Annotated in this window: 43 protein-coding genes and 1 tRNA gene (2 of these 44 only partly in view); 24 read left to right on the top strand and 20 right to left on the bottom strand. The window is 69.4% G+C overall.

The window, feature by feature from the left end; translation table 11 throughout:
• The 3 genes from FFS23_RS04040 to aguB form a co-directional block, all read left to right on the top strand.
• Positions 1 to 934, top strand: the 3' portion of a protein-coding gene (locus tag FFS23_RS04040) for a M28 family metallopeptidase (protein ID WP_038663794.1). The gene continues 707 nt to the left of window position 1, outside the view; only the last 934 of its 1,641 coding nucleotides appear in the window; its start codon lies off the left edge, out of view; its stop codon occupies positions 932 to 934.
• Positions 931 to 1,905: an agmatine deiminase family protein gene (locus tag FFS23_RS04035; protein WP_137897547.1), complete on the top strand. Its 975-nt coding sequence runs from the start codon at positions 931 to 933 to the stop codon at positions 1,903 to 1,905. The genes FFS23_RS04040 and FFS23_RS04035 overlap by 4 nt, the downstream gene beginning before the upstream one ends.
• Positions 1,906 to 2,122: 217 nt before the next feature.
• Positions 2,123 to 2,983, top strand: a complete 861-nt coding sequence (aguB, locus tag FFS23_RS04030) for an N-carbamoylputrescine amidase (protein WP_137897546.1) — start codon at positions 2,123 to 2,125, stop codon at positions 2,981 to 2,983.
• Here aguB and FFS23_RS04025 read toward each other — a convergent pair.
• Entirely contained in the window at positions 2,971 to 3,669 is a 699-nt protein-coding gene (locus tag FFS23_RS04025) for a uracil-DNA glycosylase (protein WP_052075663.1), read from the bottom strand. The two genes, aguB and FFS23_RS04025, sit on opposite strands and share 13 nt — an antisense overlap.
• A 22-nt stretch (positions 3,670 to 3,691) precedes the next feature.
• Between FFS23_RS04025 and folK the strand changes: the two genes are divergently transcribed.
• Both folK and FFS23_RS04015 read left to right on the top strand, forming a co-directional pair.
• On the top strand, positions 3,692 to 4,168 hold the full coding sequence (folK, locus tag FFS23_RS04020) for a 2-amino-4-hydroxy-6-hydroxymethyldihydropteridine diphosphokinase (protein ID WP_137897545.1): 477 nt from the start codon (positions 3,692 to 3,694) through the stop codon (positions 4,166 to 4,168).
• A gap of 20 nt (positions 4,169 to 4,188) precedes the next feature.
• Positions 4,189 to 4,264 (top strand) — tRNA-Lys (locus FFS23_RS04015).
• Positions 4,265 to 4,290: 26 nt separating this feature from the next.
• On the opposite strand, the gene FFS23_RS04010 is transcribed toward FFS23_RS04015, so the two are convergent.
• The 6 genes from FFS23_RS04010 to FFS23_RS03985 all read right to left on the bottom strand — a co-directional run bounded on the left by FFS23_RS04010 (position 4,291) and on the right by FFS23_RS03985 (position 10,543).
• On the bottom strand, positions 4,291 to 4,659 hold the full coding sequence (locus FFS23_RS04010) for a VanZ family protein (RefSeq protein ID WP_137897544.1): 369 nt from the start codon (positions 4,657 to 4,659) through the stop codon (positions 4,291 to 4,293).
• A 52-nt stretch (positions 4,660 to 4,711) separates the two neighbouring features.
• Positions 4,712 to 5,665 carry an alpha/beta hydrolase gene (locus FFS23_RS04005; protein WP_137897543.1) on the bottom strand — a complete coding sequence of 318 codons (954 nt, stop codon included), beginning with the start codon at positions 5,663 to 5,665 and terminating at the stop codon, positions 4,712 to 4,714.
• 34 nt (positions 5,666 to 5,699) lie between these two features.
• The gene (locus tag FFS23_RS04000) at positions 5,700 to 6,590 is read right to left on the bottom strand and encodes an alpha/beta hydrolase (protein ID WP_137897562.1); all 891 of its coding nucleotides are present in this window, start codon (positions 6,588 to 6,590) and stop codon (positions 5,700 to 5,702) included.
• A 97-nt stretch (positions 6,591 to 6,687) separates the two neighbouring features.
• Positions 6,688 to 7,998 (bottom strand): xylose isomerase, encoded by a 1,311-nt coding sequence (gene xylA / locus FFS23_RS03995; RefSeq protein WP_137897561.1) that lies wholly within the window; start codon positions 7,996 to 7,998, stop codon positions 6,688 to 6,690.
• A complete protein-coding gene (xylB, locus tag FFS23_RS03990) occupies positions 7,995 to 9,437 on the bottom strand; it encodes a xylulokinase (RefSeq protein ID WP_137897542.1) in 1,443 nt (480 codons plus the stop codon). The genes xylA and xylB overlap by 4 nt, the downstream gene beginning before the upstream one ends.
• An 8-nt stretch (positions 9,438 to 9,445) precedes the next feature.
• Positions 9,446 to 10,543 carry a glycoside hydrolase family 43 protein gene (locus FFS23_RS03985; RefSeq protein WP_137897541.1) on the bottom strand — a complete coding sequence of 366 codons (1,098 nt, stop codon included), beginning with the start codon at positions 10,541 to 10,543 and terminating at the stop codon, positions 9,446 to 9,448.
• 269 nt (positions 10,544 to 10,812) lie between these two features.
• Between FFS23_RS03985 and FFS23_RS03980 the strand changes: the two genes are divergently transcribed.
• Both FFS23_RS03980 and FFS23_RS03975 read left to right on the top strand, forming a co-directional pair.
• A complete protein-coding gene (locus tag FFS23_RS03980; protein ID WP_502702113.1) occupies positions 10,813 to 12,630 on the top strand; it encodes an IlvD/Edd family dehydratase in 1,818 nt (605 codons plus the stop codon).
• A gap of 42 nt (positions 12,631 to 12,672) precedes the next feature.
• Complete coding sequence (locus FFS23_RS03975; protein ID WP_137897539.1) at positions 12,673 to 14,097, top strand: sugar porter family MFS transporter; 1,425 nt, start codon at positions 12,673 to 12,675, stop codon at positions 14,095 to 14,097.
• A gap of 64 nt (positions 14,098 to 14,161) precedes the next feature.
• Here FFS23_RS03975 and FFS23_RS03970 read toward each other — a convergent pair whose 3' ends face one another.
• Positions 14,162 to 15,811 carry a glycoside hydrolase family 43 protein gene (locus tag FFS23_RS03970; protein WP_137897538.1) on the bottom strand — a complete coding sequence of 550 codons (1,650 nt, stop codon included), beginning with the start codon at positions 15,809 to 15,811 and terminating at the stop codon, positions 14,162 to 14,164.
• Positions 15,812 to 16,067: 256 nt separating this feature from the next.
• On the opposite strand from FFS23_RS03970, the gene FFS23_RS03965 reads away from it, so the two are divergent.
• From FFS23_RS03965 to FFS23_RS03940, 6 genes are read left to right on the top strand one after another with little or no spacing between them, the layout of a single operon-like run.
• A complete protein-coding gene (locus FFS23_RS03965; RefSeq protein ID WP_137897537.1) occupies positions 16,068 to 16,766 on the top strand; it encodes an acetylxylan esterase in 699 nt (232 codons plus the stop codon).
• A gap of 14 nt (positions 16,767 to 16,780) precedes the next feature.
• On the top strand, positions 16,781 to 18,226 hold the full coding sequence (locus FFS23_RS03960; protein WP_137897536.1) for a family 43 glycosylhydrolase: 1,446 nt from the start codon (positions 16,781 to 16,783) through the stop codon (positions 18,224 to 18,226).
• Between the two features lie 38 nt (positions 18,227 to 18,264).
• Entirely contained in the window at positions 18,265 to 19,848 is a 1,584-nt protein-coding gene (locus tag FFS23_RS03955) for an alpha-N-arabinofuranosidase (RefSeq protein WP_137897535.1), read from the top strand.
• 4 nt (positions 19,849 to 19,852) lie between these two features.
• Positions 19,853 to 21,508, top strand: a complete 1,656-nt coding sequence (locus FFS23_RS03950; RefSeq protein WP_249340509.1) for a GH39 family glycosyl hydrolase — start codon at positions 19,853 to 19,855, stop codon at positions 21,506 to 21,508.
• A 29-nt stretch (positions 21,509 to 21,537) separates the two neighbouring features.
• Positions 21,538 to 22,599 carry an alpha/beta hydrolase gene (locus FFS23_RS03945; RefSeq protein ID WP_212742904.1) on the top strand — a complete coding sequence of 354 codons (1,062 nt, stop codon included), beginning with the start codon at positions 21,538 to 21,540 and terminating at the stop codon, positions 22,597 to 22,599.
• Complete coding sequence (locus FFS23_RS03940; protein WP_137897533.1) at positions 22,596 to 24,161, top strand: glycoside hydrolase family 43 protein; 1,566 nt, start codon at positions 22,596 to 22,598, stop codon at positions 24,159 to 24,161. The genes FFS23_RS03945 and FFS23_RS03940 overlap by 4 nt, the downstream gene beginning before the upstream one ends.
• 297 nt (positions 24,162 to 24,458) lie before the next feature.
• On the opposite strand, the gene FFS23_RS03935 is transcribed toward FFS23_RS03940, so the two are convergent.
• The 6 genes from FFS23_RS03935 to FFS23_RS03910 form a co-directional block, all read right to left on the bottom strand.
• Positions 24,459 to 25,226, bottom strand: coding sequence for a FadR/GntR family transcriptional regulator (locus FFS23_RS03935; protein ID WP_137897532.1), 768 nt, complete (start codon positions 25,224 to 25,226; stop codon positions 24,459 to 24,461).
• 81 nt (positions 25,227 to 25,307) lie between these two features.
• Positions 25,308 to 27,200, bottom strand: a complete 1,893-nt coding sequence (locus FFS23_RS03930; protein ID WP_137897531.1) for an NPCBM/NEW2 domain-containing protein — start codon at positions 27,198 to 27,200, stop codon at positions 25,308 to 25,310.
• Entirely contained in the window at positions 27,197 to 29,863 is a 2,667-nt protein-coding gene (locus FFS23_RS03925) for a glycoside hydrolase family 3 C-terminal domain-containing protein (protein WP_137897530.1), read from the bottom strand. The genes FFS23_RS03930 and FFS23_RS03925 overlap by 4 nt, the downstream gene beginning before the upstream one ends.
• Before the next feature lie 31 nt (positions 29,864 to 29,894).
• The gene (locus FFS23_RS03920; protein WP_137897529.1) at positions 29,895 to 31,838 is read right to left on the bottom strand and encodes a sialate O-acetylesterase; all 1,944 of its coding nucleotides are present in this window, start codon (positions 31,836 to 31,838) and stop codon (positions 29,895 to 29,897) included.
• A gap of 17 nt (positions 31,839 to 31,855) precedes the next feature.
• Positions 31,856 to 33,397, bottom strand: a complete 1,542-nt coding sequence (locus FFS23_RS03915; RefSeq protein WP_137897528.1) for a tryptophan halogenase family protein — start codon at positions 33,395 to 33,397, stop codon at positions 31,856 to 31,858.
• Between the two features lie 64 nt (positions 33,398 to 33,461).
• Positions 33,462 to 36,494: a TonB-dependent receptor gene (locus FFS23_RS03910; protein WP_137897559.1), complete on the bottom strand. Its 3,033-nt coding sequence runs from the start codon at positions 36,492 to 36,494 to the stop codon at positions 33,462 to 33,464.
• Positions 36,495 to 36,741: 247 nt separating this feature from the next.
• Here FFS23_RS03910 and FFS23_RS03905 point away from each other — a divergent pair, with 247 nt between their 5' ends.
• Together FFS23_RS03905 and FFS23_RS03900 are read left to right on the top strand one after the other, a co-directional pair.
• Positions 36,742 to 37,428, top strand: a complete 687-nt coding sequence (locus FFS23_RS03905; RefSeq protein WP_137897527.1) for a SapC family protein — start codon at positions 36,742 to 36,744, stop codon at positions 37,426 to 37,428.
• A complete protein-coding gene (locus FFS23_RS03900) occupies positions 37,425 to 38,420 on the top strand; it encodes a cupin-like domain-containing protein (RefSeq protein ID WP_249340508.1) in 996 nt (331 codons plus the stop codon). Before FFS23_RS03905 ends, FFS23_RS03900 begins: the two co-directional genes overlap by 4 nt.
• A 9-nt stretch (positions 38,421 to 38,429) precedes the next feature.
• On the opposite strand, the gene FFS23_RS03895 is transcribed toward FFS23_RS03900, so the two are convergent.
• A complete protein-coding gene (locus FFS23_RS03895) occupies positions 38,430 to 41,123 on the bottom strand; it encodes a DUF5695 domain-containing protein (protein WP_137897526.1) in 2,694 nt (897 codons plus the stop codon).
• A gap of 148 nt (positions 41,124 to 41,271) precedes the next feature.
• Between FFS23_RS03895 and FFS23_RS03890 the strand changes: the two genes are divergently transcribed.
• Genes FFS23_RS03890 through FFS23_RS03880 form a run of 3 tightly spaced genes read left to right on the top strand, consistent with a single transcriptional unit; the run spans position 41,272 to position 46,399 of the window.
• Positions 41,272 to 43,629 carry a glycoside hydrolase family 127 protein gene (locus FFS23_RS03890; RefSeq protein WP_137897525.1) on the top strand — a complete coding sequence of 786 codons (2,358 nt, stop codon included), beginning with the start codon at positions 41,272 to 41,274 and terminating at the stop codon, positions 43,627 to 43,629.
• Positions 43,626 to 44,651, top strand: coding sequence for an Ldh family oxidoreductase (locus FFS23_RS03885; protein WP_137897524.1), 1,026 nt, complete (start codon positions 43,626 to 43,628; stop codon positions 44,649 to 44,651). The genes FFS23_RS03890 and FFS23_RS03885 overlap by 4 nt, the downstream gene beginning before the upstream one ends.
• On the top strand, positions 44,648 to 46,399 hold the full coding sequence (locus FFS23_RS03880; RefSeq protein WP_137897523.1) for a DUF885 domain-containing protein: 1,752 nt from the start codon (positions 44,648 to 44,650) through the stop codon (positions 46,397 to 46,399). The genes FFS23_RS03885 and FFS23_RS03880 overlap by 4 nt, the downstream gene beginning before the upstream one ends.
• A gap of 176 nt (positions 46,400 to 46,575) precedes the next feature.
• On the opposite strand, the gene FFS23_RS03875 is transcribed toward FFS23_RS03880, so the two are convergent.
• Both FFS23_RS03875 and FFS23_RS03870 read right to left on the bottom strand, forming a co-directional pair.
• Positions 46,576 to 47,772 (bottom strand): M24 family metallopeptidase, encoded by a 1,197-nt coding sequence (locus tag FFS23_RS03875; protein ID WP_137897522.1) that lies wholly within the window; start codon positions 47,770 to 47,772, stop codon positions 46,576 to 46,578.
• The gene (locus FFS23_RS03870) at positions 47,769 to 49,004 is read right to left on the bottom strand and encodes an NAD(P)/FAD-dependent oxidoreductase (RefSeq protein ID WP_349303946.1); all 1,236 of its coding nucleotides are present in this window, start codon (positions 49,002 to 49,004) and stop codon (positions 47,769 to 47,771) included. The genes FFS23_RS03875 and FFS23_RS03870 overlap by 4 nt, the downstream gene beginning before the upstream one ends.
• A 67-nt stretch (positions 49,005 to 49,071) precedes the next feature.
• On the opposite strand from FFS23_RS03870, the gene FFS23_RS03865 reads away from it, so the two are divergent.
• Genes FFS23_RS03865 through FFS23_RS03845 form a run of 5 tightly spaced genes read left to right on the top strand, consistent with a single transcriptional unit; the run spans position 49,072 to position 53,798 of the window.
• Positions 49,072 to 49,971, top strand: coding sequence for a dihydrodipicolinate synthase family protein (locus tag FFS23_RS03865; RefSeq protein WP_137897521.1), 900 nt, complete (start codon positions 49,072 to 49,074; stop codon positions 49,969 to 49,971).
• Positions 49,972 to 49,982: 11 nt separating this feature from the next.
• Positions 49,983 to 50,981, top strand: a complete 999-nt coding sequence (locus FFS23_RS03860; protein WP_137897520.1) for a 4-hydroxyproline epimerase — start codon at positions 49,983 to 49,985, stop codon at positions 50,979 to 50,981.
• Between the two features lie 25 nt (positions 50,982 to 51,006).
• The gene (locus FFS23_RS03855; RefSeq protein WP_038667308.1) at positions 51,007 to 51,654 is read left to right on the top strand and encodes a GntR family transcriptional regulator; all 648 of its coding nucleotides are present in this window, start codon (positions 51,007 to 51,009) and stop codon (positions 51,652 to 51,654) included.
• Positions 51,655 to 51,685: 31 nt separating this feature from the next.
• Complete coding sequence (locus FFS23_RS03850) at positions 51,686 to 53,089, top strand: amino acid permease (protein ID WP_137897519.1); 1,404 nt, start codon at positions 51,686 to 51,688, stop codon at positions 53,087 to 53,089.
• Positions 53,090 to 53,126: 37 nt separating this feature from the next.
• Positions 53,127 to 53,798: a phosphatase PAP2 family protein gene (locus FFS23_RS03845; RefSeq protein ID WP_137897518.1), complete on the top strand. Its 672-nt coding sequence runs from the start codon at positions 53,127 to 53,129 to the stop codon at positions 53,796 to 53,798.
• Between the two features lie 387 nt (positions 53,799 to 54,185).
• On the opposite strand, the gene galE is transcribed toward FFS23_RS03845, so the two are convergent.
• Positions 54,186 to 55,184 carry a UDP-glucose 4-epimerase GalE gene (galE, locus tag FFS23_RS03840; RefSeq protein ID WP_137897517.1) on the bottom strand — a complete coding sequence of 333 codons (999 nt, stop codon included), beginning with the start codon at positions 55,182 to 55,184 and terminating at the stop codon, positions 54,186 to 54,188.
• 63 nt (positions 55,185 to 55,247) lie between these two features.
• Between galE and msrA the strand changes: the two genes are divergently transcribed.
• Positions 55,248 to 55,787, top strand: a complete 540-nt coding sequence (msrA, locus tag FFS23_RS03835) for a peptide-methionine (S)-S-oxide reductase MsrA (protein WP_137897516.1) — start codon at positions 55,248 to 55,250, stop codon at positions 55,785 to 55,787.
• 137 nt (positions 55,788 to 55,924) lie between these two features.
• On the opposite strand, the gene FFS23_RS03830 is transcribed toward msrA, so the two are convergent.
• Both FFS23_RS03830 and flhA read right to left on the bottom strand, forming a co-directional pair.
• Positions 55,925 to 56,704: a sigma-70 family RNA polymerase sigma factor gene (locus FFS23_RS03830; protein WP_137897515.1), complete on the bottom strand. Its 780-nt coding sequence runs from the start codon at positions 56,702 to 56,704 to the stop codon at positions 55,925 to 55,927.
• On the bottom strand, positions 56,701 to 57,671 hold the final stretch of the coding sequence (gene flhA, locus FFS23_RS03825; protein WP_137897514.1) for a flagellar biosynthesis protein FlhA. 1,102 nt of this gene lie beyond the right edge of the window; 971 of the gene's 2,073 nt are visible here — the last part of the coding sequence; the start codon falls outside the window, past its right edge; the stop codon is at positions 56,701 to 56,703. The genes FFS23_RS03830 and flhA overlap by 4 nt, the downstream gene beginning before the upstream one ends.

The following is a 57,671-nucleotide window of genomic DNA, read 5'->3' as shown; positions in this document are numbered from 1 at the left end:
CGCGCACGGCTGGATGCAGCTCGACAAGGCGCGTGCGCTGTTCGCCAGCGCCGGCAAGGACTTCGATAGCCTCGCCGCCGCCGCGAAGGTCAAGGGCTTCAAGCCGGTGCCGCTCGGGCTGAAGGCGTCGGTGCGCTTCGACAACCAGATCAAGAAGCAGATCTCGCACAATGTCGTCGGCATCCTGCCCGGCCGCGAGGCACCGGACGAATATGTCCTGCTGTCGGCGCATTGGGATCATCTCGGCCGCTGCACCCCGGTCAACGGCGACGACATCTGCAACGGTGCGGTCGACAATGCCGACGGCACCGCGGCGCTGGTCGCGCTCGCCGAGGCCAATGCCAAGGCCGGGCCGGCGCGCCGCTCGATGGTGTTCGTCGCGCTGACCGCCGAGGAATCGGGGCTGCTCGGCTCGGCTTATTATGGCGAGAACCCGGTCTATCCGCTCGCCAAGACGGTCGGCGGCGCCAATATGGACGCGCTCGCCATGTACGGCCCCGCGAAGGACGTGATCGTGATCGGGCCGGGCAAGTCGCAGCTCGACGGCTATCTCACCGCCGCGCTCAAGCGGCAGGGCCGCACCGCGACGCCCGAGCCGACGCCGGAGAAGGGCTTCTATTATCGCTCCGACCATTTCAGCCTCGCCAAGCACGGCGTGCCGATGGTCTATTTCGAGACCGGCCAGAATCTGGTGAAGGGCGGGCTCGCCGCGGGTCAGGCGGCGGCAAAGGACTATGAAGAGAATCGCTATCACGCGCCCTCCGACGAATATGATCCCAATTGGGATTGGAGCGGCGTGCAGCAGGACGTCGGCCTCTATTATATGATCGCGCGCGATCTCGCCGACGGTCGCGACTGGCCCAATTGGACGCCGGGCGACGAATTCCGTGCGATCCGCGACAAGAGCCGTGCCAGCCTGGGAGCCGCGAAGTGACCGTCGTTCCGCCGCCCGCCGAATGGGCACCGCATGACGCCGTATGGATCGGCTTTCCGAGCCATCCCGAATTGTGGGAGGAGGATCTCGATCCGGCCCGCGCCGAAGTCGCCGCCTTCGCCCGTGCGGTGCATGCCGAGGGGCGCGGCGAGACGGTGATCCTCGTCGCCGCCGATGCCGAGGCGGGCGCGGCGGCACGGACGATGGCGCCGTTCGCCGAGGTGGTGGTCGAGCCGTTCGGCGACATTTGGCTGCGCGATACCGGCCCGATCCTGCTCGGTAATGGCGAGGCCTGCGACTTCGGGTTCAACGGCTGGGGCGGCAAATACGATCTGCCCGGCGACGATACGATCGGCCTGCGCCTCGCCAAGCAGCGCGGTCGCCGCGTCGGTTACTGTAATTGGGTGCTCGAGGGCGGCGCGATCGACGGCGACGGCACCGGCGTCGTCGTGACGACCGAGCAATGTCTGCTCAACCCCAACCGCAACCCGACGCTCGACAAGGCGCAGATCGAGGCGCGGCTGCGCGACGACCTCGGGCTGACCAAGGTGGTGTGGCTGGGCGACGGGCTGCTCAACGACCATACCGACGGCCATGTCGACAATCTCGCGCGCTTCGTCGGCGAGGGCAAGCTGGCGCTGCCGGAAGCGGCGGAGAACGACCCCAATTGGCAGGTCTACCAGCATGCGTTGCGCGACGCGCGCGCGGCGGGGCTGGAGGTGGTGACGATCCCGTCGCCGGGCCGCGTGCTGCGCGACGAGGAGGTCGTGCCGGCGAGCTATATGAACTTCTATATCGGCAATGCCGCGGTGGTCGTGCCGCTGTACGGTGCGGAGAACGATGCCGCCGCGGTGCGTGCGGTGCAGGCGCTGTTCCCGGATCGCGAGGCGGTGGGTCTGCGCGCCGACCATATCCTGACCGGCGGCGGCAGCTTCCATTGCATCAGCCAGCAGATCCCGGCGGGGGCGTGATCGCGAATCGGGGTGGGTGACCTTCGATCCACCCACTCCGTCACCCCGGACTTGTTCCGGGGTCTACCCAGCGGCGGGGGGCACGGTCCGAGGCTCCAGCCGCATGCATGCGGACGGGTGGACCCCGGACCAAGTCCGGGGTGACGGGTGGAGGGGGTGAGCACCCGCGCCACACGCAAGGGGTGACGACTCACCTCCCGCCCCTTATGTGGCGCGCATGACCCAGATCACCGTCGCCGCGCTGCAGCTCGCCTTCTCCGACGATATCGATGCGAACATCGCCAACGTCTCGCGCCTCGTGCGCGAGGCGGCGGGGCAGGGCGCGCAGGTGATCCTGCCGCCCGAATTGTTCGAGGGCGAATATTTCTGCCGCGTCGAGGACGAAGGGCTGTTCGCCAATGCCGCGCCGGTGCGCGAGCACAAGGCGGTGCTGGCGATGCAGGCGCTCGCCGAGGCGCTCAAGGTGACGATCCCGACCAGCTTCTTCGAGGCGGACGGGCCGCATTATTACAACAGCCTCGCGATGATCGGCCCCGACGGCGAGGTGCAGGGCGTCTATCGCAAGAGCCACATCCCCGACGGCCCCGGCTACGAGGAGAAATTCTACTTCCGCCCCGGCAATACCGGATTCAAGGTCTGGCCGGCGCCGCCGACCGCACCGGGCTGGACGCTCGGCGTCGGCGTGTGCTGGGACCAATGGTATCCCGAGACCGCGCGCGCGCTGATGCTGATGGGCGCGCAGGTGCTGTTCTACCCGACCGCGATCGGCAGCGAGCCGCATGACACCAGCCTCGACACCGCACGGCTGTGGCGGCGCGCGATGGTCGGCCATGCCGTGTCCAACGTCGTGCCGGTCATCGCCGCCAACCGGATCGGCACGGAGCACGGCCAGCATTTCTACGGCACCAGCTTCATCGTCGACGAGCGCGGCGACATCCTCGCCGAACTGGGTCGCGACGAGGAAGGCGTGATCGTCGCGACGCTCGACCTCGAACGGGTCAAGCGCCACCGCGCCGCCTTCGGCTTCTTCCGCGATCGCCGGCCCGAATTGTACGGGCGGCTCGTTCAGGACGTCTGACGGAGCGCCACGGCGCGGGCGAACACCGATTCGAACATCGCTTCGTCGATCCGGCCGGTGTTCTGGTTGTAGCGCGACGGGTGATAGCTATCGAGCAGGATGCGACCGTCCGGCATGCGATGCTCGGCGCCGTGCGCGAAATTGGCCTTGGGCAGGCGTCCGCCCATCACCTTGACCGCCGACTGGTGCGCGATCTGGCCGAGCGCGACGACGATGCGTACGTTGGGCAGCGCCGCGATCTCGCCGTCGAGGAACGGGCGGCAGGTGCGGATCTCCTCCGGCGTCGGCTTGTTGGCGGGCGGCAGGCATTTGACCGCATTGACGACGATCGCCCCGGTCAACGCCAGATCGTCGGTGACGCGATTGGCGAAAGTGCCGGTGGCGAGGCCGAGCTTGCCGAGCGTCGCGAACAGCAAGGCGCCCGAATGGTCGCCGGTGAACGCCCGTCCGGTGCGGTTGGCGCCGTGCAACCCCGGCGCGAGGCCGACGATCGCCAGCCATGCCTCGGGGTCGCCGAAGGCGGGGACGGGGGCATTCCACCAGGTGGGGTTGTCCAGCCGCAGCGCTTCCCGCGCGGCGACGAGGCGCGGGCAGCGCGGGCAGTCGTGCGGCGGCTCGACCGCGGCGAGCGGATCGGGGACGGGCAGGTCGGTGGCGATGTCGGGCGCGAGCGTATCGAAGGTCATCGCTTTCGCCTAAAGCCCCGGGATGGCGACGGCAATCTATGCGATCGGGATCGGATCGAACCGGCGCGGGCGACACGGCGGCCCCGCCGACGAGGTGCGCGCGGCGATCGCGGCGATCGGCGGGCTGGTCGCGGCGTCGCCGGTGATCGGCTCGGCACCGCTCGGGCCGTCGATCCGCCGCTTCGCCAATGCCGCGATCCTGATCGCCAGCGACGAGACCCCGCCGGTGCTGCTCGCGCGGCTCAAGGGGATCGAGGCGGCGTTCGGGCGGCGGCGCGGGCGGCGCTGGGGGGCGCGGGTGATCGACCTCGATATCCTGCTCTGGTCGGGCGGCAGCTGGCGCGATCCGCGGCTGACCGTGCCGCATGCGGCGCTATCCGCGCGCGGCTTCGTGCTGGGGCCGCTCGCGCGGATCGCGCCGGGCTGGCGCGTGCCGCCGCAGGCGCGAAGTGTTCGACAATTGGCACATGCAGTTGACCGACCGCGTCCCCGCCCCTAGGTGCCCCGGATCGATGGCGGGGGTCCGTAGCTCAGTCGGTAGAGCAAGCGACTTTTAATCGAGAGGTCCCGGGTTCGAGCCCCGGCGGACCCACCATCGATAGTGCCGGCGGCGGCGTCCGCTCACAGCCGGCGCGGGCGGCCGGTTCGCGCGGCGGCCACCACCAGGACGACGCCGAGGATGATCGCGGTGTCGGCGACCCAGTCCATGATGTCGCAGTCGCGGTGCAGCGCCGGGATCGACTGGACCAGCTCGATCATCGCGCCGAGAAAGCTCAGCCGTTCGGCGATGCGGAACAGCGGCGCGTGCGGCCAGGCGGCGCAGGCGAGCACGGTGAGCGCGCCGAACGCGGCCATGTGCTGCCATTTGTCCATGACCTCGACGGTGATCGGCGGGCGCGGCGACAGCGCCATGACCAAGGCGAAGAGGAGAGCAGCCCAGAACAGCAAGCATGCGATCGGCGCGACGCGCGCCTGCGAGAAACCAACCATGATGCGCGCCCTACGTCCGCCGGCGGCGCGCGTCCACCGGCGGGCGGGCGGATCAGCCGCGACGCTTCAGCAGGCCATGCATGTCGAGCCAGCGGGTGAATTCCTCGAACCAGCCGGTGCTGGTCGTCGGTTTCGGGTACATGCCGAAACCATGGCCGCCCTGTTCGAACAGGTGGAATTCGACCGGGCGCTTGGCGGTGCGCCAGCTGTCGATCAGGCCGAAGCCGTTATTGGCGAAGAACGGATCGTCGGCGGCGAGCGCGACGAACATCGGCGGGGCGTCGGCGGGCACGGTGACCGCCGTCAGCGGGCCATAGATGTTGCCGATGAAGGCAGGCCTGGCATCGCCGCCGGTCAGCGTCGTCGCCATCGTCAGCATCGCGCCGGCGGAGAAGCCGATCATGCCGATCCGGTCAGCATCGACGTGCCATTCGGCGGCGCGCTTGCGGACCAGTGCGAAGGCAGCGCGGGCGTCGGCGATCTGCGGGGCGAGGCCGGCCGCCATAGCGTCCGCGCGCGGACGCGGCGGGCGGGCGCCGGGCGCGAAGATCTCGGCCATCGACCGTTCGAAGCCGGGCATGTCGGCGGGCGTCGGGTTGAGCCGGTATTTGAGCACGAAGGCGGCGACGCCCTTGGCGGCGAGCGCGCGGGCGACGTCCCAGCCCTCATTCTCCATCGACAGCGTGCGGAAGCCGCCGCCCGGCGCGACGATGACCGCCGCACCGGTCGCCCTGGCGGGATCGGGCAGGAAGGGGGTCAGCGTCGCGACGGTGACGTTGCGGGTGAAGACACTGCCATATTGGCTGTGCCAGGCCTCCGGTGCGGTCGCGCCGGGCAGCTTGCCGGTATCGAGCGTGATCGCGCCCGGCTGTGCCGGGGTGGGGATCGGCACCATCTTGTCGCTCTGCGCCTGAACGGGTGCGGCCAGCGTGGCGGCGGCGAGGATGCCGGCTCCGATCGGCCGCAGCAGATGGGCGATCGCGGCGGCGTGGATACGGTGTCTCATGTTCGCTCTCCCTGATGATCGGTGTCGCTATGGGTCATTTGCCGCCGGCGCGCGGCCGGGTTGACAGCCAGCCGCTGTCCGCCAGCCAGTCGTCGAGCCGGTCGGGCCAGTGCAGGATCGAGATCCGGTTCGATTCGTCGAGGTTGAAGGCGTGATCGCTGTCGGCGTACATATGCAGTTCCGCCGACACGCCCGCCTTGCGCAATTGCTCGTAGAGCGCGACCGAGGGCGGCGCGCAGCAGGCGTCGCGGCTGCCCGCGACGATGAAGGCGGGCGGCGCGCCGGCGATCGCCTTGGCGGGGATGCCGCGCGGGCCGGGGAAGACGAGCACCTGGAAATCGGGACGCGCGGGCAGGCGGTCGATCGCATCCACCGCGGGGCGGCCGGCGGGTTCGGGATTGTCGGCGATCTGCGAGACCAGTTCGCCACCGGCGGAAAAGCCCATCGCGCCGACGCGGGCGGGGTCGATGCCGTAATCGGCGGCATGCGCGCGCACCCAGCGCATCGCGCGGCGCGCATCGTCGGCGGCGTCGCCCTCGACCGAATATTTCGAGCCGGGCTCGTTCGCGAGCCGGTATTTGAGGACGAAGGCGGTGATGCCCATGCGGTTGAGCGCGGTGGCGACCTTGGTGCCCTCGTTGGTCCAGACGAGCAATTTGTGACCGCCGCCGGGCATGATGACGATCGCGGCGCCGTTGCGGTGCGCGGGATCGGCCGGGAAGGCGATCAGCGAGGGATCGTGGATGTTGCGCACCCAATAGTCGCGGGCGACCTCGGCCTCCTGCCGGCGCGCGCGCGATCCGGGGGCGCCGTCGGGCCACAGCTTGATCGCGGTGTAACTGGGCGGTTGTTGCGGGGCCGGATCCTGTGCGGGCAACGGTGCCGCCGCCAGCAGGACCGCCAAGGCAAAGGCTCGGCGCATCATCACTCTCCCAATGTGTCCGGTCGCCGTGTTCGACGTTCCGGGGTCCCGGCCGGGCCGGGGAGGCGTCCGGCCCCGTGCGGGGCCGGACACGCGCGGCTTAGAGGAAACGGTTGATGAGATTCTCGAGCCGCTCCTGGCCGCCCGAGCGCGGCTGCGGATCGAGGTTCTGCGCGATCGCGAGATCGGCGATGCCGGCGAGGTCGAGGTCGGCGATCTTGCCGCCGAACTCGCCCGTCCAGCCCGCGTAACGCTCGGTCTTGGCGGCGTCGAGACGACCGTCCTCGATCAGCGCGGCGGCGTTGAGCAGGCCCTTGGCGACGACGTCGATGCCGCCGACATGGCCGTGGAACAGGTCGATCGCGTCGATCGACTGGCGGCGCACCTTGGCGTCGAAGTTGAAGCCGCCGGTGGTGAAGCCGCCTGCGCGCAGGATCTCGACCATCGCCAGCGTCAGTTCCTCGACCGAATTGGGGAATTGGTCGGTGTCCCAGCCGTTCTGCGGATCGCCGCGGTTGGCGTCGATCGAGCCGAAGATGCCGAGCGCGCCGGCGGTGGCGATCTCATGCTCGAAGGTGTGGCCCGACAGCGTGGCGTGGTTCGCCTCGATGTTGACGCGCACTTCGTTCTCGAGGCCGTAGCGCTTGAGGAAGCCGTACACCGTCGCGGTGTCGAAGTCATACTGGTGCTTGGTCGGCTCGTGCGGCTTCGGTTCGATCAGGATCGTGCCGGTGAAGCCGATCTTGTGCTTGTGCTCGACGACGAGGCTGAGGAAGCGGCCGAAATTGTCCAGCTCGCGCTTCATGTCGGTGTTGAGCAGCGTCTCATAGCCCTCGCGACCGCCCCAGAGGACGTAGTTCTGGCCGCCGAGGCGATGCGTCGCCTCGAGCGCGTCGCGGACCTGCATCGCACCGAAGGCATAGACCTCGGGATCGGGGTTGGTCGCGCCGCCGGCGGCGAAGCGCGGGTGGCTGAACAGATTGGCGGTGCCCCACAGCAGCTTGCGGCCCGACGAAGCCTGCAACTTCTCGAGGTGGTCGACGGCTTCCGCGAAATAGCGGCGATGCTCGGTGACGTTGGCGGCATCAGCCATCACGTCGACGTCGTGGAAGCAGTAGAAGGGAACGTCGAGCTTCTGGAAGAAGTCGAACGCGACCTCACGCTTCTCGGCCGCGGCGGCGCTGTCGTTGGCGCCACGGTGCCACGGGCGGTTGAAGGTGCCGCCGCCGAACACGTCGGAGCCGGGCCAGCAGAAGGTGTGCCAGAAGCAGGCAGCGAAGCGCAGATGCTCTTCCATCGTCTTGCCGAGCACGACGCGGTTCTTGTCGTAGAACCGGTAGGCGAGTTCGTTCTCGCTATCCGGTCCTTCGTAGCGGATCTGCGGGATGTCGGCGAAAAAGTCAGCCATCAGAGGGTCCTTATGCGGGGATAGGCATCGCGGAAGGCGGCGCCCTTGGGAGCGAGGCGCTCGACGAGCGCCGGATCGGGGGTGATCACATGGGACACGGGGGGTGCCTGGCAGACGTCGGCGGGGCTGCCGCCGTCGACCGCGAGCTGGGCGAGGCGCGCGGCGCCGAGCGCCGGGCCGACCTCGCCGCCTTGCAGGTAGACGAGCTCGACGTCCATCGTCGCGGCGAGCGTTTCGCCCCAATAGCGCGAGCGCGCGCCGCCGCCGATTACCGACAGGCGCTCGATCGTCGTGCCGGCGTCGCGCAGCACGCGGATGCCGTCGGCGAGCGCGAAGCCGACGCCCTCCAGCACCGCCTGCGCCAACCGGTCGGGACCGGTGTCGTTGTCGAGCCGGAGGAAGGCGCCGCGGACCTGCGCGTCATTATGGGGGGTGCGTTCGCCGGAGAGATAGGGGAGGAACAGCTCCGGCCCGGCACCCGGTCCGGCGCGCTCGGCGCGCGCGAACAGGTCCGCGGCGCCCGCCGCGCCGGTGATCCTGGCGACCCAGTCGATGCACGAGGCGGCGGACAGGTGAACCGCCATCTGGTGCCACATATCGGGCAGGCAGTGGCAGAAGGCATGGACCGCACCCGCGACATTGGGGCGGAAGCGGTCGGTGGCGACGAAGATCACGCCCGAGGTGCCGAGCGACAGCAACGCATCGCCGTCGCGCACCGCGCCGACGCCCGCCGCACCGGCGGCATTGTCGCCGCCGCCGCCGGCGACCGGCACGCTGCCCATGCCCCACAGTTCGGCAACGTCGGGACGCAGGCGGCCCGCGACGGCGCTGCCCTCGACCAGCGCGGGCATCTGCGCTTCGGTGATGCCGGTGGCGGCGAGCAACGTGTCGCTCCAGCGCCGGCCGGCGACGTCGAGCCACAACGTTCCCGCCGAGTCGGACATATCGGAGAGCTTCTCGCCGGTCATCTGCAGCCGGACATAGTCCTTGGGCAGCAGCACGGTGGCGATCTGCGCGAACACCTCCGGCTCGTGATGGCGGACCCATTGCAGCTTGGGCGCGGTGAAGCCCGGCATCGCCAGATTGCCGGCGATGTCGTGAAATTCGGGCACCGCCGCTTCCAGCTCGACGCATTCGGCGTGCGAGCGGCCGTCGTTCCACAGGATCGCCGGGCGCAGCGGCCGGTCGTCGGTGCCGAGCAGCGTCGCGCCGTGCATCTGACCGGCGAGGCCGATGCCGCGCACCGCACGGCGCACCTCGGGATCGATCGCCTGCACCGCCGCGGTCGTCGCCTGCCACCAGGCTTCGGGGTCCTGTTCCGACCAGAGCGGCTGCGGCCGCTGCACGGTCAGCGCGGCGGTGCCCTGTCCGACGACGCTGCCGTGGGTGTCGAGAACGACCGCCTTGACCCCGGATGTGCCGATATCGATGCCGAGAAACATGCCGCCGCTCAGTTCTTGAAGGGGTCGAGCTGCACGATCGTGCCGTCCGGATTGAAGGTCAGTTCGGCGACCTTGGCCGAGCGCAGGTAGTTCTTATTCGACAATTGCGTGTCGTGATAGAACAGCCACCACTTGCCCTTGAACTCGACGATCGAGTGATGCGATGTCCAGCCCTGCACCGGCGACAGGATATGGCCGGTATAGCGGAACGGGCCGTAGGGCGTGGTGCCGACCGCATAATTGAGGAAATGGGTGTCGCCGGTCGAATAGGTGAAATAATATTTGCCGCCGCGCTTGAACACCCACGACGCCTCGAAGAAGCGGCGGTCATGGTCGCCGCCGAGCACCGGCTTGCCGGCCTCGTCGGTAATGACGACATCGCGCGGCGGCTCGGCGAACTGCTTCATGTCGGCCGACAGGCGCGCCATCTTGGGCGACAAAGCGGGCTTGTCGTCCTGCTTCATGTCGGTGTCGCCGGCGTTCGGATCGAAACGGCCGGTGGTCCACCGCTGAAGCTGGCCGCCCCAGATGCCGCCGAAATACATGTAGCTCTGGCCGTCGGTGTCGGTGAACACCGCGGGATCGATCGAGAAGCTGCCCTTGATCGGCGCGGCCTCGGCCTTGAACGGGCCGGTCGGCGACTTCGACGTGGCGACGCCGATGCGGAACACGCCCTGTTTGTCGCGCGCGGGCATGTAGAGATAATAGGTGCCGTTCTTATAGGCGGCGTCGGGCGCCCAGGTCTGCTTGGAGGCCCAGGGGATATCCTTCACGTCGATCGCCACCGGATGCACCGTCACCGGGCCACCGATGCGATCCATGCTGAGCACGCGATAGTCGTGCATCGCATATTGCGTGCCGAGATCGTCGTCGGGGATGCCGGCGTCGACGTCGTGGCTCGGGTAGACGTAAAGCTTGCCGTTGAAGACGTGCGCCGAAGGGTCGGCGAAATAGAGGTTCTTGACGAGCGGCTGGCTGAGATAGCGCTTGCCCTCGGGGCTGCGCGGCTCGGCGGCGGGCGCGGGCTTGGCGACCTGCGCGAGCGCGAGCGTGGCGGTGGCGCCGAGCGTGGCGGCGGTCAGGCAGAGGGCGAGACGAAGCCTCATGGCCGATGATCCTTCCTAGTGACGGCCTTCTGACGAGGCCTGGAGCGATGCCGCGAATGCGGGATAGCGCTACCATATGAGGCCGTTCGCGAATTCGCAAGCCGTTCCGCCGCGGTCGAGCCCGGTTGTAGGTTCGGATTTCGCACGGCGAGCGGATCGGGATCGTGCCGATTCGGGATCGATGGCGGGGTCGGTCTCGCCCGCGCGCCCGATCCGTCCGTTTGAAGCCTTGACGTGCCGCCTTGGCCTGATAGCGATACCAACAAGGTATGAGCCGGGTCCGGCATCGTCCAAGTGGAGAGTCCAGCGTGTCACGCCAACCGGTTCGTCCCTTCCGTTCGCGCGACTGGTTCGCCGACCCGGCCCGTGCCGACATGACTGCGCTCTATCTCGAACGCTTCATGAATTACGGCCTGACCCCGGCGGAGCTGCGCTCGGGGCGGCCGATCATCGGCATCGCGCAGACCGGCAGCGACCTGTCCCCGTGCAACCGCATCCATCTCGATCTGGCGCGCCGGGTGCGCGACGGCATCCGCGACGCAGGGGGCATCCCGCTCGAATTCCCGGTCCATCCGATCTTCGAGAATTGCCGCCGGCCGACCGCGGCGCTCGACCGCAATCTCGCCTATCTCGGGCTGGTCGAGACGCTGTACGGCTATCCGATCGACGCGGTGGTGCTGACCACCGGCTGCGACAAGACGACGCCGTCGGGGATCATGGCCGCCGCCACCGTCGACATTCCGGCGATCGTGCTGTCGGGCGGGCCGATGCTCGACGGCTGGCACGAGGGCGAGCTGGTCGGATCGGGCACCGTCATCTGGCGCTCGAGGCGCAAGCTGGCCGCGGGCGAGATCGACGAGGAGGAATTCCTCCAGCGCGCCACCGACAGCGCGCCCTCGGCGGGCCATTGCAACACGATGGGCACCGCCTCGACGATGAACGCGGTGGCCGAGGCGCTCGGCCTGTCGCTGCCCGGCTGCGCGGCGATCCCCGCGCCCTATCGCGAGCGCGGCCAGTTCGCCTATGAGACCGGCCGCCGCATCGTCGACATGGCCTATGAGGACCTGCGTCCGTCGCGCATCCTGACCCGCGAGAGCTTCCTCAACGCCGTGCGCGTCGTCACCGCGATCGGCGGCTCATCGAACGCGCAGCCGCATATCCAGGCGATGGCGGCGCATGCCGGCATCGAGGTGCGGCCGAGCGACTGGATGGACTATGGCTATGATCTGCCGCTGCTGGTCGACGTGCAGCCCGCCGGGCGTTTCCTCGGCGAGCGCTTCCATCGGGCCGGCGGCGTGCCGGCGGTGATGAACGAGCTGCTCGGCGCCGGCAAGCTGGACGGCGACTGCCTGACCGTCACCGGGCGCAGCATCGCGGAGAATCTCGCCGGCCGCGGCGCCACCGATCGCGAGGTCATCCGCCCGTTCGACCAGCCGCTGAAGAAGCAGGCCGGGTTCCTCGTCCTCACCGGCAATCTGTTCGATTTCGCGATCATGAAGACGAGCGTGATCTCGCCGGCGTTCCGCGAGCGCTACCTCAACGTACCGGGCCGCGAGAACGTGTTCGAGGCGCGTGCGGTGGTGTTCGAGGGATCGGACGATTACCACCATCGCATCAACGATCCCGCGCTGGGCATCGACGAGGGCTCGATGCTGGTGATCCGCGGCGCCGGCCCGATCGGCTGGCCGGGATCGGCGGAGGTGGTCAACATGCAGCCGCCCGATCATTTGATCCAGCGCGGCATCCTGACGCTGCCGACGCTGGGCGACGGCCGCCAGTCGGGCACGTCGGACAGCCCGTCGATCCTCAACGCCAGCCCGGAAAGCGCGGTTGGCGGCGGCCTGTCGTGGTTGCAGACCGGCGACGTGATCCGCATCGATCTGGCCGCGGGTCGCTGCGACGCACTGGTCGAGGAGGCCGAGATCACGCGCCGGCGCGGCGGCACGCCGCCGCCCATTGCCGAGAGCCACACGCCGTGGGAAGAGCTGTACCGGGAAAAGACCGGCCAGCTCGGCGAAGGCGGCGTCCTCGACTTCGCGTTGAAATATCGGGGTATCGCTGCACGTACGCCGCGGCATAACCACTAGGCACAACCCATTTCGCCGGCGGTGACCGGCACAGGAGAGACGATGACGGACAGCGTAAGGGGGGCAGGGGGGACTGCCACGAACCACGGCTTCATCGCCGCGATCGTCGCGGTGGCGACGATCGGTGGCTTTATGTTCGGCTATGATTCGGGCGTGATCAACGGCACCCAGAAGGGGCTGGAGGCGGCGTTCGCGCTCGGCCGGCTCGGCATCGGCGTCAACGTCGGCGCGATCCTGGTTGGTTCGGCGATCGGTGCGTTCGGCGCCGGCCGGATGGCCGATGCGATCGGCCGCCGCAACGTCATGATGCTCGCGGCATTGTTGTTCCTGGTCAGCGCCCTGCTCGCCGGCGCGGCGAGCGGCTCCGAAGTCTTCATCTTCGCGCGCATCATCGGCGGCCTCGGCGTCGGTGCGGCGAGCGTCATCTCGCCGGTCTATATCTCCGAAGTCACCCCCGCCTCGATCCGCGGCCGGCTGACCAGCGTGCAGCAGGTGATGATCATCACCGGCCTGACCGGCGCGTTCGTCGCCAATTTCGTGCTCGCCCGCTATGCCGGCGGCTCGACCGCGCCGTTCTGGCTCGGCTATCCCGCCTGGCGCTGGATGTTCTGGCTGCAGGCGATCCCCGCCGCCATCTATCTCGTCGCGCTGTTCGTCATTCCGGAAAGCCCGCGCTTCCTGATGGCCAAGGGCCGCGAAGACGACGCGCACAAGGTGCTCGTCCGCCTGTTCGGCGTGGCCGAAGCCGACCGCAAGGTCGTCGAGATCCGCAACTCGCTCGCCGCCGACCATCACAAGCCCAAATTGTCCGACCTGCGCGACAAGACCACCGGCAAGATCCGCCCGATCCTGTGGGCGGGTATCGGCCTCGCCATCTTCCAGCAGCTCGTCGGCATCAACGTCGTCTTCTATTACGGTGCGGTGCTGTGGGAAGCGGTCGGCTTCACCGAGGACAATGCGCTGCAGATCAACATCCTGTCGGGCGTGCTGTCGATCGCGGCGTGCCTGTTCACGATCGCGACCGTCGACAGGATCGGCCGCAAGCCGCTGCTGCTCGTCGGTTCGGCCGGCATGGCGGTGACGCTGGCGGTGGTCGCCTGGGCCTTCTCGACCGCGGTCACCGACGCAGCGGGCGCCGTCTCGCTGCCGGGGCATAACGGCATGATCGCGCTGATCGCCGCCAACCTCTACGTCATCTTCTTCAACGCGAGCTGGGGTCCGGTGATGTGGGTGATGCTCGGCGAGATGTTCCCGAACCAGATCCGCGGCTCGGGCCTCGCGGTGTCGGGCTTCGCGCAGTGGATCGCCAATGCGGCGATCTCGGTGAGCTTCCCGGCGCTGGCGGTGTCGCCCGGCCTGGCGGTGACCTATTTCGGCTACGCCTTCTTCGCCGCGGCGTCGTTCTTCTTCGTGCGCAAGATGGTCAACGAGACCGCGGGCCGCGAGCTGGAGGACATGGCGGGCTGATCCGCCGGACCATCCTATCGGTCACGACGAAGGGGCGGTCCTGCGGGACCGCCCCTTTTTCATGTCAGCGCCGCCAGGCGTAGGGACCGACGATCGTGCCGACGAAGCCGCCCGCCGCCTCGGTGCTGAGGAAGCGTGCGTCGACGTCGGCGGCGAGCGTGCGGCGGGCGGCGCCGGCCTGATAGTCGAACGCCATCGTGCCGCCCTTGGCGCGAATGGTGAGCGTCACCGGACCGGTCGTGGCGAGCGGCGCCGACGCGACCAGCCGTTCGGTGCCCTTGTCGGTGGTGTAGAGCGCGACCATCGGCTTGCCGGCGAGGCGGGTGATGCCGAAGAACAGGAAGTTCTTGTCGCTCTGCATCGCGGCGAGGCCGGCGCGCTCGCCATCGCTGTCGGGGGTGAAGCGCACCGTCGTGCTCATCGTCGCGACGTGATGCTGCTGGCGCCGCGCGACGAAGGCGGGAACGCCGTTCAGGTCGCCCATCGGCGCGCCGCGTTCGAGCACGAGTTCGTGGCGGTCGATCCGGTAGACAGGCTGTTTGGGGGTGCGCACGCCGATCCACTGCATCGCCAGTTTCGGTCCGGCGAACGTGTCGGTGTAGGCGAAGTCGCCGCTGGTCGGCAGCGCCGGCGGGCGTTGCTGCGGCAGCCTGGGTGCGGGCGCGGTGAAGGGGATCGCCTTGCCGTGTGGCAGGATCATCGGCCAGCCTTGCGCCCAGGTCACCGGCAGCAGGAACGTCTCGCGGCCGATGTTGTAGTAATTGCCGGCATAGGGGCGGACGGCAAGGAAGGTCGCCCACCAGTCGCCGTTCTGCGTCTGCACCAGTTCGGCATGGCCCGCCGAGGTAATCGGGTTGGAGCGGGCGGGATCGAGATCGCGCTGGGTCAGGATCGGATTGCCGGCGAACGGCACGTACGGCCCGCGCAAGTCGCGCGAGCGGAAGACGACCTGCGAATGGTTGACGCTGGTGCCGCCCTCGGCGGCGGTGAGATAATAATAGCCGTCCTTCCGGAGGATATGCGGCCCCTCGATCCAGACCGGCTTTTTGGTGATGTCGACGCCGCCGTTGACCAATTGCGTGCTCTCGCCGACCATCTTGCCGGCGCGCCAGTCATATTCCTGCATCCAGATGGCGCGATGGCCTTCGTAGCGCGGCGGTTCGGCGGGGGCGCGGTTGTTGACGATATAGGCGCGGTCGCCTTCCCAATAGATCGACGGATCGATCCCCTCGAACGGCAGCCAGATCGGGTCGGACCACGGCCCCGCCGGGTTCCTGGCGGTGATGACGAAATTGCCTCTGCACGACACGCAGGTGTTGACGATGTAGAAGGTGCCGGCGTGAAAGGAGATATCCGGCGCGAATACCGCTTCCGAGGTGCGGCGGCCGGTGAAGTCGAGCTGGCCGGGGCGGTCGATCGCATTGCCGATCTGCGTCCAGTGGACGAGGTCCTTCGAGTGGAAGACCGGCAGGCCGGGGAAATGCGCGAAGGACGAATTGACCAGATAATAATCGTCGCCGACCCGCGTCACCGATGGGTCGGGGTAATAGCCAGACAGGATCGGGTTGCGATACGCGCCCGGCGCGGGGGTGGCCTTCTCCTCCGACTGCCCCTGATAGGCGAAGCGGCTGAAGCGCGGGGCCTCGCTCGCCATCGCCGCCGAACCGCCGGCCAAGGCCAGCGCCAGGATCATGGCACGTCCCACCATCCTCATCTCTCCCATATCGGCCACCGCTCGATGCGACGGCTCTTGGCGCAACTATAGCGCTACCACGTCGACGTGCCAGCCAGAGCGATGAAATCGGCGGAACATTACTCCGATAAATCCACCCGGCGCCGATAGACAAGGTAGCGTTACCAGTTTACCCTCCGGAACAGCGCAAAGAGGAGATGCGGCGCGATCCCGACGGCAGGCCGACGCGGATCGCAGACCGACTCCCGTGGCGCGAGGGAGAGCGATGATGACCGGGATGCGGATACGACATCTGGCGCTTGGCGCGACGCTGCTGGCGACGCTTGCCGGCGCGACGCCGGGCATGGCGGGTCAACAGGCAACCCCCGCCACCGGCATCGCGCCCTATTTCCAGCCCGCCGGCACCGCGCCGAGCACGCCCGACGCCGACGGCTTCCTGCGCCGCTGGCTGCTGCTCGAACCGATCGTCAAGCCGAACCGCACCAATACGGTGTTCACCGCAAGTTATGTGCGCGAGGCGCTGGGGACCAGCTATTTTCCCGGCCAGTTCACCGCGACGCCGCGCGACGGCCAGATCGTCAAGGCCGCCGAGCCGCTGCGCTGGCATGCGCTCGACTCCAACAGTTTCGACATCAAGCTGTTCAATCTGGCGCAGGGGCTCGGCAAGCCGACCTATGGCGTGATCTTCCAGGCCTATACCGTGATCGATGTGCCGCGCGAGATGCGCGACGTGCGGATGGCGGTCGGCTCCAATGCGGCGTCGATCTGGTGGCTCAACGGCAAGGAGGCGGTCGGGCTGTTCAACGATCGCCGCATGGTGATGGACGACGTGCTGTCGGACCGGCTGACGCTGCGCAAGGGCCGCAACGTCATCCGCGGCGCGGTGATCAACGGTCCCGGCCTCAGCGATTTCTGCGTCCGCTTCCTCGATGCGGAGGGCAAGCCGATCACCGCTTTGTCCACCGTGCTGCGCTGATCCGGGAGACCGCCATGATCCGCCCTATCCTCGCCGCGCTCGGCCTCTCGCTCGGCCTTGCCGCCGCCCCCGCCGCTGCGCAACTGCAGGGCGAGCCGTTCATCCACGACCCCTCCACGGTCACCTTCTCCGACGGACGCTGGTATACGTTCGGTACGCGGCAGGGCGGGCTCGTCTCCGACGACGGCTGGACGTGGCGCAGCGGCCCGGTGCGGCCCGGCGGCGGCGTCGCGCCCGACGTCATCAAGATCGGCGAGCGTTACTACATGGCCTATGCGGTCGGCGGCGGCGGCATGTCCGGCGGCCATGCCAGTCAGGTCAAGATCATGTGGACGCTGTCGCTCGACCCCAAGTCGCCGCGCTTCGGCTATCACGACGTCGGCGTCGTCGCGTCGAGCGACGGGGTGGAGACGGCCGATGCGATCGATCCCGCCTTCCTGCTCGCCGACGGGCGGCTGTGGCTGACCTACGGCACCTATTTCGGGCCGATCCGCATCGTCGAACTCGATCCCAAGACCGGACTGCGCGTCGCCGGCAACCAGCCGGTCGATGTCGCGATCGACATGGAAGCGACCGCGATGATGTATCGCGACGGCTGGTATTATCTGCTCGGCACGCACGGCACCTGCTGCGACGGGCCGAATTCCACCTATCACATCCGCGTTGGCCGGGCGCGCAGCCCGCTGGGGCCGTATCTCGACCATATGGGCACGCCGCTGCTCAAGGGCGGCGGCAAGCTGGTAGTGAGTGCGCGGGGCCGCGACATCGGCCCCGGTCACTTCGGGCTGATCGAGCTGCCCGGCGGCGTTGAGAAATTCTCGATGCATTACGAGGCGGACATGGACCGCAGCGGGCGCAGCGTGCTGGGCATCGCGCCGCTGCTGTGGCGCGACGGCTGGCCGGTGGCGGGCGAGAACGTCGCGCCGGGCACCTATGAGATCGTGTCCGAGCGCAGCGGTTATGCGCTGGGACTGGCGACCGACTTCGTCCGCATCCCGTTCGACGCGCGCGCGAGTTTCAGGGCCAAGCCGGACGATCCCGTCGCACCGCTGCCCGACCAGACGCTGGCGCAGGATGGCCCGGGCTGGCCGCAGGGCCGGGTGCGCGTCGACCTCGCCGATTACATGGTGCGGCCGCACCAATTGTGGACGATCGCGCCGGTGGCGGGCGCCGGCGGGTCGTTCGGCGCGCCATATTACAAATTGACCATCGCCGGGACGACCCGTGCGCTGGCGGCGACCGCGGCGGGCGAGGTGGAGGCGGTGCCCGCCTTCACCGGTGCGGCCGAGCAATTGTGGCGCGTCGATCAGCTCACCGACGGCACCTATCGCATCATGCCCAAGGCGGTGCCGGGCGGCCGTACCGGGCTGGCGCTGGTCGCCATCGGTGCGAGCACGCCGACGCTCGCCGCCTTCGATCTGGCCAGCCCGGCGGGGCGCTGGACGTTCCGCACGCCCTGACTCCCGCCGCCGCTGCCGCCATTACGAGAGGAAGACCGATGATCCCGTTCCGACCCCGCGCCGCCCGCGCGCTGTTGCCGCTGCTGCTCGCCGGCCTTGCCCTGCCGGCGACAGCGCCGGCGCAGGAGCGTGAAACCGAGGCTGTACAAGCGACGCTGCGCGCCGACACGCCGGGGCCGCAGGTGCATCGCGACGTCTTCGGCCAGTTCGCCGAGCATCTCGGCCACGGCATCTATGGCGGGATCTGGGTCGGCCCCAAATCGCGCATCCCCAATGACGCCGGCTATCGCCGCGACGTGCTCGCCGCGCTCAAGGCGATCAACGTGCCGATGGTGCGCTGGCCGGGCGGGTGCTTCGCCGACGAATATCATTGGCGCGACGGCATCGGCCCGGCGAAGGACCGGCCGGGTAAGGTCAACACCAACTGGGGCGGGGTGAACGAGGACAACAGTTTCGGCACGCACGAATATTTCGGGCTGATGGAGCGGCTGGGCGCGAACACCTATGTCGGCGCGAACCTCGGCAGCGCGCCGCCCGCCGAAACCGCGCAATGGGTGGAATATATGACCGCGGCGAAGGGCAGCAGCATCCTCGCCAAGGAGCGCGCCAAGAACGGCCATGCCGAGCCGTGGAAGGTGAACTATCTCGGCATCGGCAACGAACTGTGGGGCTGCGGCGGCAATATGCGTCCCGAGTACGCCGCCGACGAGACCAATCGCTACGCGCAATTCGCCAAGTCGGCGAACGGCCCGATGCTCAAGATCGCCAGCGGCCCGAGCGATTCGAACTACGAATGGACCGAGGCGATGATGCGCATCGCCGGCAAGAATATCGACGGGCTGGCGCTGCATTATTACACGCGGCCGCGCGACAAGGACTGGAAGGACAAGGGGCCGGCGATCGGCTTTTCCGAGCATGAATGGGCGACGACGATGCAGCATACGCTGCAGATGGAAGAGTTCCTGACCAAGCACGCTGCGATCATGGACAAATACGACCCCGCCAAGCGCGTGATGCTGGCGGTGGACGAATGGGGCACCTGGTACGATCCGACGCCGGGCAGCAATCCCGGCTTCCTCGAACAGCAGAATTCGATCCGCGACGCCGTCGTCGCCGGGCTCAACCTCAACATCTTCGTCGCGCATGCCGACCGGGTGCGGATGGCGGCGATCGCGCAGATGGTGAACGTGTTGCAGGCGATGCTGCTCACCGACGGGCCGCGGATGGTGAAGACGCCGACCTATTGGGTGTTCGACCTGTACAAGCCGTGGCAGGGGGCGACGGCGCTGCCGATTACGCTGACCTCGCCCTGGTATCACAAGGACGAGGTGGCGGTGCCCGCGGTCAATGCCTCGGCGGTGCGCGACGCCGCGGGGCAGGTGCACGTCGCGCTGGTCAATCTCGACCCGAACCGCGCGCTGCCGGTGTCGGTCGCGCTGACCGGGGTGCAGGCGGGGCAGGCGAGCGGCCGGATCGTCACCGGCGCGGCGATGGATACGCACAACAGCTTCGATGCGCCCGATACGGTGACGCCGCAGCCGTTCACCTCGGCGCAGGTCGCGGGCGGTACGTTGACGCTGACACTGCCGGCCAAGTCCGTCGTCGTGCTCGACCTGCGCTGAGCCGGTGCGCGGCGGTCCCTCCTCCTGGTGCCGGTCGGCGGCTGCGGCAGCGGTGCTCGCGCTGCTGACCGCGGCAGCGCCGTCGCCGCGTGCGGTGCACGTCAGCGTCGATGCGGCGCGCGTCACCGCGCCGCTGCCGCCGATCTGGCGGTTCTTCGGCGCCGACGAGCCCAATTATGCGACGACGGCGGAGGGCAGGCGGCTGCTCGTCGAGCTCGGGCGGCTGCGGCCGAGCGAGATCTATTTCCGCGCGCACAACCTGCTGACCAGCGGCGACGGCACCGCCGACTTCAAATGGGGCAGCACCAACGTCTATACCGAGCGCGACGGCCAGCCGGTGTACGACTGGCGGATCGTCGACGGCATCATCGACAGCTATCGCGCCGCCGGCATCCATCCCTATCTCGAGATCGGCTTCATGCCCGAGGCGCTGAGCGCCGCCCCGCCGGGCACGCCCTATCGCCTGCCCTGGGCGCCCGGTGTCGATGCCAAGGGCACCGCCGGCTGGACCTATCCGCCGCGCGACGAGAAGCGCTGGGCCGACCTCGTCTATCGATGGACGCTCCACAATGTCGCGCGCTACGGTCGCGCCGAGGTGGAGCGCTGGTATTTCCAGACGTGGAACGAGCCCAATCTGAGCTTCTACTGGAGCGCCAGTCCGGAAGCCTTCTACCGGCTGCACGACGTCACCGTCGATGCGATCCGTCGCGCGCTGCCGACCGCGCGGGTCGGCGGTCCCGATCTCGCCGGTGCGGGCGGCACCTTCATGCAGGGCTTCCTGCGCCACGTCACCACCGGCACCAACCATGCGACGGGCGGAACGGGTACGCCGACCGACTTCCTGTCCTTCCACGCCAAGGGCCAGCCGGCGGTAGTCGACGGCCATGTCCGCATGGGGATCGCCAACCAGTTGCGCACCGCCGACGAGGCGTTCGCCGCCTTCGCCGCGGTGCCGCAGCTCGCCGGCAAGCCGGTGGTGATCGGCGAGAACGATCCGGAGGGCTGCGCCGCCTGTCCGGGGCCGGCCAACGCGTATCGCAACGGCCCGCTCTACGCGAGCTACACCGCGGCGAGCTACGCGCGGCTGTGGGAACTGGCGCAGCGGCGCGGCACGCGGCTGGAGGGCGCGCTCGCCTGGTCCTATACGTTCGTCGGCCAGCCGTGGTTCGCCGGCTATCGCCAGCTCGCCACCAACGGCGTCGATCTCGCGGTGCTCAACGTCTTCCGGCTGTTCGCGAAACTGGGGACGGAGCGGATCGCGGCGCAGAGCGACGGGCAGGTGCCGCTCGCCACGATGCTGCGCGACGGGGTGCGCGGCGCGCCGGATGTCGGCGTGCTCGCGACGCGGACCGCGCCGGGGCGCGTCGCGCTGCTGCTGTGGCATTATCACGACGACGACGTGGCCGGCCCCGACGCCCGCGTGACGCTCGACGTGGCGCATGTCGCGCCGGCGGCGGCGGGGCGGATGTGGCGCGTCGATGCGCAGCACGCCAACGCGTTCGGCGCATGGCAGGCGATGGGTTCGCCGGCGCGACCGACGCCCGCGCAGGTCGCGACGCTGAAGCGCGCCGCGCGACTGACGCCGGAAGCGCTGCGCCTGACCGGCGGCCGGCTGACGCTGACCGTGCCGCGGCAGGGCGTGGTGCTCGTCGAACTATGATCTTCGTTTTCAGCAGAGGATTGACCGCGATGACTTCCTTCCGTGTCGGCGCGCTTGCCATCGCACTGGCGCTCAGCGTCGGCGGCGCATCGGCGCAGGTGACGACGCCCGCGCCCGCGCCGGTGGCGGGCGCCAAGCCGGTTACGATCGAGCGGATCACCGTCCATGCCCCGAGCATCGAGGGCAATCTGGAAGGCGAAAGCCCCGATCGCGCGGTGCTGGTCGTATTGCCGCCGAGTTATCGCAGCAGCCCGACGCGGCGCTATCCGGTGGTCTATGCCCTCCACGGCTATTCGATCGGTGCCGAACAATGGATCGGCGAGATCCACGTGCCGCAGACGGTGGAGGGCGCCTTCGCCAAGGGCACGCGCGAAATGATCGTCGTGCTGCCCGACAGCAAGACGGTGCACAACGGCTCCTTCTATTCGAGCTCGGTGACGGTCGGCGATTTCGAGACGTTCATCGCGAGGGACCTCGTTGCCTATGTAGATGGCCACTATCGCACGATCGCCGACCGGCGCAGCCGCGGGCTCGCGGGCCACTCGATGGGCGGCTACGGCACCGCGCGGATCGGGATGAAACATCCCGAGACGTTCGGCGCGCTGTACATGATGAGCCCGTGCTGCCTGTCGACCCGCGCGCTCGGCACGCCCGATGCCGCCAACGAGGCGGCGTTGCGTAGCCTGCGCTCCCCCGCCGACAGCGCCAAATTGTCCTGGGGCCTGCGCGCGCAGCTCGCCACCGCGGCGGCCTGGTCGCCCAATCCCAAGGCGCCGCCGCTGTTCCTCGACCTGCCGATCAAGGACGGCGTGCCGCAGTCCGACGTGCTGGCGCGCTGGTCGGCGAATGCGCCGCTCGCGATGCTCGACCAATATGCCGGCAATCTCCGGCGCTATGCGGCGATCGGCATCGACGTCGGTGACCGCGACGGGCTGAAGGACGACGCCGCGAAGCTTCATACCGGGCTCGACCGCTATGGCATCGCCAACAGCTTCGAAATCTATCCGGGCGACCATACCAGCGGCGTCGCCGGCCGGGTGCAGGACAGGATGCTCCCCTTCTTCTCGCGCGCTCTGGTGTTCGGCCGATGAGGCGCGGCTGGGGATTCGCGGCGGCGGCGCTGCTGGCCACGACCGCGTCGGCGCAGGTATGGCGGTCGGATCAAGGAGACGGCACGTTCCGTAACCCCGTGCTCTACGCCGATTATCCCGATCCCGACGTCATCCGCGTCGGCCGCGATTATTATATGGCGAGCACCACCTTCGCCAACGTGCCCGGGATCACGATCCTGCACAGCCGCGATCTGATCAACTGGACGATCGTCTCGCATCTCGTCGACCGGCTGGAGGGGTTGCCGCAATACGACCTCGAGGGCGGCAACGCCTATCGCAAGGGGCTGTACGCCTCCAGCCTGCGCTATCACGCCGGCACCTATTATCTCGCCAACACGCCGGTCGGGCAGAAGACGCGCATCTGGTACGCGAAGGACGTGCGCGGGCCATGGCGCTATCACGAGCTGGAGCGCGAGGCGTTCGATCCCGGCCTGTTCATCGAGCCGGACGGCCGCGCCTATCTCGCCACCGCGAGCACCGCCGACGGCACGATCACGCTGCTGACGCTGGATGCGCAGCTCGCCCATGTCACCGACGCCAGGCGCATCCATTACATCAAGGGCGCGGAAGGATCGAAGATCATCCGCCGCGGCGATTATTATTATCTGTTCAACGCGCTGCCGCCACGGCTGGCGCTGAGCGTGTCGCGATCGCGCAGCCTGTTCGGGCCATGGGAGACGCGCGACCAGATCGACGACAAGAGCGGCGGCCATCAGGGCGCGCTGGTCGACCTGCCCGATGGCCGCTGGTTTGGTTTCGTGATGGAAGACAGCGGTGCGATCGGGCGGATGACCAATATGAGCCCGGTGTTCTGGCAGAACGACTGGCCGGTCTGGGGCACGCCCGCCGCACCCGGCCGCGTGCCGCGCCGCGCCGCCAAGCCGATCCCCGGCGCGCGCTTTGCCGAGCCGGCGACCTCCGACGATTTCGCCGCCGCGCGGCTCGGGCTGCAATGGCAGTGGAACCACAATCCCGATCCCGCGCGCTGGTCGCTGACGCAGCGGCCGGGCTGGCTGCGGCTGCGCCCGACGGTGGCGACGCGCTTCTGGTCGGCGCGCAACACGCTGACCCAGAAGGGGCAGGGACCGGCGAGCCGCGGCGAGGTGAAGCTCGACATCGGTCATCTGGCGCCCGGCGACCGCTGCGGTTTCGGCACGCTCGGTCAGTATAGCGCCAATATGACTGTGACCCGCGGGGTGGACGGCACGGCGGCGGTCACGGCGGAGGTGACGGAGGACAAGGTGGGTGGCGCGATCACCACGACGCTGGCGACGGCGCCGCTGCCGCGCGGCGATGCGCTGTGGCTGCGCACCGACATGGACTTCACCACCGACCGCAGCCGGTTCGCCTATAGTCTCGACGGGCGGCGCTGGACGCCGCTCGGCGGTGACGCGCCGCTCGCCTTCGCGTGGCGTACGGGGACCTTCCAGGGCGAGCAGTTCGCGCTGTTCTGCTATGCCGACAAAGCGAGCGCGGGGTGGATCGACGTCGATCGCTTCACGCTGTCGCCGCTGGCGCCGGCGGGGACGGTGCGGCCGTAACGCTCGTGCCTCAAGCGTGGAGGAGATCCCGATCGCGTGCCCTGACCCTGTCGAGGGGCAGGTGAGTCTCACGGTGCTTCGACAGGCTCAGCACCAACGGATTTGGGTATACGTTGGGGGCCGTTGCGCTCACGGGAGCGCTAGAGCGACCAGCACCTACAACTGGCCAACAACGAAGGCGATTCCCCCCTACCGTTCGCCCTGAGCCTGTCGAAGGGCAGGTGGGTCTTACGGTGCTTCGACAGGCTCGGCACCGACGGGGTGGATAGACCGGCGTATCAGGCGCGTGAGGCGCGTTCAGACCGGCGTTTCGGCGGGCATCGCGCTGCGCGTGTCGCTCAGTGCGAGGTCGACGAGCACTTGCATCGCGGCGGTGGCGGCGGCGGCGTCGCGCGCGGCGATCGCGTCGTAGACGCGGGCGTGGTCGGGGATCGGATCGCGCGGCAATGCGCGGGTGCGCTGCTTGAACTGCGTCGTCCAGGCGACCGCGGCGCCGATCGACGCGCCGAGCACGACCATCGCATCGTTGCCCGTCGCGTGCAGCAGCGCGTCGTGGAAATCGCGGTCGGCGGCGCGGCCCTCCGCGGTGGCGAGCGTGTGGCGGCGCATGCCCTTCAGCGCCTCGCCCATCCGCGTCAGATCGGCACGGGTGCGGCGCTCGGCGGCGAGTGCGGCGGCGGCGGGCTCGATCACCAGCCGCAGCTCGAACAGGCTGCGGATCAGCCGCGGGTCGGGCTCGCCGGCGAAGGCCCAGGCGAGCACGTCGGGGTCGAGCAGGTTCCAGCGTTCGCGCGGCAGCACGTGCGTACCGGTTTTCGGCCGGCTCTCGACCAGTCCCTTGGCGGCGAGCACCTGCACCGCCTCGCGATAGGCGCCGCGCGAGACGTCGAGCGCCTCGGCGGCGGCGACCTCGCCGGTCAGCACGTCGCCGGGGCGATATTCGCCCGACAGGATGGCGATGCCGAGCTTGTTGGCGACCGCGCCGCGCAGTCGTCGCCCCGGCTTGCGGGTGCTCGATGCCGGGGCCGGCAAGGCGGTGATGCTGCTGTCGTCGTTGGTCGCCACTGTTCAGACAAGGCCCGGATCAAAGGGATAAGTCAATAAGCGACCATGGTCGTGGGCGGCCGGGGTCGGGGGCGGCCCACATCACCGGGTCAATGCAGCATCGCCCCAGGCCGCCGGCTGCACCCGTCCGTCGCCGGCCCGCGCGACGAGCTCGACGATCGCGACGCCGCCGACGTTCGCCTGCAACGGCGCCGGCGGCGTGCCGAACGCCATCGGCGGCGACTTGGCGAGCAGCCGGCCATCCCCCCACACTTCGAAGGTGATCGTGCCGGCCTGACGCTCGCCGGAATCGTTGACGCCGACCTGCGCGGCGAAGCGCTTGAACCCCTGGTTGCGCACTTCGAGGCGGGAATTGCCGAGCACGCCGATGCCGGTGTCGAAGTCCTTGCCGGCGACGCGCATCAGCTTGCCATATGGCGCGCGATCGGCCTCGGCGCCGCCCCAGCCGCCATATTGCGGGTGATCGCCCGGGCCGCGCGTGCCGGTCCACGGCGTGATCGAATGGTGGATGGTGGGATCGGGCTGCGGCGTCACCACGCCGTCGGCGGCGGGATTCACCCGGCCGGTCTGTTCGGAGAGGTAGAGGCCGTTCGCCAGCCGGCGCGTGCCGCTGGCGCGGAACACGCGCGTCTCGTGCGGCGCCAGCGTCAGCGCCAGCTCGCCACGAAAGCGACTGTCCTGCTTGCTCCACAAATCGCGCAGCCGCACGTCGGCGGTCGGCAGCAGCTTGAGATGCGCGGCGGTCAGCACCGCCTTGGCGGGCAGCGCGGTCCGGTTGAAGATCGCGACGCCCTTGCTGCCGTCGGCGAGCGTCTTGGCGAAGATCTGCACCTCGTCGGAATCATAGGCGAGCACCGCTTGGTTGCCCGCCGGGTCCTGATTGAGAGCGACGAGATCGGCGTTGCCAAAGATCGCGAGCTGTTCGGGGGTGAGCTTGCGCAGGTCGTAGCCGATGAACAGCGGGGCGTTGACCATCGCCCACAAGGCGAAGTGCGACCGCGCCTCGACGGTGTGGGCATTGTCGAAATCGCCGGTGCCGACGTACAGCATGTCGGGGTCGTTCCACGATCCGGGATGCGCGTAAAGCGCCCGATGCGTTACCGTGTCGAAATTGGTCAGCATGCGCGACCACACCGGCTGGATGTCGTCGCTGGTGCGCGAGCTGTTGCCGACGTCCTTGCCCCAGGCGCGCACGTCGCCCGCGCCCCACAGGCAGAGCGAGAAGACATAGTCCCGGTCGCCGGCATAGGTGCGGATCGCGGTGCCGACCTGTTCGTAGAGACGGCGCACCCCGGCGACGTCGGAGCCGCCGAGCGACTGCATGTCGACCAGCGGCGGCAGCGCGCGGTACAGGCCCGAACGGACGCGCGGCGCGTCGGCGGGCAGGCCGCGGATGCCGCAGGCGTCGACCTTGATGAAGTCGAAATTCCAGTCGCGGAAGTAGAGCTTCATGTCCTGGTCGACATGGCCGTACAGGCCGACCTCGCGCTCGGCGACCGTCCCCTCGGGCTGGTTCTTGAAGTCGGGCGTGTAGATCTGGCCGCAGCTGTTGCGGCCGATGTCGGAATAGATGCCCGCCTTGAACCCCATCGCGTGCAATTTGTCGGTGAACGGGCGGAAGCTGGGATCGGCGCCGGTCGCGGCGGAGGGGAAATGATCGGTGCGGATCAGCATCCGCCCGTCGGGCTGGCGCCGCTTGAGCCACCAGCCGTCGTCGATGTTGACGTAGCGATAGCCGAGGTGGGCAAGCCTGGTGTCGCGCAGCGCCTGCGCGGAGGCGAGCACCTTTTCCTCGTCGACGTCGCTGTTGAACGCGTTCCACGAATTCCAGCCCATCGGCGGGGTCGGCGCATGGCCGCTGGCGTTGGCGCTCCAGCGGCCGGTGGCGGCGAGCGGATCGCCGTCGGCCGCCTGCGCGCCGGTGGCGAGCGCGAGCAGCGACAGGCCGGCGAGAATAATCGGACGGGCGATCATTTGGGCAACTCCTGCGACTGGCGCGTGGTGAAGGTGGCGGTGCTGCCGGGGGCGGTGCCGGGCTGGCCGCCGCCGACGGTGACGCGATAGCGGCCCGCGGCGACCGACCGCGCACCGTCGGGCGCGACCGAACTGAGGTCGCGCGGCGACAGGTCGAAGGTGACGGTGCGCGCCTCGCCGGGGCGCAGCGCGACGCGCTGAAAGCCGCGCAGCGCGAGGCGCGGCATGCCGGGACGGTCCGGGAAGGTCAGATAGAGCTGCGCCACGTCCTCGCCCGGCCGGTCCCCCGTATTGGTCAGCCGCGTGGTGACGCGCAGCCCCGCCTCTGCCTCGCCGCGCGCCGGCGTGACGGTGAGCGGGCCGTAGGCGAAGCGGGTATAACTGAGGCCGTGGCCGAACGGATAGACCGGCGTGCCGGTGAAATAGCGATAGGTGCGCCCCGTCATCGCATAATCGCCGAACGGCGGCAGGTCGGCGACGCTGCGGTAGAAGGTCAGCGGCAGGCGGCCCGACGGATTGGTGCGGCCGGTGAGGATGTTGGCGGCGGCGAGGCCACCGGTCTCGCCGGGATACCAGGCTTCGAGCACCGCGGCGGCATTGGCCTTGGCCCAGGCGAGGTTGATCGGGCTGCCGTTCATCGCGACGAGGACGATCGGCTTGCCGGTGGCGCGCGCCTGATCGAGCATCGCCAGCTGGTCGGCGGGGAGGTCGAGCGTCGTCTTGTCGCCGCCGGCGAAGCCGGGGACGGTGACGCCGGTCTCCTCCGCCTCGAGGTCGGAGGTGAGGCCGACGACCGCGACCAGCACGTCGGCATCGGCGGCGGCGCGCTTCAGCGCGGCGGCGGGGGCATCGGAGATGCGCTTCCAGACGAGATCGATGCCGCTGCCCTCGGCCTTGATCGCATAGCGGCGGCCGGCGACGAGCTTGACCGTGGTCATGCCGGCAAGGTCGTTCCAGCGCGCCTTGCGCCGGTCGGAGACGATCCGCCCGTCCAGTTCCAGCGTGCCGCCCGCACCCGACAGGCCGACGCGATAGCTGCCGGTCTCGGCGGGGACGAGGAAGCCGGTCCAGACCGTGCGGTGCACGTCGGCGACGCGGGCGAGATCGAGGTTGCGGTCGCCGACATCGGGTTCGATCCGCGTCGCCACCGGCTCGCTCTGGTATGTGACCGCGGCGACAGTCTTTTCGCGCGTGCCGGGCGCATAGAAGGCAGGCAGCGGCGTCGCCGGGTTGTAATAGCGCGCGAGCAGGCCGGGCTTGCCGTCGGGCGTCTGCAACACGGTGGTCGGGATGCGGTCGCCGTCGGTCATCGATTCACCGAACGGCACTAGCGTCACCTGGCTCGCCCCCAGCGTGGCGCGCAGGCCGTCGAGCACCGAGACCGGCGGCCCCGACAGGCCCGAGGAGTAATTGCCGCGCAGCACGCGCGTCGCGTCCCCGAGCGGGCCGATCACCGCCACCTTCGTTCCGGCGCGCAACGGCAGCGCGCCATCGTTCTTGAGCAGCACCATCGAGCGTTCCGCCGCAGCGAGCGCCAGCGCGCGATGCGCCGGCGCGGCGATCGCGCTGACCGGCACCGCGGCGGGGGCGCCGGCGAGACCGGGCAGGTCGCCGTTGCGATAGCGCGCGGCGAACAGGCGGACGAGCGTGCGGTCGATGTCGCCTTCGGTGATCAGATTGCGGCGCAGCGCCTCGCGATAGCGATCCTCCAGTCCGGCGGTGTCGCCGAGCGTCGCATTGTTGCACTCGCTGTCGACGCCGGCGCGCATCGCCGCGGCGACCGCGGTGGCGCCGTCGGGGGCGTATTTGTGATTGTCGGCGATGTCCTTCACCGCGTCGCAGTCGGAAACGACATAGCCGGTGAAGCCCCAGGCGCCGCGCAAATGCTCCCTGAGCAGCAGGTCGCTGGCGCAGGCGGGCTGGCCGTCGATGCGATTGTAGGCGCACATCACCGATCCCGCGCGCCCCTCGACGATCGCGGCACGGAAGGCGGGGAGATAGGTGTCTTCCAGATCGTGCGCCGAGACGAACACGTTCGCTTCGTGGCGGGTGCCTTCGGGACCGCTGTGGACGGCGAAATGCTTCGGCGTGGCGATCACCTGCGGCCGGTCGGGGTTGGGCCCCTGCATGCCGCGGACGAAGGCGACGCCCATCGTCGCGGTGAGGAACGGGTCCTCGCCGTAGGTTTCCTGCCCGCGGCCCCAGCGCGGATCGCGGAAGATGTTGATGTTGGGCGACCAGGTGTCGAGGCCGGTGCCGATATGGCCGACGCGCCCGGTCTGGCGGGCGAGCGTGTGCAGCGCGCGCACTTCGGTGCCGATCGCACCGGCGACGTCATGGACGAGCGGGGCATCGAAGGTGGCGGCAAGGCCGATCGGCTCGGGGAAGTTGGTGGTGTTGCGTGCGCCGAGCGCGCCGTGCAGCGATTCCGTCCACCAATTGTAGGCCGGGACGTTCAGCCGCGGGATCGCCGGTGCGACGTTGAGCAGTTGCGGCAGTTTCTCCGCGATCGTCATTCGCGCGACCAGCGCCGACGCCATGCGGAGCGCCGGATCGGTCTCCGTCTGCCGCTGCGGTGCGGCGGGTTCGCGCGCGAGCACCGGGGTGAGCGCGAGCGCGAGGCCCGCCGTGGCCAGCCCTGCGGCCCGCATCGTGATCGCCATCGTCATCTCCCCTTGCGGCGTTGCGTGTCGCTTATCGTGCCACCGGCACTTCGAACGTACCGACCGGCAGCTGTGCGTCGTCGGCAAGGTTGATCGCGGGCGAGTCCGCCCAGGCGTAGCGGACCCGCGTCACCGGCTTGCCGTCGCCGGGCAGCGTGACGGTAGTGCCGGCGACGCTGCCGCTGGCGTAGCGGCAGGTGCCGGGCGCCGCGTCGCACAGTTCGAAGCCGATCGCGCGATCCGAGCCGCGCGCGTGGAGCGCGCCGGTGACGCCGTCGAAACGCAACGTCACGCCGCCGCCCGCCGCGCCGCTCGCACCGGCGATGGCCGGGCCGGAGGGTGCGATACGCTCGCCATAGACGGTGGCGCGCATGACGCGCGCGAGCCGCTGGCCGACCTCGTGCTTCTCGCCGGGATGGATGTCGAGCACGTCGCCGATGTCCATCGCCACCGCGATCCCCGCGCGCGGATCGGCGGCGGCGACGCGGCGCTGCGCATCGCGGACGAGGCCCCAGCCGCTGTCCGACGGCGCAATCGCCGGCGTGCCGTAGGAGGAGAGTTGGACGACGCCGAACGCCGCCTGCGGGCTGGCGAAGCGGCTGCGCCAGTCGGCGATCAGCGCGGCGAGGCGGCGGTCGTAGCCGGGGATGCCGGTATCCGACTCGCCCTGATACCAGGCGATGCCGGCGAGCCGCATCGTGCCGAGCGGCGCGATCATCGCATTGTAGAGCGTGCCGGCGCCGTTGATGTCGTCCCACGGCACGCGCGGCGCGGCGCCGGCAAGCCGCTTGGCGACGGCATAGCGCCAGTCGCTGCCGAGCGGCTGGCTGCTGCCGTCGGCGAAGGTGATACGCATCGTCTCCGCCGGTCCGAGCATGCCGCCATAGGCATAGACGTCGTCGTCGTTGACGGTGATGACGTTGCGCCCCGCCTTCAGCGTGCCGGCGGGTAGCGCATAGACGCGCGATTGCGAGGCGAGGCTGCTACCGCCGACGCCGACGCCGTTGACCCAGGTGCGATCGGCGTCGTCGACCATGCCGAGCACCAGCGTCGCGGGACCGCGCGCCTGTTCGGCGGTCACCTCGATCGTGCGCTGATACCAGATCATGCCGTTGTAATCGGCGAGTTCGGGCACGCCCCACGTCTCGAACGCGGTCATCGCTGGCACTGGCTTCCAGTCGAGCGCGGCATCGGCCTGCCACGGCTCCTTGCCGCGCGCGTCTCCGGCACCGGCACGCCACCAATCCTCCCAGATCGTCGAGGCGCGGCGGTTGGCGGCGGCGGGGTCGCGGGCGTAGAGTGCGAGCAGGTCGGCGGCGTCGCCCATGTCGGACGCGCGCAGCGCCGGCGCGCTCATCCAGGCGCTGATCCGCGAGCCGCCCCAGCTCGAATGCACCGCGCCGATCGGCACCTTGGCGGTGCGGCGCAGCGCCTGCACCATATAGAAACAGGCTGCCGAGAAGCTCTGCGCGGTGGTGCCGTCGGCGGCGACCCAGCGTGGTGCCTGATCGAAGCGGGCGAGCGGCGCGGGGGCGGCGACCTTGGCAATCGTCAGCAGCCGCATCTGGTCGTCGAGCGGCGGGTGCGCGTCGGGGATCAGCTTCTGCGCGTCGGTGACCGCCAGCTCCATGTTGCTCTGGCCCGAGCAGAGATAGACGTCGCCGACGAGGATGTCGCGGAGCACCGCCGCGCCGCTCGCCGCGGCGATGGTCAAATCGTAGGGGCCGCCGGCGGGCAGCGCCGGCAGGCGCGCCGCAAACCGGCCGTCGCGCCCCGCCTTGGCGGTGACGGTGTGGCCGGCGAGCGTGATCATCACCGTCTCGCCCGCCGCGGCATCGCCGGCGAGGTCGATCGGCTGGTCGCGCTGGATCACCGCATGATCGGACAGGACGCCGTCGAGCCGTGGCGCGGCCACCGCCGGGCTGGCGCAGGCGAGCGCGACGAGGGCGCAGGAGGCGAGAGCGATCGTCCGCATGGGCTGGGCTTTCCGGGTCAAATGGGTTGCAGACCGTGGCGGACGATCCGTTCGATCAGGTCGCGATGACGCGGCAGGCTGGCGACCATCCGCTGCGTCTGTACCGCATTCTCGCGCCGGGCGCGGCGCGCGAGTTCGGCGTCCGCCTCGATCGTGCCCGGCAAGACGGCGCTGCGCGCACCCATGCCGTAGAGGACATATTGGTAACTGGCGGAGGGGAAGACCTCCTCGGCGCGGTCGAATTCGTCGTGCAGCCAGGGCGATTGATGCTGCCACAGCTCCATCAGCCCGCGCAGGCGGTCGGGGATCGTCTCGGGCCGGACGTTGTCGCGCCAGAAGTCGGTGTCGGTCCGCTGCGTCAGCGCGTAATGCAGCTTGAGGAAATCGATGATCCGGCCCCAGCGATACTGGGTCGTGTCGTTGAAGCGGCGCGCGACGACGTCCATCACCTCGCGGCACGGCGGCAATTGCTCGGCGATCATCTTCGCCGACAGTTCGATCAGCACGATCGCCGAGGCTTCGAGCGGTTCGAGGAAGCCCGCCGCCAGCCCGACCGCGATGCAATTGCGCTCCCAGAAACGCGTCCGATGGCCGGCGCGGATCGAGAGCTTGCGTACCGGCAGGTCGTCGCCGGCCGGACCGATATAGGCGCGCAGCTCGCGTTCGGCGGCGTCGACGTCGATATGGCTGCTGGAGAAGACATGGCCGACGCCGCGTCGCGTCGGCAGGCCGATGTCCCAGATCCAGCCCGCCGACTGCGCGGTCGAGAGGGTGTGGCTGGCGATCGGATCGTCGGGTTGCGCATAGGGCACCTGGATCGCCAGCGCGGTGTCGCAGAACAAGGTGTCGGCGCAGCTGCGGAAGGGCACGCCCATCGCCTTGCCGATCAGCAATGCGGCGAAGCCGGTGCAGTCGACGAACAGGTCGCCGTCGATCGCGATGCCCTGTTCGGTGTCGAGGCCGACGATGTCGCCGCTCTCGTCCTTGCGCACGTCGGTGACGTCGGCGCGGACGTGGCGGACGCCGAGCGTCTCGCAGCAGTGGCGCTGGAGGAAGTGCGAGAATTTGCCGGCGTCGAGGTGATAGGCGTAATTCGCCTGCCCCTCATATTCGGGCGTCGCCATCGTCTTGGGAGCGAGCCCCTCGTCGCAGATGCGGCCCTGCGGCGTGACCGTGTCGCAGAAGCTGCCGTCGCCGTCGCCCGCCAGCCAGTGCGGCGCGAGGTTCACGCTGCCGAATTGCTGCGGCAGCATCAGCGGGTGGTAATAGCCGTCGTCGACCGCGCCGGTCGTCCAGCGGTTGAAGCGTGCGCCCTGTTTGAACGAGGCGTCGCACTGGCGAAAGAATTCGGTTTCGGAGACGCCCATGCGCTTGAGCGTGCTGCGCAAGGTCGGCCAAGTGCCCTCGCCGACGCCGATGATCGGCACGTTGGGCGATTCGACCAGCGTGACGGTGAAGCCGTGCGGGCGCTGGCCCTGATGGCGTGCGGCGATCACCCCGGCGGTCAGCCACCCTGCGGTGCCGCCGCCGACGATGACGATGTTCCTGATCTGGTGCATGGCTTTGCGTGTTCGCAAAAATGACGGAGCGCAACCAGGGTCGCGCTCCGCCAGGGGGAGAGGATCAGAAGCGGTAGCGGGCGCCGACCGTGTAGCGGCGACCGTAATCGAACACGTCGAGCAGCTGGTTGGAATAGCGGCCGTGCGTGCTCTGCTGGTTGTTGTTGACGTTGAGTGCCTCACCGAAGACGCTGAAGTTCTTGGTGATGTCGTAGCTCGTCGTCAGATCGATCTGGAAGCTCTGGTTGACGAAGGTCGGCTCCGATCCGAACGAACCGGTGTTCTGGTTCTGGCCGAACTGGAGCAGATATTTGTCGCGCCAGTTGAGCGCCGTACGGAACTGGAAGCCGTTCTTGTCGTAGAATCCGACGAAATTGGCCGAATTGGCAAGGCCGGTGACCGCGAAGCCGGTCTGGGTGATGTTCTTGTCGTCATACGGGCGGTTGGTGTTGACGAAGGTGGCGTTGGCCTGGAAGCCGAAGCCGGTGTCGCCGAACACCTGCTGCAGCGCCAGCTCGACGCCGCGCACGGTGGCGTCGGGGCCGTTGACCTGCTGCGACACGGCGAAGCTCGCCGCGGTGCCCGTGGTCGGATCGACCAGCCCGTTGATCCCCTGACGCGTCACGCCGCCGACGATGAAGTTGCTGACGTTCTTGAGGAAGAAGTTGACCGCCAGATAGGAGTTGCGGCGGTAGTACCATTCCATGCCGAGATCGAAATTGTCGGCCAGATAGGGCTTCAGGTTCGGGTTGCCGCCGCTCGCCGACAGGGCGCCGATCCGTTGGCCGTTGCCGACGTTGAGCACCGGGTTGAGCAGGCTGAGCGACGGACGGGTCAGCGTGCGCGACGCATCGACGCGCAGGATCAGATTGTTGGTCAGCTCCAGCTTCGCATCGAGGCTCGGCAGCAGGTAGGAATAGGAGCTGGTGTTGGTGACGCCCTGCACCGGGGTGTAGGTCGGAATGCTGAGCAGCGTCGGATCGGCGGTGCTGGTGACCAGCGACGTCGGCAGGCGGCCCTGGCCGGTGGCGACGAGGTTGGTGACTTCGTTGCGCACGCCGGCGTTGAACGTGAACGGCAGGCTGCCGATCTCGGTCTTGAAGTTGACGCTGAAGTACAGCGACCACGTCCGCTCGCGCACCTTGAGCACGCTGCCCGGATCGACCGCCTCGTCGAACGTGCCGGTAAAGCCGGTGACGTTGCCGTAGTTGAAGCCGGGGACGTTCTGCGCCGACGGATTGCCGAGGCTGGTCAGATAATTCTGATAGGCGACCGGGCTGAACACGAACACCGACGGCGGCAGGCTGCCCTTGAAGCCCGGAATGAAGTTGTTGAGGCTGACCGAGCCCTGGTACAGGCTGGCGGGCAGCGGCGAGATGCCCGAGGTGCCGCGCGACGGCCCGCCATAGCCGGCATAGGCCTGCCAGAAGTTGTTGGTGAACGTGCTCTGGTTGCGGAAGTCGAACGTGTCCTGATAGAATTGGCCACCGGCCTTGATCGTCAGATCGTCCTGCTTCCAGGTGGCGTTGCCGCGGAACTGGACCAGCTCGTCGGTATTGTGCTGCGTCTGGTTGACGGTGACGTGGCTGCCGATCAGCGACGTGTCGGCCCAGCCCGCCGCATTGCCCGCCGGCCCGTAGTTGCTGATCGTCGGGAAGGCGTCCTTGCTGTTGCCGCCGACGGTGAAGCGCAGGTTGTTGCTGAGCGCATTGCCGTAGCCGATGTCGCCGTTGCGGCTGCCGATCACGTCGCCCGGGTTGAGCCAGCTCTTCGCATAAGCGACGTCGCCTTCCAGCGTCAGGTTGCTCGTGGCGTCATATTTGACGTTGAGGCCGGTCTGGTTGGTCTGCAGGATCTGCTTGTTGAGCGCCGAGGTGAAGTCGGTCGGCGTGCCGGTCTGGGTGAAATCGGTCGCGGTGCCGTTCTTGTCGAGCGTGACGTTGCGCAGGTCGCCCTGGTTGAACCAGACGCCGAACGCATAATTCTCCTGGGTGATCGTCTGACGCGAGAAATTGTTGTCGATCGTCAGCATCAGGTCGTCGGACGGATGATATTGCAGCGCGATGCGCGCATCGACGCGCTCGTCCTCGACGCGCTGCTGCTCGGCGCCATATTGTTGCGGGAACCAGCCCGGCAGGTTCTGGCGGTTGGCCGGATTGGCATAGGCGGCCGAAGCGGTGTTGCTGGTCGGCGTGCAGGTGCCGGTGCTGCCCGCGAGCTGGCAGGGGGCGAAATTGCCGCCCGGCCAACCCGACACATAAACGCGGTTGGTATCGGTATCACGCTTGGTGTAGATCACGTCGGCGAGCACGCCGAAGGTCTCGTCGGCGTTGGTGCTGCTGACGAGCAGGCCGCCGGTCGGCACGATCCTGCCCGACCGGTCCTGAATCGAGCCCGAGCCGGTCGCGGCGACGCGGAAGCCGGGGTGGTCGAACGGATTGGGGAAGGCGATGTTGACGGTCGCGCCGATCGAGCTCGACGCCAGCGACACGTCCGGCGTCTTGAGGACGCTGAGCTGGCCGATGAAGTCGACGCCGACGGTGCTGAAGTCGATCTGGCGGCCGCCGGTCGCGGTCGAGATGCGGCGGCCGTCGTACAGCGTGGTGTTGAAATCGCCGCCGAAGCCGCGGACGGTGATGCCGGTCGGCTCGCCGCGCGAGCCGGAACGCTGGATCGACACGCCGGGCAGGCGCTGCAGCGAGGCGGCGACGTTCGAATCCGGGAATTTGCCGATATCCTCGGCGGAGATCACGTCGACGACGCCCGACGAGGTGCGCTTGAGATCGAGGTTGCGCTGGAGCGAGCCGCGCAGGCCGACGACGACGATGTCGTCACCCGTGCCCTGCGCGCTGTTGCCCTGCGACACGTCCTGCGCAGTCGCCGCATCCTGCGGCTGGCCGGCTTCGGCAGCGCTGGTCGTGTTGGCAGTCGCCGGCACGGCGGGCTGCGGCGCGGCGGGCTGGCTGGTCGTGCTATTCTGGAGGTTGCCCTGGTCCTGGGCGAGCGCCGGCGCGGCCCAGGCGAAGGTCGCCAGGCTGGTCGCGCAGGCAAGAACATGGATTCGGCGGAAGCTGCGGGCTCCGGTACGCGCACGCATGGTCGTAGGCATTTCTGACATCCCCTCTTTTTACGTCGCGCTACCCCTTCTTGCGGGGGTGCGAGCGACTGCTCGGTTTCTCTGCCGATTCGGGTGTATCGCACCCCGTCACGACATGAACGGTAGCGCTCACAATATCGCATCGACATGCTTTTGCAAGCATTTGTAAGAGTGATGCGGACGCTTTGCATCGCTCGTCCGCTGTGCGATCTCTAGCACTAACAATCGCAACGAGTTGGAGGGGTGGATGCCGGACTGGCAGATGTTGAACGGCGCGGATCATGCCGCGCTGCGCCTGTCGCGCAGTGCCGACGGCACCCGCCATTTCGCGCAGATCGTCGCCGACGAATTCCTCCCGGCGATGCTCCATTATCCGATCCTGTTCACCAAACATCCCGAAACGGGGGCTTTCTATGCCGGTGTCGTCATGGGGCTGGAGCCGGGGCGCAACCTGATGACGGTCGACGGCCGGTTGCCCGATTACCGGCCTGCCGATCTGGAACGGCAGGGCTTCTTCATCGCCGAGGGGCAGGTGGTGATCGATCGCGAGCATGCGGTGTTCGCGACCGGCGAGGGGCAGCCGCTGTTCGAGCCGACCGGCGAGGCGGCGCCCACGCTCAAGCGCGTGCAGCAGGCGCTGCACGCGCTCGACCAGGGCATCGCCGCCACCGATGCGATCATCCGCCGCTTCCTCGACCACCGCCTGATCGAGCCGATCGACGTGTCGATGCAGTTCGACGACGGTCGCCACCTGCGGCTCGATGGCCTCTATACGATCAGCCTCGACGCGCTGCACGCGCTGCCCGATGCGGCGGCGCTGGCGCTGTTCCGCAGCGGCGATCTGCAACTCGCTTATGCGCAGACCGGTTCGGTGCGGCATCTGCGCACGCTCGGCCGCATCCATAACGACCGGCTCGCGACGACGGCGCTGTGATCGACGCCGCGCCGCCGGCGGCATTGGCCGATCCCGAAGCGTTCCGCCGCGACGTGATGGTCGCCGGCAGACCGGTCGTCGCGCGCGGCGCGGCGCGGCACTGGCCGATGCTGGCGGGCGGGCGCGACACCGTGGTCGAGGCGCTGCTAGCCTTCGACGCCGGGCGGTCGGCGGAGATGTTTGTCGGGCCGCCGGCGATCGGCGCGCGTTATCATTACGACGAGGCGCTCGCCGGGTTCAACTTCACGCGCACCACTCTGCCGTTCCGCGAGGCGCTGGCGCGCGTCCTCGACACCGCGGGCCAGCCGGACAGCCCGAGCCTCTACATGGGCTCGCTGACCTCTGAAAATTGCTTCCCCGGTATCGAGACGGTGGTGCGGTTGCCGTTCGTGCCGCCGACGGCGCGGCCGCGGATCTGGATCGGCCATGCCTCGACCGTCGCCTGCCATTACGACACGATGGACAATGTCGCCTGCGTCGCCGCGGGGCGGCGGCGATTCACCCTGTTCCCGCCCGAGGCGATCGCCGACCTCTATGTCGGGCCGATCGACCATACGATGGCGGGACAACCAGTCGGGCTGGCGGTCGGCAGCGCGCCGGGCGACGCACGGTTCCCGCGCTTCGATCGCATCCGCGACCGCGCGCTGGTGGTGGAGCTGGAACCGGGCGACGCGCTCTACGTGCCCAAGCTCTGGTGGCATCAGGTCGAGGCGATCGGCGAGGTCAACGTGCTGGTCAATTTTTGGTGGGACGGCTTCGCCGACGGTCCCGACCAGCCTTATACCGCGATGATGCTGGCGCTGATCGCGATCGCCGAGCGGCCGGCGGCGGAGCGTGCCGCCTGGCGGGCGTGGTTCGACCATTATGTCTTCCGCCCCGAAGGCCATCCGCTCGCCTTCCTGCCGCCGGCCAGGCACGGCATCCTCGACGGCCAGCCCGAAAGCCGCGGTCGCATCCGCGCGCTGGTGATGCGGCTGCTGCGCGGCGGCTGAGCCGCGCCGTCAGCCGATGGGGCGGAGCGTCACCTCGGTCGGGCCGGTGCCGAGCGGCAGCGTGACGCCGTCGCGCTCCGCGGTGCCGGTCTCGGGCGCATAGTCGCGGCCGCGCGGCGTCGTGCGGATGACGGACAGCCGGGCCCGCGGCGTGTGCGCGTCGGCGGGGTCGAGCGTCAGGACGATCGTGCCGTCCGCGGGTGTGTAGCGCGCCGCGGCGATCCGTCCTGCTTCGAGCGTGATCCACTGGCCGGCGGGCGCGACGAACAAGCGCGTGTGCGCGCCGTCGCGCGGCCGGATCGTCACGTCGCCGCGCTCACGCGTCACCGCGCCGCCGAAGCCGAGCCAGCCGAAGGTCGGATCGTCCACCAGATAGGTCGCGACCGCATAGGCGTGCGCGAAATAGCCCATGCCGTAATCGCCGCTATACGGATCCCAGCGCATCCGGTCGGGCCAGGCGTGAAAGGCGGCGGAGGCGAAGCCGTCGCTGTCGATATTGGTGATACCGCCCATCAGCCCGCCGTAGGCGACGCGCAACAGGTGCAGGTCGGCGGGATCGCGTCGGAACGAATCGAACAGCGGCAAGGCGTTGTTGGTCGATCCGTAATGATGGATCTGGCGTTCGATGCGCGGATATTTGCCGCCGTACAGGAAGTCCCAATAGCGCCGCGCATTGCCGTTATAGCCCCAGCTCGGCACCGCGGGATCATAGCCCAGGATCACCTCGCGCGTCTGCACCGCCTGGCGGTCATGACCGAAGTGGCGCAGCCAGTCGTAGACCTCGGGCTGGCCGGTCGAATCCCACGCCATCTCGCTGCCGAAGGGATAGCGCAGCCCCGCCCAATGATCGGCGCGGCGGCGCATCAGCGCCTCGACCGTGTCCGCCTCGGCGGTCATCCCCTCGCGGCGCAGATCGGCGAGGATGTCGAGGAAGACGTTGCCCTCCATCTGGCCGAATTGCGTATAATGCGGCGCATCGCGCATCATCGCGACGATCGTCCGCTGCGCCCAGCCGAGATACCAGCGCCAGTCGTGGCGCGTCACCAGCCCGTCGTGGTTGCGCGCCAGGCGGTAGAGCACCCAATGGCCGATCGCGACATGCGGATAATTGTACGAGCGGCCGAGGTCGCCGGCCTGTCTGGCGCTCCACGCGGTCCAGCTCTTCCATTGCGCGGGATCGCGGTAGAGCGTCGGGAACCGCGCCGGGTCGTAATAGAACAGGCTCTTGCGCACGCCGCCGGCATGCGGCCCGTCGGCGACCTGCAGCCGGCCGACCACCGTTTCGTCGACCAGCCGTTCCAGCTTGGCGACCTCGCCGGGCTCGGGGTGATCGAGCTGCTTCATCATCGCCGCGACCCAGCTCCCCGCGCCGCCCTCGTCGCTCATCCCGGCGATCCACACGCGCGGCTCGACGTCGACGATGCGCTGCGCCTCATGGTCGTAGGTGAGGATCGCCGGCGTCCGGCCGAAGGGATCGTCCTTGCCCTCATACCATTGCCGCGTCGTCGCGAACCGGCCGAGCGCCGCCATCGTCGCATCGAGCGGGCGGGTGCCGTAATAGCTCACCGTCTGCCGCTGGCCGTCGGCATAACGCAGCGTCAGCCGCGCCGGGCCGAAGCCGTGGCTGGTCACCGCCAGCCGCGTCCAGCCGTGGACGGTGCCGTCGCGCCGCACCGACAGCGCGCCCGCCGGGCTGCTGTCGATCGCGGCGATCGCGGCGGGGGCGCGGACGAACAGCGTCGCGGGCTGATCGGTCGGCACGACATAGCCGGGAATGCCGATCGCGACCGGGCGATGCTGCGCGATCAGCGTCGGCTCGATCGCGCGGATCGACGGCGCGGTGACGAGGCGCAGGCCGATCTCGATACTGGCGCCGGGCGCGATGGTGCGGCTGGTGGGCACGTTCCACTGTTCGCCGGCGCCGCGCCATTCGCGTTCGGCGAAGCCGCGCGAATGGACCAGCCAGTCGTAGAAGCCCTCGAACGTCTGCTCGCGCGGCGTCTTCTCGGTGAAGACGCTGCCGGCGGGCGCATCCGCGGCATCGGCGAGCGGCGCATAGGCCTCGAACGGCGTATCGCGGCCGGGCAGGACGAGCAGCGCCGGTCCCTTGCCGTTGAGCCGCGTCACCTGAAGATAGCCGGCGTCGCGGCCGATATAGGGATCGGCGAAGCTCGCCTGCGCGTGCGCCTGGTCGAGATCGCGGCCGGTGATGATGTTGTCGAACGCCATCGGCAGGCCGAGGCCGCCGATCTCGACCGGCGCGTTCGAACGGTTGGTCAGGCGGAAGCGCAGCCCGAGCGCGCCGCCCGCCGCGACCCAGCGCCGCTCGACGGCGAGCGGGATGCCATCGCCCATGGTCGCGGTGATGTCCGCCGCGGCGATCGTGCCGCGCGCCGCCGGCAAGGGCCGGATCGGCCAGCGGCGGTGCGCCGAGCCGAAGTCGCGCCACGGCCCGCCGCCGCTGCGCAGGCGGATGTCGATGTCGCCGACGTGATTGTAGCCGTCCCCCGCCCGCTCTCCCTCGCGCGCGGTCGGCACGAAGCTGAACCCCGGCTCCCCCGTCGGCGACAGGCGCGCCAGCGTCTGCGTATCGGCGCGCAACGTCCCGCGCAGCGCGCCCACCGCGAACGGCGTGACCGGCATCGCCGGCGCCGCGCCGACGAGGAGAAGCGCGGCGAGCGCGGGCAGGCGGGTGAGCGTCATGCGGGCCTTTGCGATCGGTCGCCGCCGGCATCCCGGCAACGGGAGCATGATCGATAGGCAGGAATGCATCCGTATACAATATCCGGCGCGGCGATTGACAGACGTTGCAATGGCGTGATCGTATACCGCCGATAACGGGGGATAAGCGATGGTGTCGCGGCGGGAGGTGATGGTGGGGGCGGCGGCGGTGACGCTTGCCGGGCGCGCGGCGGCGGCGACCGGCGGTGCGGGGCCGGCGCGACCGCTGCCGCTGACCGTGGTGCGGCTACGGCCGTCGGATCAGGCGACGGCAGTGGCGGTCAACCGGCGCTATCTGCTGCGGCTCGAGCCCGACCGGCTGCTGCACAACGTCCGCCTCTACGCCGGATTGCCGCCGAAGGCCGCGATCTACGGCGGATGGGAGAGCGACACGATCGCCGGCCATACGCTCGGCCATTATCTCAGCGCGCTGGTGCTCGCGTGGCAGCAGAGTGGCGACGCCGAATTGCGCCGGCGGGCGGACTATATCGTCGACGAGATCGCCGCGGCGCAGGCGAAGCGCGGCACCGGCTATGTCGGTGCGCTCGGGCGCAAGACCAAGGACGGCGCGATCGTCGATGGCGAGGCGATCTTCCCGGAGATCGCGCGGGGCGAGATCACGTCGGGCGGGTTCGACCTCAACGGCTCGTGGTCGCCGCTCTATACCGTCCACAAATGGCTCGCCGGGCTGCTCGACGCGCATCAGGCGTGGGGCAATGCACGGGCGCTCGCGGTGGCGGAGGGGCTGGCGGGATATATCGCGCGCGTCTTCGCCGCACTGACCCCGGCGCAGGTGCAGACGGTGCTCGGCTGCGAATATGGCGGTCTCAACGAAAGCTATGCCGAGCTCTATGCGCGGACCGGCACGGCGGAGTGGCTGCGGATGGCGCGGCTGCTCCACGACGACAAGGTGCTCGATTCGCTCGCGCGCGGCGAGGATCGGCTCGCCAATCTCCACGCCAATACGCAGGTGCCCAAGCTGATCGGCCTCGCCCGGCTGCACGAGGTGAGCGGCGGCGATCCCGCCGCGGCCCGCGCCGCGCGTACCTTCTGGGAGGCGGTGGTCGGGCATCACAGCTATGTCATCGGCGGCAATGCCGACCGCGAATATTTCACCGCGCCCGATACGATCGCCGAGCACATTACCGAACAGACCTGCGAGCATTGCAACACCTACAATATGCTGAAGCTCACCCGGCAGCTGTGGGCGTGGCAGCCGGACGGCGCGCTGTTCGACTATTACGAGCGCGCGCAGCTCAACCACGTCATGGCGCAGCAGGACCCGGCGACCGGCGGCTTCACCTATATGACGCCGCTGATGAGCGGCGCGACGCGCGACTTCTCGACCACCGCCGACGACGCCTTCTGGTGCTGCGTGGGGTCGGGGATGGAGAGCCATGCCAAACATGGCGATTCGATCTTCTGGGAAGGCGTGGATGGAACCTTCTACGTCAATCTCTACACCCCCGCCGATGCCGATTGGGCGACGCGCGGCGCGCAAGTGACGCTCGATACGCGCTATCCGTTCGAGTCGGAGGCGACGCTGACCTTCACCCGGCTGCGCCGCGGCCGTTTCCCGGTCGCGCTCCGCGTACCGGGCTGGGCAAGCGGGACGGCACAGGTCACGGTCAACGGCACGCCGGTGACGCCGGTGCTGGCGCGCGGCTATGCGACGGTGACGCGGGCATGGCGCGCGGGCGACCGGATCGCGATCACGCTGCCGCTCGCGCTGCGCCTGGAGCCGGCACCGGGCGACGCGCGCACCGTCGCGGTGCTGCGCGGGCCGCTGGTGCTCGCCGCCGATCTCGGCGCGGCGGCGACGCCGTGGGAGCAGGCCGATCCTGCCTTGGTCGGCGGCGATCTGCTCGCCGGCTTCGTCGCCCGCGATCCCGCCGCCGCGCATTATAGGACGCAGGGGGTGCTGCGGCCGAGAAACCACGACTTCGTGCCCTTTTATCGTCAGTATCGCCGGCGCAGCGCGGTCTATTTCCGGCGCTTCGACGCAGCCGAATGGACGCGCGAGGAGGCGGCCTACACCGCCGAACAGGCACGCCTGCGCGACGTGGCGGCGCGCTCGGTCGACGTCATGCACCTCGGCGAGATGCAGCCCGAGCGCGATCATGGCCTGACCAGCGCCACCTCCTATCCCGTGACCTATCGCGGGCGCACCGGCCGCGATGCGCGATCGGGGGGCTGGTTCGAATGCACGATGGCGGTCAGGCCGGGGCCGCTGCTGTTGCAGGCGCGCTATTGGGGCGGCGAGCGGCCGCGCGACTTCGACCTGCTGATCGATAACGTCCGGATCGCGACGCAGCATCTCGGCAACGATGCGCCGGGGCGGTTCTTCGACGTCGCCTATCCGCTGCCCGAGGCGCTGACCCGCAGCAAGCGCACGGTGCGCGTCCGCGTCGTGCCGCATGACGGCAGCACCGCCGGGCCGGTGTTCGGCCTGCGCATCTATACCGCCAAACCGGGAGAGACCGTATGACCGATCGTGCCGGCGTCCCGATGACGCTCGCCGCGCTGCGCGCGCTTGCCCGCGCCAAGCTGCGCGCGGTGGGCCTCGCCGAGGATCATGCCGAGGCGGTGGCGGAGACGATGGTCGCCGGCGAGCGCGACGGCTGCGCCAGCCACGGCATCTACCGGCTGCTCGTCGCCGCGGCGAGCGTCAGGGCGGGCGTGGTGGTGCCCGATGCGGTGCCGGTGGTCAGCCGGCCGGGTAAGGCGCTGGTCCGCGTCGACGGCGGCGGTGGCTTCGCGCAGCTCGCCTTCGCGCGCGGTCTGCCGGTGCTGGTCGCGGCGGCGCGCGAGCACGGCATGGCCGCGCTGGCGCTCAACCATGTCGTCCATTTCGCCGCTTTGTGGCCGGAGGTGGAGGCGCTGGCGCGCGAGGGGCTGGTCGCGCTCGCCTGCACGCCGTCGCACGCCTGGGTCGCGCCCGCGGGCGGCACGCAGCCAGTGTTCGGCACCAACCCGATCGCGTTCGGCTGGCCGCGGCCGGCGGGCGATCCGTTCGTCTTCGACTTCGCGACCAGCGCGGTGGCGCGCGGCGAGATCGAGCTGCATCGCCGCGCCGGCCTGCCGGTGCCGGAGGAATGGGGCTATGACGCAGAAGGCGCGCCGACCACCGACGCCAAGGCGGTGCTCGATGGGGCGATGCGCACCTTCGGCGGCCACAAGGGGTCGGCGCTCGCCGCGATGGTCGAGTTGCTCGCCGGGCCGCTGATCGGCGATCTTACCAGCCGCGAATCGCTGGCGCTCGACGACGGCCGCGGCGGATCGCCGGTCGGCGGCGAGCTGATCGTCGCGATCGACCCTGCCGGCTTTCTGGGCGAGGCAACCGCCGCGCATCTCGCGCGCGCGGAGGCGATGTTCGCGGCGATCGAGGCGCAGGGCGCGCGGCTGCCCTCGGCACGGCGCTATGCGGCGCGCGCGCACAGCCTGTCGGAAGGGGTCGTGGTGCCGGCAGCACTGCACGCCGAGATCATGGCGATCGGAGCGGCGGCATGAGGGGCGCGGTGATCGCCGCGCTCGCGCTGCTCGCGACTCCGGTCGCGGCGGCGCCCGCCACCGGCAGTGCGGACGCGCGGTTGCGGGCGCTCTACACCGCTGAATATGCCTGGCGGAAGCAGCAGATGCCGCCGAGCGAGGACGACGACAAGAACAGCGCGCGCAGCCTGCCCGACGTCGGTCCGGCGGCGCAGGCAGCGAAACTCGCGCGCTGGACGCAGACCGCGACGGCGCTCGCCGCGATCCGTCCCGCCGCGCTGTCGTCGGCGGCGCGGGTCGATTACGGCGTCTATGCCGCGCAGATCCGCGCCTTGCTCGCCGAACAGCGGTTCCGCGATTACGAGATGCCGCTGACCTCGGATTCGAGCTTCTGGAGCGATCTCGCCGATCAGGCGCGCGAGCCCTTCTCGCGCGCCGAGGATTATGGCCGCTATCTGACGCTGCTGCGCGCCGTTCCGCGCTATTTCGACCAGAATATCGCCAATATGCGGGCCGGGCTGGCACGCGGCTTCACCCCGCCGAAGGTGACGCTCACCGGTCGCGACATCGGCGTCGCGCAGGTGGTGGAGGCAGGGGCCGGGGAAAGCTCGCCTTTCTATGCGCCGTTCCGTACGATGCCGGCGACCATGCCCGCCGCGACGCAGGCGAAGCTGCGCGCCGAGGCGCTGGCGGCGTTGCACGACGCGGTGGTGCCCGCGTATCGCCGGCTGCTCGCCTTCCTGCGCGACGACTATATTCCCGGGGCACGCACCTCGCTCGCGGCCTATGACCTGCCCGACGGGCGCGCTTATTACCAATCGAAGGTCGCCGAATATACGACGCGCGACCAGACGCCGGCGCAGGTCCATGCGATCGGCGTCGCCGAGGTCGCGCGCATCCAGGCGCGGATGCAGCAGGTGATGGCGACGGTCGGGTTCAAGGGCGACCTGCCCGCCTTCCTGGCGATGCTGCGGCGCGATCCGCGTTTCTACGCAAAGACGCCGCAGGACCTGCTCGATCGTGCCGCCTGGATCGCCAAGAGCTTCGACGGCAAGGCGGCGCGCTATTTCGGGCGGCTGCCGCGCGCGCGCTTCGCGATCAAGCCGGTGCCCGCCGATCTCGCGCCTTTTTATACCAGCGGCCGCGGCGGGCCGGGGGTGTATCTGGTCAACACCTACGATCTGCCGTCGCGCGCGCTCTATGCGCTGCCGGCGCTGACGCTGCACGAGAGCGCGCCGGGCCACGCCTTCCAGATGCCGCTGGCGGCGGAGAACCACGACCTCCCCGCCTTCCGCCGCGAGACCTATCTGTCGGTCTATGGCGAGGGCTGGGCGCTGTATTGCGAGGCGCTCGGCGAGGAAATGGGGATGTATGAGACGCCCTACGACCTGTTCGGCATGCTGAGCTACCAATCCTGGCGCGCGTCGCGGCTGGTGGTCGACACGGGTATTCACGCGATGGGCTGGAGCCGCGAGCGCGCGCAAGGCTATCTGCGCGACCACACCGCGCTCGCCGATCACGAGATCGAGACCGAGGTCGACCGCTACATCGCTTGGCCGGGACAGGCGCTGAGCTATTATACCGGCGAGCTGGCGATCCTGGCGGCGCGGCGCCGGGCCGAAGCCGCGCTCGGCCCGCGCTTCGACATCCGCGCCTTCCACGACACCGTGCTCGCGCTGGGATCGGTGCCGATGCCCGAGCTCGACCGGCGGATCGACGCCTTCATCGCCGACGGCGGCAAGGGGCCGTATCCCGAGGAGGCGCGCTGAGGGCGTCCGGCGTCCGGTTGTTTCGACAGGCTCAGCACCAACGGTGATCGGGCGCCCCCCCGTTAGCCCTGAGCCTGTCGAAGGGCGGTGCCGCAAGCGATGCCGCCGCCTCTGGTCTCCCGTGCTTCGACAGGCTCAGCACGAACGGTTGGTGGGCGTGCCCCCGTCACGAGCCGTCAGGGCGTTAGACTCTCTGGATCGAACGGGCGGTCGATCGACGGTTGCGGTTCGGTGAACCAGGCGGCGCCGTCCTCGGTGACGTGGAAATGGTCTTCCAGCCGGATGCCGTAGCGCTCGGGGACGACGATCATCGGCTCGTTGGAAAAGCACATGCCCGGCGCCAGCGGCGTCGTGTCGCCGCGGACGAGATAGGCAGGCTCGTGGATCGACAGGCCGATGCCGTGGCCGGTGCGGTGCGGCAGGCCGGGCAGGCGATAGTCGGGGCCGAGCCCGGCACGCTCCAGCACCGCGCGCGCCGCCGCGTCGACCGCCTCGCAGGGCACGCCGGGCCGCACCGCGGCGAAGGCGGCGGCCTGCGCCTCCTTCTCCAGCGCCCAGGTCGCACGGATGTCGTCGTCGACGCGGCCGAAGGCGTAGGTGCGCGTGATGTCCGACTGATAGCCGTGGATCGCGCAGCCGGTGTCGACCAGCACGAGCTGGTCGTCGGCGAGCGCCTGATCGCCGGGCAGGCCGTGCGGGAAGGCGGTCGCGGTCCCGAACTGCACCGCGCAGAAGGTATAGCCCGGCGCGCCCAATGCGCGATGCGCGTCGTCGATGAAGCGTTTCACCTCGCTCGCGCGGATGCCGGGGGCGAGGATGCGCGCGGTGCGGCGGTGGACCTCCAGCGTCATCGCCTTGGCCTGCGCCATCAGCGCCAGCTCGGCGGGCGATTTGATCATGCGCAGCCCGTCGATGATGCCGGCGCCATCGGTCACCGTCAGCGTCGCGCCGAGCCGCCGCGCGACCGCGAACGGCAGCAGCGGGTCGAGCGCCAGCGTCGCGCCGGCGGGCAGCGCGTCGACGACGAGGGCGACCGGATCCGCGTCCTCCTCCCACAAGCGGATATCGGCGGCGATCTCGAGCTCGGCGACCAGCGAGCCGCGCTCGAACGCCGGGCAGATCACGATCGGCTCACCCGCGACCGGCAGCAGCAGCGCGACCAGCCGCTCGGTCGGCGACCAGCCGACGCCGGTGAAATAGCGCAGCGACGCGCCCGCGGTGACGAGCAAGGCGGCGGCGCCGCTCGCCGCGGTCGCGGCGCGGGCGCGGGCGAGGCGGTCGCTGCGCTCGTCGGCGCCGATCACCGGCGCCGGGTCGCGCCAGGGGGCGAGGGTGGCGAGTTGCGCCGCTGCGGTCGATCCGCCGATGGTCATCGTGTTGCTCCGAAACGGTTCAGGGAAAAGGGGGCGAGGTCGATCGTCGCGGGCTGGTCCGCAACGAGCGCGGCGACGATCTCGCCCGTCGTCGCCGCGAGCGTCAGACCGAGATGCTGGTGGCCGAAGGCGTAGAGCAGATTGGGCGCGCGGGTCGAACGGCCGATCGCGGGAAGATAGTCGGGCAGGGTCGGCCGCGCACCCATCCAGCGCGTGAACGGCGGCCGCATCGCCAGCCCGAGCGCCTGCACCTGCGCCTCCAGTCGCTGCCATTTGCGCGGGTCGGGCGGTGCGGCGGCATTGCCGAATTCGACGAAGCCCGACGCCTGGACGTGACCGGCGTAGCGGGTGACGATCATCGAGCGATCCTCGAACACCAGCGGCGGGCAGTCGGCGGGCCAGGCGTCGGCGGCGGCGCGGATGTGATAGCCGCGCTCGGCGATCAGCGGCGCCACGTGGCCGGCGGCGGCGACCAGCGGCGCGCTGCCGATGCCGGCGGCGACCACCACCAGATCGGCGGCATGGCCCGCGACCGCGGCGCGGCCGTCGCGGACGGTGAGCGTCGCGGCGGCGCGGACGATGCGGCCGCTGGCGGCGATCAGCGCCGCCTCCAGCGCGGCGGCGAGCGCGGCGAGATCGGCGATCTGGCCGCTGCCGGAAAAGCGGATCGCACCGGCGACCGGCACTGCCGCCACCGCGGCGATCCGGGCGCGATCGTCCGGCCCCGCATCGGCGACCGTCGCGACGCCGGTGTCGGCCGCGTGCCACGCCGCGGCGCCGCGCGCGGCGCTGTGCCGGTCGTTCCAGACGACGAGATGGCCGTCCTCGCGGAGCAAGGCAGGCGCGTCGATCGCCGCGACCAGTCGCCGCCACGCTGGCATTGCGGTGGCGAGCAGGCCACCCAGCGCGGCGCTGCCGTGACGGAAGCGCGACGGCCGGCTCGCGGCGAGATAGCGCGGCAGGAAGCGCAGCCAGTCGCGCGCCATCGCCGGCGGCAGGTCGAGCGCGCCACCCGCGGCGAAGCGGCGCCGCCACGCGCTCGCCACCGACGCCGGCGAGGCGAGCGGCGCGACCTGCTCGACCGCGATATGGCCGGCGTTGTTCCACGACGGTGCCTGCCGGTCGGCATCGCGATCGATCACGGTGACGGCATGGCCCGCGCGGGCGAGCGTCACCGCCGCCGACAGCCCCACCACACCCCCGCCGAGAATCGCGACCTGCCGCTGCATCATCTTGTCCTTGCCGCGCTTCTATGACTTGGTATACGATATTCCACAGACGATAGAGGACGCAAGCAGCATGACGATCGGGTGGAGGGGCGTTTTCCCCGCGGTGACGACCCAGGTACGCGAGGATCTTTCCATCGATCTCCCTGATACGCAACGCGTCGTCGACGATCTGGTGCGCGACGGCGTCACCGGCGTGATCGCGCTGGGGACGGTCGGCGAGAACAATTCGCTCGATTTCGACGAGAAGGTGACGACGCTGACCGCAATCGTCGAGGCGGTGGCAGGCCGCGTGCCGGTCGTCACCGGCGTGTCGGAATACGACACGCGACGCGCGGTGCGCTATGCGCAGGCGGCGGAGAAGGCCGGGGCGGACGGGCTGATGCTGCTGCCGCCGATGGTCTATGTGCCCAAGCCGCACGAGCTGGTGAACCATTTCCGCGGCGTCGCCGAGCAGACCGGCCTGCCGATCATGCTCTACAACAACCCGCCCGCCTATCGCACCGTGATCGATCAGGAGGTGCTGACCGCGCTGGTCGAGGTGAAGAACATCGTCGCGGTTAAGGAATCGGCCCCCGACACGCGCCGCTTCACCGACTTCCGCAACGCCTTCGGCGATCGCTACGTGCTGTTCGCGGGGCTCGACGATGTCGCGCTCGAAGGTTTGTTCCTCGGTGCGCAGGGCTGGGTGTCGGGTCTGACCAACGCCTTCCCCAGGGAATCGGTCGAGCTGGTGCGCGCGTTCGAGCGTGGCGATCACGCCAAGGCGATGGAAATCTATCGCTGGTTCATGCCCTTGCTCCACCTCGACGCCGAGCATGACCTCGTCCAGTCGATCAAGCTCGCCGAGCAGGTGATGGGCCGCGGGTCGGAGCGGGTGCTGCCGCCGCGCTACGTGCTGGAAGGCGCGCGCCGCGCCGAGGTAATCGCGATGGTCGAGAAGGCGGCGGCGACGCGGCCGGCGCTCGGCTGAGCCGCGGAGCGATGCGCCACACCTTCTTCTGCATCGACGGTCATACCGCCGGCAATCCGGTCCGCCTCGTCGCCGGCGGGGCGCCGCTGCTCAAGGGAACCTCCATGTCGGAGCGGCGTCAGGACTTCCTGGCGCGCTTCGACTGGATCCGCACCGGTCTGTGCTTCGAGCCGCGCGGTCACGACATGATGTCGGGCGGCTTCCTCTATCCGCCGACCATGCCGGATGCGGATATCGGCATCCTGTTCATCGAGACCAGCGGCTGCCTGCCGATGTGCGGGCACGGCACGATCGGCATCGTCACCTTCGGGCTGGAGCACGGGCTGATCCAGCCGGCGACGCCGGGGCGGCTGCGCGTCGAGGTGCCCGCGGGGGTGATCGACATCGCCTATGAGACGGCGGGCGACAAGGTGACTGCGGTGCGCATCACCAACGTTCCCTCCTATGTCGCGGCGACGGGGATCGCGATCGATGTCGAGGGGATCGGGCCGCTGTCGGTCGACGTCGCTTATGGCGGCAACTATTACGCGATCGTCGAGCCGCAGGGCGGCTATACCGGGCTCGACGATCTCGGCGCCGACCGGATCATCGCGCTCAGCCGCAGCGTCCGCGCGGCGGTGCGCGCCAAGTTCGAGCCGGTCCATCCGCTCGATCCGACGATCCGCGGCGTCAGCCACGTGCTCTGGGCCGACCGGCCGAGGGGCGAGGGGGCGGACGGTCGCAACGCGGTATTCTACGGCGACAAGGCGATCGACCGGTCGCCGTGCGGCACCGGTACCTCGGCGCGGCTCGCGCATCTCGCTGCCAAGGGCGTGCTCGCCGTCGGCGACCGGTTCGTGCACGAAAGCTATATCGGCAGCCGCTTCGTCGGCCGGGTCGAGGCGGCGACGACGCTCGGCGACACGCCGGCGATCGTGCCGTCGATCGAGGGTTCGGCGATCGCCACCGGTTTCAACACGATCTGGATCGATCGCACCGACACCTTCTGGGAGGGATTCCAGGTCACGTGAGCGCGCGGCATTTTGGCGCCATGTGGTGAGCATCGTGATCCGCACCCTCTCCGAACGCGTATTCGAGATCGTCCGCGAACGGATCGTCACCGGCCAGCTGGCGACCGACACGCCGCTGCGGCAGGATGCGCTCGCCGCCGAACTGGGGGTGAGCAAGATCCCGCTGCGCGAGGCGTTGGGGCGGCTGCAACAGGAAGGATTGCTGACCAGCCAGGCCAATCGCGGCTATATGGTGCGCGCGCTGTCCACCGATCAGGCGGAAGAAATCTATGCGCTGCGCCTCGCGATCGAGCCCGCCGCCGCCGCTCATGCCGCCGCCTGCGCCGATCCGCCGGCGCGCGACGCGGCGGTGCAGGCGTTCGAGCGGCTCGACCGTGCCGCGGGCAGCAATCTCGCCGCGGTGGCGATCAGCAATCGCGAATTCCACGTCGCGCTGGTCCGCCCGGGCGGTCGGCTGCTGACCACGCAGCTCATCGAGCGGTTGTCGATCCTCGCCGAACGCTATGTCGTCGCGCATCTCGCCCCCGCCGGGCGCGAGACGCGCGCGCATCAGGAGCATCGCGCGCTGCTCGACGCCTTTCTCGCCCGCGACGGTGCGGCGCTGGAGACGTTGCTCGCCGGCCATATCGGCGCGACGCTCGCCGACCTGCGGGAGCAGTTCGCCGCCCGCTGACGGCATCATCATCACAACGGGGGACACGATCATGTTGGGGCCGCGCAAATCGCTCGACGCCGTCTTGCGCCACGACGCCGGACAGGCGCTCGCCAAGACGCTGTCGTGGCCGCATCTGATCGCGCTGGGGGTGGGCGCGATCGTCGGCACCGGCATCTACACGCTGACCGGGGTGGGCGCCGAGCGCGCCGGACCGGCGGTGATCCTCGCCTTCGCGATCGCCGGGGCGGTCTGCGCCTGCGCCGCGCTCGCTTATGCCGAGCTGGCGACGATGATCCCCGCGGCGGGCAGCGCCTATACGTTCAGCTATGCCGCGCTCGGCGAGACGGTCGCCTGGGTGGTCGGCTGGAGCCTGATCCTCGAATATTCGCTCGCCTGTTCGACCGTCGCGGTCGGCTGGGCGGGCTATCTGGTCGGCTGGATCGAATCGGCGGGGGTGCACCTGCCGGCGCTGCTGCTCGCCGGGCCGCATGGCGGCGGGCTCCTCAACCTGCCCGCGGTGCTCGTTGCGCTCGGCGTGATGGGGCTGCTGCTGCTCGGCACGCGCGAAAGCGCGACGCTCAACATCGTCCTCGTCGTCGTCAAGCTGACCGCGCTGGCGATCTTCGTCGGCTTCGCGCTGCCGGCGTTCGACGCGGACAACCTCCACCCGTTCATGCCCTATGGCTTCGGCTCGGTGGAGAGCGGCGGCACCAAGCGCGGCGTGATGGCGGCGGCGGCGATCGTCTTCTTCGCCTTCTACGGCTTCGATGCGGTCGCCACCTCGGCGGAGGAGGCGAAGAACCCCGGTCGCGACCTGACCATCGGCATCGTCGGGTCAATGCTCGCATGCACGCTGATCTATATGGCGGTCGCGGTCGCCGCGGTCGGCGCGCTGCCGTTCACGCAGCTCGCGCATTCCGCCGAACCGCTCGCGCTGGTGCTGCGCTCGCTCGGTCGGCCGTTCGCGGGCCATCTGATCGCGCTCGCCGCGGTGATCGCGCTGCCCTCGGTGATCCTCGTCATGATGTACGGGCAGAGCCGGATCTTCTTCACCATGGCGCGCGACGGGCTCCTCCCGCGCAGCCTCGCGACATTGAGCCCGCGCACCGGCGCGCCGGTGCGGATCACATTGCTGACCGGCGTGTCGATCGCGCTGGTCGCGGGGGTCTTCCGGCTCGACGAGATCGCCGAACTCGCCAATGCCGGGACGTTGCTCGCGTTCATCGCGGTGGCGGCATGTATGATGGTGCTGCGCCGAACCGCCCCGGAGGCGAAGCGGCTGTTCCGCTGTCCGGCGCCGTTCGTCGTCGGCACGCTTGCGGTGCTCGGCTGCCTCTATCTGCTGTGGAGCCTGCCGCAGGCGACGCTGCTGCGCTTCCTCGGCTGGAACGCGATCGGGCTGGTCGTCTATCTCGCCTACGGCCGCCGTCACGGGCTCGTCGCGCAGCGCTGACGGCACCGGCGGCGGCGTCGGGCGTTCGGACCGGTCGATGACCGAACCAACCTCCGTCGGCGCGCGGCGCCTGCCGCCGCTGCTCGCCGGGATCGCGCTGATCGCGGTCGGGCTCATGATCCTGCTGGTCGGCGCCTTCGCGACGAGCCGCTATCCCTTCGCTTTCGACCGTGCGATCATCGTCGGCGCGCGGGCATGGGGCGGGCCGGCGTGGCTGCCCAAGGTGGCGAGCGACATCACCGCGCTCGGCGGCGGGGTGGTGCTGACCGTGATCGTGGTGATCGTCGCCGGCTTCCTGCTGATCCAGCGGCTCTGGCTGACCGCGCTGGCGACGGTGCTCGCCAGCCTGACCGGCGGCTGGGTGGTCGATGCGGTCAAGGGCGTGGTGCTGCGCGCGCGGCCCGACCTCGTGCCGCATCTGGTCGACGCGAGCGGCTACAGCTTCCCGAGCGGCCATGCGACGTCGAGCGCGGTGGTTTATCTGACGCTCGCCTCGCTCGCCGGACAGGTGACCCCGGATCGGGCGGCGCGACGCTATCTGCTCGTCGTCGCGGTGCTGTTGGTCGGCGCGATCGGGTGCAGCCGCGTCTATCTCGGCGTCCATTGGCCGAGCGACGTCATCGCCGGCTGGAGCTTCGGAACGCTCTGGGCGCTGGGCTGGTGGACCGCCACCGCGCGGGCGCGGGTGGCGATCGGTGGCGAGCGCTAAGACGTATCGACATTTGCGGCCTTAACGAATTCCTCCCCCGCCAGGGGGAGGTGGCGCGGCGAAGCCGTGACGGAGGGGGAGGACACGGAACAGAGGTGTCGCGTACCTCCCCCTCCGTCAGGCCTTCGGCCTGCCACCTCCCCCTGGCGGGGGAGGATTTGCTATAGTCACGAGCTGACTGTCGATCCGTTCTACATTGTGGCCGAATTGGGGCAACGTGGACAAGTTGGACACCTTAACGGAAACGATCCAGCCCTATCGTTTCCATTTCTGCACCAATGAGAAAGAGCGCGACTTGGCGCTGCGTCGATAGCAAGTCCGTGTCGTGTAGGACAGCGGCCGGCATTTCCCCCGTCATATCAAGGCGAAATGCCGACCCCCGACCAATCAGCCGCGTTCGGCGAGCTTGCGCTCCCAGGCGAGCGCATCCTTGACGATCGTTTCGAGATCGTCGCGCTGCGGGCGCCACGGCAAAGCGGCGAGGATCGCGCCATTGTCGGCGACGAGCGCGGCGGGATCGCCGGCGCGGCGGCCCTCGTAGCGGCGCTGGATCGTCAGGTTGGTGACGCGATCGACCGCGTCGAGCACCTCGTTGACCGAGAAGCCGCGGTTGTAGCCGGCATTGAGCGTATGGCTCTTGGCGGGCTCGGCGATCAGCAGTTCGAGCGCCGAGACGTGCGCCGCAGCGAGGTCGCTGACATGGATATAGTCGCGCACGCCGGTGCCGTCGGGCGTGTCGAAGTCGGTGCCGAACACCGACACCGCCTCGCGCTTGCCGGTCGCCGCTTCCACGGCGATCTTGATGAGATGCGTCGCGCCGACCGTCGACTGGCCGGAGCGGCCCTGCGGATCGGCGCCGGCGACGTTGAAATAGCGCAGCGCGCAATAATTGATCGGATGCGCCGCGGCGACGTCGCGCAGCATCGCCTCGGTCATCAGCTTCGACATGCCGTACGGGTTGATCGGCACGGTCGGGTCGTTCTCCTGCACCGGCACCTTGATCGGGGTGCCATAGGTCGCCGCGGTCGAGGAGAAGATGAAGTGCGGCACGCCCTCGACCACCGCGCTCTCCAGCAGCGCGCGCGTCGCGGCGGTGTTGTTGCGATAATATTTGAGCGGGTCGCTGACCGATTCGGGCACGACCACCGACCCGGCGAAATGCATGATGGCGCGGACGTGATGGTCGCGGATCGTCGCGCGGACGGCGGCGTCATCCTCGATATTGGCCTGCACCAGCGTGGCGCGCGGATCGACCGCCCAGTCGAAGCCGGTGACGAGATTGTCGACGACGACGACGTCATAGCCCGCGTCGAGCAATGCGAGCACCGCATGGCTGCCGATATAGCCGGCGCCGCCGGTCACCATCACCTTACCCTGGAACGCCATCGTCTGATCTCCCGTCTTTCGCGCGCCCTACCGCGTTCCTACATCGGCGCAAAGGAGACTATTATGACCGATTATGTGACGCTGGCCGGCGGCTGCTTCTGGTGCACCGAGGCGGTGTTCAAGGATGTGATCGGGGTCGAGAGCGTCGAGAGCGGCTATATCGGCGGTTCGGTCCCCGATCCGACCTACAAGCAGGTCTGCGGCGGCGACACCGGCCATGCCGAGGCGATCCGCATCGGCTTCGATCCCGAGCAGTTGCAGCTCGGCGACCTGCTCGACATCTTCTTCGCGACGCACGATCCGACGCAGCTCAACCGGCAGGGCAATGACGTCGGCACGCAATATCGTTCGGCGATGTTCCCGGCCGACGAGGCGCAGGAGGCGGAGATGCGGGCGGCGATCGAGCGGGCGCAGGCGGATTCGGCCAAGCCGATCGTCACGACGATCGAGCCGATGGCGACCTGGTATCCCGCCGAGGGCTATCATCAGGATTATTGGGAGACCTCGGGCCGTTCCAACCCCTATTGCATGGCGGTGATCCCGCCGAAGCTGCAGAAGCTGCGCAAGAGCTTCGCGGCGCGGTCCAAGGCGGTGGCGGCGTAAGCATTCCTCCCCGGCACGGGGAGGTGGCGCCGCGTAGCGGCGACGGAGGGGGGCTTCCACGCGCGACGCGCCCGCGGTGACCCCCCTCCACCGCCACGCTTGCGCGTGGCGGTCCCCCTCCCCGTGCCGGGGAGGAATTATACCTTCCGTGCCAGCGCCTTCTTCAATTTCGCATGTGCGGCGGCCTTGATCTGGCAAACGCGCGCCGCGCCGACGCCGATCACCTGGCCGATCTCCTCGAGGTTGAGTTCCTCGACGTAGAAGAGCTGCACCACCAGCGCCTCGCGCTCGGGCAAGGCGGTGATCGCGGCGATCAGCGTGTCGCGCAGGTCGCTCTCCGCGAGTTGCTCGAAGGCGTCGGGCGTGTCGTCGGCGAACCACGGCAGATCGTCGGCATAGACCTCGTCCATCGATTCGAACCGGACCGCATCGGCGGTCTCGTAATCGGCGCGCAGCTTCTCCACCGTCACTCCCAGTTCCTTCGCCAGCGCCGCCTCGTCGGGGGCGCGGCCGGTGCTTACCGTCAGCGTTGCCACCGCGGCATGATATTGCCGCCGCCGCCGCATCGCGCCGCGCGTCGTCGTCGCCTGCCGCCGCAATTCGTCGATCATCGCGCCGCGCAGCCGGGTTTGCAGATAGGCGCGGAATTGCGCGCCCTGTTCGGCGGCGTGGCCGATCGCCTCGACCAAGGCGACGAGGCCGATCTGAACAAGGTCCTCGACCTCGACGATCGAGCTCATCGAGCCGTGGACGTGCCACGCGATGCGGCGGACCAGCGGCAGATATTGCCGGATCATCGCCTCCTGATCGCCGCCCGGGCGGGTGACGCGCGAATAAGTGAGCGGTCCTTGCGGCACCAGCGTGGCGGGCGCGGGCGTGGCGGGGGCGAACACCTGTTTCATCGGCTCCATGCTCATGCCGCCAGCGCCTGATGCTGCTGGCCGATCACCGCGACGACCTCGACCGCCTTTTCTTCCGGCACCTCGAAGAAGGAGAGCACCGGCGTGTCGGGCAGCACCGTCTTCACCAGCTTGCGGATCGCGAGGCGGATCGCCGGCTGGACAACGAGCGCGAACGGCTTGGCCTCGGCGATCAGCGGCTGCGCCGCCTCCTGCAAGGCATCGACGATGCGGCGGCCGAGATCGGGCTCGATGACGTGGCGGCGCGACTGGTCGGCGCGGGCCGCCTGGCCGAGCAGCCCTTCGAGCTGGCCGTCGAGCGTCATCACGCGCAGCGGCTCGCGCACGCCGCACAGTTTCTGGATGATCAGCGGGCCGAGTTCGGGCCGGATCAGTTCGACGATTTCCTCGGCGTCGGCGCTGCGCGTGGCGGCGACCGCGATCGCCTGGGCGATGCGACGGAATTCCTTCAACGGAATGTTCTCCGCAAGCAGGCCCTTAAGGACCTGGGTGAGGGTGGTGAGCGGCAGCGGATTGGGAGTGAGCGAGGCGACGAGCTGCGCCGCGCGTTCCTTGAGCCCGTCGAGCAGCGACTGGACCTCGTCCGGGCCGAGCAGGTCGGTGGCGTTGGCGCCGAGCAGATGGTTGAGATGCGTCGCCATGACGGTGCCGGCATCGACGACGAGGAAGCCCGCGCCGGTCGCCGCATCGGCGTCGCCCGACGGGATCCACGTCGCGTCAAGGCCGAAGGTCGGATCCTTCGCCTTCTTGCCGCTGAGCGAGCCATAGGCCTGGCCGGTGTCGAGCGCGAGCATCTCGTCGGGCGACACCTGATCCTCGCCGAGCACGACGCCGTTGATCAGGATGCGATAGGTGTAGGGCGCGAGGTTGATGTCGTCGCGGACGCGGCATTGCGGCACGACGAAACCGAGTTCGCGCGACAGCTGGCGGCGGACGCCGGTGATCCGGCCCATCAGCGGTGCGC

This window comes from Sphingomonas sp. 2SG (assembly GCF_005503285.1).
Lineage (GTDB): Bacteria > Pseudomonadota > Alphaproteobacteria > Sphingomonadales > Sphingomonadaceae > Sphingomonas > Sphingomonas taxi.
This window is presented reverse-complemented; position numbering and strand designations above follow the sequence as displayed.

Coding starts and splice junctions, on each gene's coding strand:
- FFS23_RS03885 (WP_137897524.1), top strand. CDS start 43,626: ATGACCGATCGTGCCGGCGTCCCGATGACGCTCGCCGCGCTGCGCGCG.
- FFS23_RS03975 (WP_137897539.1), top strand. CDS start 12,673: ATGACGGACAGCGTAAGGGGGGCAGGGGGGACTGCCACGAACCACGGC.
- FFS23_RS03830 (WP_137897515.1), bottom strand. CDS start 56,704: ATGAGCATGGAGCCGATGAAACAGGTGTTCGCCCCCGCCACGCCCGCG.
- FFS23_RS03845 (WP_137897518.1), top strand. CDS start 53,127: ATGACCGAACCAACCTCCGTCGGCGCGCGGCGCCTGCCGCCGCTGCTC.
- FFS23_RS03890 (WP_137897525.1), top strand. CDS start 41,272: ATGGTGTCGCGGCGGGAGGTGATGGTGGGGGCGGCGGCGGTGACGCTT.
- msrA (WP_137897516.1), top strand. CDS start 55,248: ATGACCGATTATGTGACGCTGGCCGGCGGCTGCTTCTGGTGCACCGAG.
- FFS23_RS03930 (WP_137897531.1), bottom strand. CDS start 27,200: ATGATCGCCCGTCCGATTATTCTCGCCGGCCTGTCGCTGCTCGCGCTC.
- FFS23_RS04000 (WP_137897562.1), bottom strand. CDS start 6,590: ATGATGCGCCGAGCCTTTGCCTTGGCGGTCCTGCTGGCGGCGGCACCG.
- FFS23_RS03945 (WP_212742904.1), top strand. CDS start 21,538: ATGACTTCCTTCCGTGTCGGCGCGCTTGCCATCGCACTGGCGCTCAGC.
- FFS23_RS03960 (WP_137897536.1), top strand. CDS start 16,781: ATGATCCGCCCTATCCTCGCCGCGCTCGGCCTCTCGCTCGGCCTTGCC.
- FFS23_RS04025 (WP_052075663.1), bottom strand. CDS start 3,669: ATGACCTTCGATACGCTCGCGCCCGACATCGCCACCGACCTGCCCGTC.
- FFS23_RS03905 (WP_137897527.1), top strand. CDS start 36,742: ATGCCGGACTGGCAGATGTTGAACGGCGCGGATCATGCCGCGCTGCGC.
- FFS23_RS03985 (WP_137897541.1), bottom strand. CDS start 10,543: ATGAGGCTTCGTCTCGCCCTCTGCCTGACCGCCGCCACGCTCGGCGCC.
- FFS23_RS03880 (WP_137897523.1), top strand. CDS start 44,648: ATGAGGGGCGCGGTGATCGCCGCGCTCGCGCTGCTCGCGACTCCGGTC.
- FFS23_RS03865 (WP_137897521.1), top strand. CDS start 49,072: ATGACGATCGGGTGGAGGGGCGTTTTCCCCGCGGTGACGACCCAGGTA.
- xylB (WP_137897542.1), bottom strand. CDS start 9,437: ATGTTTCTCGGCATCGATATCGGCACATCCGGGGTCAAGGCGGTCGTT.
- FFS23_RS04005 (WP_137897543.1), bottom strand. CDS start 5,665: ATGAGACACCGTATCCACGCCGCCGCGATCGCCCATCTGCTGCGGCCG.
- FFS23_RS03965 (WP_137897537.1), top strand. CDS start 16,068: ATGCGGATACGACATCTGGCGCTTGGCGCGACGCTGCTGGCGACGCTT.
- galE (WP_137897517.1), bottom strand. CDS start 55,184: ATGGCGTTCCAGGGTAAGGTGATGGTGACCGGCGGCGCCGGCTATATC.
- FFS23_RS03920 (WP_137897529.1), bottom strand. CDS start 31,838: ATGCGGACGATCGCTCTCGCCTCCTGCGCCCTCGTCGCGCTCGCCTGC.
- FFS23_RS03875 (WP_137897522.1), bottom strand. CDS start 47,772: ATGACCATCGGCGGATCGACCGCAGCGGCGCAACTCGCCACCCTCGCC.
- FFS23_RS03980 (WP_502702113.1), top strand. CDS start 10,813: ATGAGCCGGGTCCGGCATCGTCCAAGTGGAGAGTCCAGCGTGTCACGC.
- FFS23_RS03870 (WP_349303946.1), bottom strand. CDS start 49,004: ATGATGCAGCGGCAGGTCGCGATTCTCGGCGGGGGTGTGGTGGGGCTG.
- FFS23_RS03860 (WP_137897520.1), top strand. CDS start 49,983: ATGCGCCACACCTTCTTCTGCATCGACGGTCATACCGCCGGCAATCCG.
- FFS23_RS03850 (WP_137897519.1), top strand. CDS start 51,686: ATGTTGGGGCCGCGCAAATCGCTCGACGCCGTCTTGCGCCACGACGCC.
- aguB (WP_137897546.1), top strand. CDS start 2,123: ATGACCCAGATCACCGTCGCCGCGCTGCAGCTCGCCTTCTCCGACGAT.
- FFS23_RS03925 (WP_137897530.1), bottom strand. CDS start 29,863: ATGGCGATCACGATGCGGGCCGCAGGGCTGGCCACGGCGGGCCTCGCG.
- FFS23_RS04010 (WP_137897544.1), bottom strand. CDS start 4,659: ATGGTTGGTTTCTCGCAGGCGCGCGTCGCGCCGATCGCATGCTTGCTG.
- FFS23_RS03940 (WP_137897533.1), top strand. CDS start 22,596: ATGAGGCGCGGCTGGGGATTCGCGGCGGCGGCGCTGCTGGCCACGACC.
- FFS23_RS03955 (WP_137897535.1), top strand. CDS start 18,265: ATGATCCCGTTCCGACCCCGCGCCGCCCGCGCGCTGTTGCCGCTGCTG.
- FFS23_RS03915 (WP_137897528.1), bottom strand. CDS start 33,397: ATGCACCAGATCAGGAACATCGTCATCGTCGGCGGCGGCACCGCAGGG.
- FFS23_RS03970 (WP_137897538.1), bottom strand. CDS start 15,811: ATGAGGATGGTGGGACGTGCCATGATCCTGGCGCTGGCCTTGGCCGGC.
- folK (WP_137897545.1), top strand. CDS start 3,692: ATGGCGACGGCAATCTATGCGATCGGGATCGGATCGAACCGGCGCGGG.
- FFS23_RS03895 (WP_137897526.1), bottom strand. CDS start 41,123: ATGACGCTCACCCGCCTGCCCGCGCTCGCCGCGCTTCTCCTCGTCGGC.
- FFS23_RS03910 (WP_137897559.1), bottom strand. CDS start 36,494: ATGCGTGCGCGTACCGGAGCCCGCAGCTTCCGCCGAATCCATGTTCTT.